We start from the raw sequence: 56,897 nt of genomic DNA, 5'->3' as shown, positions 1-56,897 counted from the left end.
CGGACAGCCGTCCGAAGGAGCGGCGGAGGATGTCGAAGTGCCGGGTACGGACCGTCATCCGGTACACCCACAGGGCGTTGACGACGATCCACAGGATGGGGAAGAGGCCGAAGACGGCCCCCTGGGCGGCGCTGGAGAGCGTCTGGCCGACCGGCATGCCGTATGCGAGCCAGGCGACCAGCGCGGCGGCCGTCAGGCCGATCAGCCCGGCCAGATGCGCCTTCATGCGGACGCCGCCGAGCAGGATCAGGACGAGGACGAGGGGCAGGGTCGCGACGAGGGCGGACAGGCCGAGTGAGCCGGCCACGGGTTCCAGTTCCTGGACGTACACGTACGCCTCCTCGGATTCCGCGATGCGGAAGGCGGTTTCTCACGGGCGGAGGCATGGTCGTGTCCGTGGCAGGTGCGCGTCAAGACCTCCGCACCGCTGAGTGAAACGTGCACGGAACGCACACCGAGGTGAAGTGCCCGCCGGAGGAAGGAGGTTAAGCCGGGCCGGGCGGGAGAGGCCGGCTCAGGAGTCCGGCGAGCGCAGCACCCGGAGATGACCGCGGCGCGCGACCTCCATCGGGTCCGCGGAGCGTGCGCCGCCACCGGCCCCCGCCGCGCGCCGCTGCGGACGGGCCGCCTCGCGTACCGCGTTGGCAAGCGCTTCCAGGTCGTCACCGGTGGGACGGGAGGGACCGGAGGAGTCCGCGAGCCGGACGACCTCCCAGCCGCGCGGCGCGGTGAGGCGCTCGGAGTGCTCGGCGCACAGGTCGTAGCAGTGGGGTTCGGCGTAGGTGGCGAGCGGGCCGAGGACCGCGGTCGAGTCGGCGTAGACGTACGTCAGCGTCGCGACGGCGGGGCGGCCGCAAGCGGTGCGCGAACAGCGACGTACAGGGCTCACGACGTTGGACGGTACCGCACTCCTGAGCGGGCCGCGACGACTCTCTCGCAGGTCACCCCACCGTGTCGTGCTGTGAGAACGCCCACGCGGATCTCCGCCCACCCGGCCCTGACCTGGGGCGACATCACGGGGAGTGATGCCGAACAGACCTGTAATCGGTCAGCACTTGGCGCAAACCATGTCAATTGCCATGCGAGGAGCGGTCCGGGAGGGATACGGAATCGAGCCCAACCTTGGCCGGAATGGTCATCCAGTGACATGCGGAGTGGTCACCGCGCGACTCCGCGGCGGCTCGGTTGACATCCGGAATGTCACGGACCGAGATCCCGGCCGTCCACGGAGCAAGATCCCACACCGCTTCCGGTACACCGCGTGGAGGTCGGGCGCACGCCCCTGACGAGGACTACTCTTCGTCAGTGATGGACAACCCCGTACCTCCCCGTGCCGCCGCACCAGGGCCCCGCCGTCGTGACCGCCATGGCAGGGGCATGCGCGGCCCCGTCGCGCCGCCCCAGGTGCCGCTCTCCGCGAGCCGCGCCGAGGTGTTCGCGGACCTGGTGCAGGACTCCGTGGAGCGGCTGGAGCGGCGCTGGCCGCAGCTCGCCGACATCGACTTCGTCGTTCTCGAGGTACCCCGCCTGGACGGCTCCGGAGACGGCTGGAGCGACGAGGCGGTGCCCCTGGGCGGCACGATCCCCGCCCACGAGGGCCGCCCCGCGCGCGTGGTCGTCTACCGCCGCCCCGTCGAGATCCGCACCAAGAGCCGCGACGAGCGCGCCGCCCTGGTGCACGAGGTGGTCGTGGAACAGGTCGCGGAGTTGCTGGGGCTCACCCCCGAGACGGTGGATCCGCGCTACGGCGAGGACTGACACCCCGTACCGGACGGGCCCTACTTCTGGAGCACCGAGAGATCCTGCTCGGCGTCCGGCACCGCCACCGTCCCGTGGTCGTCGGGGAGGGCCTGGATGGTGAAGCCCGAAATGCCGTTCTCGTCGGCCGTGAGCATTCGGGAGGAGTAGACGGCGCCTCCGGAGACCGGCTCGACGGTCAGCGCGTACGTCCCCTTGAGGCCGCCGGGGACGGGCGCCTCGATGTTCTCCGTCGTCCCGCCCTTGATGGTGAACGTCTTCGTGACCGCCTCACCGCCCTCACTGCCCGCGGAAGCGGTGACCTTGACCTCGGCGGCCTTGCCGGGGGCGGTCAGGGCGAGGGTGGAGGCCTTGGAGGTGTTGTCGGCGACCGTCGCGCGCGCGCCGACCGGGCTGGTGGCGGGGATGAACGCGGTCTCCTGCTTGTCGCCCTTGCCGCGGACGACCTGGAGGGCGGCGACGACCGGCACCGACGTGCCGGTGGGCGTGAGCACCAGGGAGCCCGCTTCGCCGCGCGTCAGCTCGCCGAGGTCGGTGGCGGCGGTCATCCCGGACTTCACGTGCAGGGTCTCGTTGCCCGCGGGGGTGATCAGGCCCGAGGGGGAGGCGAGGCGCACCTTCAGGTCGGCGTCGGTGTCCCCGGGCACGAAGGCGACCAGGCGCACCGATGTGGCGTCCTTCGGGATTCCGGGCAGGACCAGGCTGCCCGCGGGGTCGGTGGAGGCGGTCAGCCAGTCGCCGCCGATCTTGTCGTCCAGGGCCTGTACGGCGGCTCCGAGGCGACCGCTGCGGACGGTCACGTGCACGGTGAGGTTCTCCTGCGCGTCGCCCGTCAGCGTGTTCAGGAGGACCGCGTCGCTGGAGTGCGGCTGGACCGTGATGCCCTCTCCCAGCGTGGACTTGAGGGTGCCGTCCTTGCCGTACAGCTCGACGTCGACGACGGCGGCGGAGTCGTCGGGGTTGGTCAGGTGCACGTAGTCGGTGCGGTCGTCGGCGGTGCTGGCACCCGGGAACCAGAACTCGGTGTCCGGAGCGGTGCAGTTGGTGCCGAGCAGCCCACGGCCGGTGCCCGCGGCGACCTGCGTGGTCTCCTGGACGGTCCAGCCCGGGGCGAACCTGCCCTCGGCGGTGCCGACCAGTGCGGGCGCCTCGGCGCCCGAGCTGTCGTCGGTGGCCGGCTTGCCGGGCTCCTTCAGTTGCAGAAGGGGCTTCTTGGCCTTGCCGCCGCCGTCCGCCGACTCCTCGGTCGCTACCCGCAGTTCGGCCTTGCCGCTGTCGCTCGTGTCCTCGGACACCGGGGTGAAGGACGTGTAGGCCGTCTCGGCGAGGTCGGAGGTGCTGGGCTGCGGGCAGAGCAGGCTGGTGCGCTCGACGGGCAGCAGTGCGGCCGTCTTCGCGGTGCCGTCGCCAGACGCGTCCGGCGCGTTGAGCACGGCGAAGCCGGTGACGGCGGCCAGCGCGGTCGTGCCGGCGATCAGGGACAGGGTGGTGCGGTTCACTGCTGGCTCCCGTCGGGGCGCTCACTGTCGGAGCCGTGCGGCGGCTGCGGGGGCATCGGGGGCTGCGCCGACGGGTCGTAGGCGGGGTCGTAGGGCCGGCCGTTCGCGTCGTAGCCCTGGTTGTACGTCTGGTCGTACGGCGCCGTGCCCCCGTACGCGTACGGATCGTACTGGCCGCTCTGGTAGGGGTCCGCCTCGTAGGGCTGTTCGTAGGTGCCGGCCTGGTACTGCTGCTGGCCCTGGTACTGATCGGCGCCGTAGGTGCCGTACTCCGCGGACGCGTAGCTCGGGGTGTCCCACTCGCCGTACGCCTGCTGCTGCGGGACCGCGGCCGGCTCCAGCGGGATCTCCTCCTCCTGGGGAGGGAGGCCGTCGTCGTCCTGGGCGGACTGCTCGGACTCCGCCTGGGCGCGCAGCCGGCGGGCACGGCGGCCGTCGCCGGTGACTTCCTGGGCGGGGGCGTCCTCCTCCTCGGGGAGGTCGTCGTCGACGTCCCGGCGGCGGCCGGGCAGGGCCATCACCACGAGGACGGTGGCGAGGGCACCCTGTGCCCACAGCCAGGCGGTGTGGCTCAGGGGGGCCTCGAAGGCGACGTCCAGCTTGCCGCCACCGGAGGGCAGTTCGAAGCCCTGTGCCCAGCCGTCGACCGTGGTGCGGGTGAGCGGCTTGCCGTCCAGGGTCGCCGTCCAGCCCTCGTCGGCCGTGTCGGCCAGGCGCAGGACCCGGCCGTCCTTGCCCGCGGGGATGGTGGTGTGCAGCTCGACGGGCCCGGCGGCGATGGACTGCGGGTCGCCGGACGCGGGGACGATGGCGGCGCGCGAGACCTGCCGGTCCACACGCCACAGGGCGCTGTCGTCCTGCTGGCTGAGCCGCGTCAGGCCGGGCGTGGCGTCCAGGACACTGGTCATCTCACGGGGCGCGCCCTTGTGGACCAGGACGTAGCGCACGGCGAAACCGCCGAGCTCGTCGGCCTGGTCGGCGCCGGAGCCCGCCACGAGGTTGGCGACGACCTTGGCCAGCTTCTCGTTCTCGCCGTCCGCGGCCGCGAGTTCGGCGTCGCCGAGGCGGGCGCCGGAGCCGCGGACCAGGGTGTAGCCGACCTTGGCGGTCGACCTGCTGTCGAGGACGAGGGTGCGGGCCTGGTCGCGGGTGCCGCTCTCCTCGGCGACGAACGCGGGCACCTGAACCGGGTCGCGCCGCTCCAGGGGGCCGTCGGCGCCGCCGATCATCCAGCCGGCCGCGACGAGCAGAGGGCCCGCGGCGGCGGTGAACGCGATGAGCACCGCCACCGGCTGGCGCCAGCCGAAGCTCTGCTCGGCCACGCGCGAGCGTGCCCCGTCGGCGCCGAGAGCGGCGGCGGCGAGCAGCGCGAGGCCGTAGACGAGGGTCGCGGGGCCGGCCCAGGCCGAGCTGTTGGACAGCACGGCGAAGACGAGCGCGACCAGGGCGACCGCCCAGGCCGTCCAGATCCCCGCCTGGCGCTGGGTGCGCAGCAGGGCGGCCAGCGCGGCCAGGACGATGCCGATCAGCATCAGCCCGCTGACGGTCCCGGGGCCGCCGGGGCTGGCGCCGAGCAGGTCGAGTGCGGAGGCCGCGCCGGAGCCGTACTCCAGGCCGGCTTCCTTGAAGAAGCCGAACGGGAGGAGCGTCAGTGACCAGGGGGCGAGGACCAGCAGTGGGCTGCCGAGCTGGGCCAGGAAACGCGGTCCGTAGGCGGTGAGCTCGTTTCTGCGCACTACGAGGAGTGCGATTCCGAGAACCAGCGCGATGGGCCACACGATCGGCGTGAAGGCGGTGGTGAACGTCAGCAGCAGGGCGAACGCCCAGGTGGCGCGCCAGCTGCCGCGGGTTCCGGAGGAGTTCATCAGGCCGCTCGCGGCGATGCCGGTGCGCGCGAGGAGCGGCAGCAGGATCGCGAGGACGCTGGTGCCGATGCGGCCGCCCGCGAGCGCGCCCGTGGCGGCGGGCAGGAAGGCGTACACAACGGACGCCCAGGCGCGCAGCAGGCGCGACTCGACCAGTGGCCGCGAGGCGAAGTAGGCGGTGAAGCCGGCCAGCGGCACGGAGGCCACCAGGAGCAGGGTGACCGCGAGTCCGGTGGAGCCGAGGAGCAGGGAGGACAGCATCGCGAGGATCGCCAGGTACGGCGGCGCGGTCTGGGTGCCGCCCGCGCCCACCGCGTGCCAGCCGTCGACATAGCGCGACCAGAGCTCGGAGGAGTCGCCGGGCGCGGGCAGCAGCGCGCCGCCCGCGAGCGCGCCGCTGTTGAGCAGCGCGCGGCACGCGATGAGCGAGACGAAGAGCAGCGCGACGAAGAGCACGGGTCCGGGCTTGCGCGCGACACGCTTGACCCGGCCGAACTGCTCGACCTCGAGGAAGTCGGCGTCGTCTCCGCCGGGCCCGGACTCGACCGCGCCGCCGTGCCGTCCGGCGCCGGAGGCGGCCTCGGCGTCGGAGCGGCCCATGAGGCTGCCCGCGGCCTGCTCGACGGTGGCCCGCACGGTCGCGCCCGACGGCGGGAACAGCGGGCGCAGCTCGTCCTTGTCGATCCGCGGGCGGCCGCGGGCGCGGCGGCCCGCGAGGATGCGCTCAGGGCGCAGCAGCGTCCCCAGGAGCCCGCGGATCTCGTCGACGGCCTGTCCGGGGACCTTGCCGACGAGGTACGCGACCGTGCGCAGCAGGGTGCCGAGGATCAGCCGGAACAGGATCCAGGGCAGCTTCGCCGTGCGGGCGTTGACAAGGAGGGTGTAGGCGGCGCCCGCCTTGTCGACCTTGTGCGGGGAGGCGGAGGTGCGGCCCACGCAGTCGACGGTGCGGCGCTCGCGGGAGGCGGCCTCGGCGTGCCGGACGACCGCTTCGGGGGCGACGAGGACGTTGTGCCCCGCGGACTGGGCCCGCCAGCACAGGTCGACGTCGTCACGCATCAGGGGCAGCCGGCGGTCGAAGCCGCCGAGTTCCTCGAAGACATCGCGCCGGATCAGCATTCCGGCGGTGGAGACGGACAGCACCGGGTGTACGTGGTCGTGCTGGCCCTGGTCCTGCTCACGGCGGTCCAGGCCGGTCCAGCGGCGGCCGGAGTTGGCGATGGTGACGCCGACCTCCAGGAGCGCCCGGCGGTCGTACCAGCCGCGGAGCTTGGGGCCGATCACGGCGACTTCCTTGCCGAGCTCCGCCTCGTTCTCCACGACCCGCAGCAGCTGGGACAGGGCGTCGGGCTCGGGGGCGCAGTCGTCGTGCAGCAGCCAGAGCCACTGCTCGGGCTCGCCGTGCGGGAGCTCCGGCAAGTCGTACGTGTCGTCGCGCCAGGTGCGGGTGACGGGGTCCCAGCCGCTGGGCCGCTTCAGGTACGGCAGGTCGTCCGGAGTGAGCACACCCGCGGTGCGGGTGGCCTCCTCGACGGCCTGGCCGAAGCCGGTGCGCCGGGCGAGGTGCACCACGCGGTCGGCGCCGAGCGCCTCGGTGAGCAGCTCGGCGGAGTCGTCCGCGCTGCCGGTGTCTGCCGCCACCGCGTTCTGCACGGGACGCTCCTGGCCGAGCAGCCCGGCGAGCGCCTCGGGCAGCCAGCGGGCGCCGTCATGGGAGACGAGCACCGCGGTCACCACGTGGCGCGGGAACTCAGGAGTGGCAGCGTCGTGTTGGCCTGCCGTTTGGCTGTGCACGGACATCGAGGTACGGGCCCCGGTTCGCTGGACTGCGGTGGACGCCTGTGCCCGCGGGGAGCAGTGGGACGTCTCGGACGGAGGCCCACACTAACGGCTGGGCAACACAGCGGCCCGCCGCCTGTGGATAACCCACCTGCGACGGGCCGTTCGTTACGTATCGGTACGTAGGGGTGTGTGCCTTCTGGCCGGACGAAGGCCTTCTTAAGACGACGTCGTTCACGCTTAAACGGCAGCCTTCTTCAGACGTCGTCGTTCGCGCTCGGACAGACCGCCCCAGATGCCGAACCGTTCGTCGTTGGCGAGCGCGTACTCGAGGCACTCGGAGCGGACCTCGCAGGCGAGGCAGACCTTCTTGGCCTCGCGGGTGGAGCCGCCCTTCTCGGGGAAAAAGGACTCGGGGTCGGTCTGGGCGCACAGCGCGCGCTCCTGCCAGCCGAGTTCCTCGTCCGCGTCGTCGACCAGCAGTTGCTGCACCAGCTCGGTCATGTGCGCCCCTCGTCCGTCTTTCGCGTCCCCGTGATGCTGCCGTCACCGATTTCGGCTGAACGACACGAGTGAAATTACAAGTGTGCCGATCCGGGCCAGTCAAGCCGAGATCTGCTATTGGGCCCCTTATTCACTCTGCGGAACCAAGGCAATGCGGAAAGTGTTCAAATCGGCATAAACCCTGACAGCCCAAGGTACCCAGGCCAGCTCCTGGTTCCCTCCACGGGGAAGGACGGCCAGGAGTTCGATCTCGTTCCGACGCGAACATCGAAGCGAACCTGATCACATTCGGATCACGGGTTCGCTGTGAGGTTTGTGCGCCCGGTTGTGCGCCATGTGTCCGGGGAGCCTCCTGAACAAACCTTTCGCCTCGCAGGTGAACCGGATGTGGTGAAACATCTCCCACATGGCGGGCATGAAGTTGACAGTCGAGGTGTGAACCGATGTGCTTGTGGGCATGCTCGCGAACTCGGCGCTCACCTCGACCCGCACCGCCGGGTCCCACGGTGCTGTCCGCACTCGCTGTAGCTGTTGTTGCTGTCCCAGCTGTTGAGCCGTACCGCGCTCCGGCCGGCGCTCCGTGAAGGAGCGGCACCCCCGCCCGCACCCGGGCAGCACTCCCGCCCGTGACCCGGGCGGAAATGGTCCGCGACACCCCAGCACTCTCCCGCCGAGGAACCACCGCACCCCATGAACAGCGACAGCGACCTCCAGATCGCCGGCGACATCCTCGAAGTAACGCACCTGCTTCAGCCGCCGCGCGAACACCCGTCCACCGTGGCCGAGTTCGTCGGCCTGGCCCGTTCCATCGCCGCCGACCGCTCCCGGTGGGCGCACCTCGTGCAGTACGACGCCACCTCGCGCTGGTACCACCGGCTGAGCACCGGACCCGGCTACGAGGTGTGGCTGCTCTCCTGGGTGCCCGGCCAGGGCAGCGGTCTGCACGACCACGGGAGCTCCTCCGGCGTGCTGACCGTCCTGGACGGCGCGCTGACCGAGCGCACGGAGCGCGGCACGCGCGCGCTCGGCAGTGGTGCGCAGCGGGTGTTCGCGCCCGGATACGTCCACGAGGTCGTCAACGACTCCCTGGAGCCGGCCGTGAGCCTGCACGTGTACTACCCGGGCCTGACCGAGATGCCGATGCACGCGGCGCGCTGCGCGCTCGCCGAGGTATCCACGGACAGGGTCGCCGCGGACAAGGTCTCGTAGGGCCGAAGCCTCGTACGGCTGAGGTCTCGTACGGCTGAGGTCTCGTACGGCTGAGGTCTCGTAACCGCCTGCCGCGTTGTCGTACCCGCCTGCGAGACTGATTCCCATGCGCATTGTGGTTCTGGCAGGCGGCATCGGTGGTGCCCGGTTCCTGCGTGGTCTTCAGCGGGCCGCGCCGGACGCGGACATCACGGTCATCGGCAACACCGGGGACGACATTCACCTCTTCGGGCTGAAGGTCTGTCCCGACCTCGACACGGTGATGTACACGCTCGGCGGCGGTATCAACGAGGAACAGGGCTGGGGCCGGGCCGACGAGACCTTCCATCTCAAGGAGGAGCTCGCGGCGTACGGGGTCGGGCCCGAGTGGTTCGGGCTCGGCGACCGGGACTTCGCGACGCACATCGTGCGGACGCAGATGCTCGGGGCGGGCTTCCCGCTCAGTGCCGTCACCGAGGCGCTGTGCGACCGGTGGCAGCCGGGCGTCCGCCTCATCCCCATGTCCGACGACCGTATCGAGACCCATGTCGCCGTCGAGGTCGACGGCGAGCGCAAGGCCGTCCACTTCCAGGAGTACTGGGTGCGGCTGCGGGCCTCCGTGCCGGCCGAGGCCGTCGTGCCGGTCGGCGCCGATCAGGCCAAGCCCGCGCCCGGGGTGCTCGAGGCCATCGCCGAGGCGGACGTCATCCTCTTCCCGCCGTCCAACCCCGTCGTCTCCATCGGCACGATCCTCGCCGTGCCCGGCATCCGGGAGGCGATCGCCGACGCGGGCGTTCCGGTGGTCGGCCTCTCCCCCATCGTCGGGGACGCGCCCGTGCGCGGCATGGCCGACAAGGTGCTGGCCGCGGTGGGCGTCGAGTCCACGGCCGCCGCGGTCGCCGAGCACTACGGCTCGGGTCTCCTCGACGGCTGGCTCGTCGACACGGTGGACGTGTCCGTCGTGGAACGGGTGGAGAGCGCCGGGATCCGCTGCCGGGCCGTACCGCTGATGATGTCCGACCTCGACGCGACGGCACAGATGGCGCGTGAGGCGCTGACGCTGGCGGCGGAGGTGCGGGCGTCTTGAGCACGGGGCTTCCTCCGGAGCGGGGTTTCGCGGACGGCGACGGTACGCGGACCTCCGACGGCTGGTCCGGCGGCTATCGGGTCTGGGCGCCTGCCGGTCTTCCCGAGGTCCGCGAGGGCGATGACCTCGCCAAGCTCGTCGCTTCGGCCGAGCCGGGGCTCGCCGACGGTGACGTGCTCCTGGTCACCTCCAAGATCGTGTCCAAGGCGGAGGGACGGATCGTCCGGGCCGTCGACCGCGAGGCAGCCATCGACGCCGAGACCGTCCGGGTCGTGGCACGCCGCGGAGCACTGCGGATCGTCGAGAACCGGCAGGGGCTCGTGATGGCCGCCGCCGGAGTCGACGCCTCCAACACCCCCGCCGGGACCGTGCTGTTGCTCCCCGAGGACCCCGACGCCTCCGCGCGGACGATCCGGGACGGACTGCGGGACGCGCTCGGCGTGGACGTCGGTGTCGTGATCACCGACACCTTCGGCCGGCCCTGGCGCACCGGGCTCACGGACGTCGCCATCGGGGCGGCGGGCGTACGGGTCCTCGACGATCTGCGCGGCGGCGCGGACGCGTACGGCAATCCGCTGAGCGCGACCGTCGTCGCCACGGCCGACGAGCTGGCCGCCGCCGGTGACCTGGTCAAGGGCAAGTCCGCCGGGCTGCCCGTCGCCGTCGTGCGCGGGCTGGCCCATGTGGTGTCCGAGGACGACGGCGAAGGGGCCCGGGCCATGGTGCGGGGCGGGCGCGACGACATGTTCCGGCTCGGCACGTCGGAGGCCGTACGGGAGGCGGTGACCCAGCGGCGTACGGTACGGGCCTTCACCGACGAGCCCGTCGACCCCGGTGCCGTACGACGGGCCGTGGCCGCGGCCGTCACGGCACCCGCGCCGCACCACACCACCCCGTGGCGATTCGTCCTCCTGGAGTCCGAGGACTCCCGGACCCGGCTGCTCGACGCCATGCGCGACGCGTGGATCGCGGATCTGCGGAACGACCGGAAGTCCGAGGAGTCCATCGCCAAGCGGGTCCGGCGGGGGGATGTGCTGCGCAGGGCGCCGTATCTCGTCGTGCCGTGTCTGGTGATGGACGGGTCGCACACGTACGGCGATGTACGGCGGGACGGTGCCGAGCGCGAGATGTTCGTGGTCGCCGCCGGCGCGGGCGTACAGAACTTCCTGGTCGCGCTGGCCGGGGAACGGCTCGGTTCCGCGTGGGTTTCGTCGACGATGTTCTGCCGGGATGTCGTACGGGAGGTGCTGGGGCTGCCGGAGGGATGGGACCCGATGGGTGCCGTGGCCGTGGGGCATGCGGCGGAGGAGCCCAGGGCCCGGCCCGAGCGGGACGCCGGCGCGTTCATCGAGGTGCGGTGACCGGACCGGGGTGCGGCGACCGGTCCGTCCGGGGCGAACGTTGCCTGTCACGGCACTAGTCTCGTAAGGCATCCCGAGCATCCCTAGGACCTCATTCGTGGCTGGACGATTCGCTCCTCGGCCGACGCGTACGACTGTGCGCGGCGGGCATGTCGTGGTGCCCGGGGGTGTGCCGCGGCCCGCGGTCGCACCGGGGCGGACGCGTACGTGGACACCGCCCTGGCCTCTCGACCTCGGGCTCGTGCTCGGGCCGCTGCGGCGCGGGCCGCACGACCCCACCTTCCGTACGACGCCGGACGGGTCCGTGTGGCGGGCCTGCCGGACGCCCGCCGGGCCCGGGACTCTGCGGGTCGCGGCGCGGGGCGGAGTGGTTCACGGCGAGGCGTGGGGAGCGGGCGGCGAGTGGCTGCTCGACCGGCTCCCGGAGCTGCTCGGGGCCCTGGACGACCCGGAGGCCTTCGAGCCGCGGCACCGGCTGGTCGCGGTCACCCGGCATCGGCGGCCGGGGCTGCGGCTCACGCGTACCGGGCTGGTGCTGGAGTCGCTGATTCCGTCCGTGCTGGAGCAGAAGGTCACCACGGATGAGGCGTACCGGGCCTGGCGGTTGCTCGTACGGAAGTACGGGGAGCCGGCGCCGGGGCCCGCGCCGGAGCGGATGTGTGTCATGCCCGCGGCGCGGACCTGGGCGTTGATTCCCTCCTGGGAGTGGCATCGGGCCGGGGTGGACAACAAGCGGGCCTCGACCATCCTGCGGGCCGTGCGGGTTGCCGCGCGGCTCGAGGAGGCGGTGTCGTTCGACCCCGTGCGGGCTCAGGCCCGGCTGGAGCTGGTGTCCGGGGTGGGGCCGTGGACGTCCGCGGAGGTGGTGCAGCGCAGTCACGGGGCGACGGATTCCGTGACGGTGGGGGATCTCCACCTGCCCGGCATCGTGGGGTACGCCCTGGCGGGGGACCGGGACGCGGACGACTCCGTGATGCTGTCGCTGCTCGCGCCGTACGCGGGGCAGCGGCATCGGGCGGCTCGGCTGATTCTGTTGTCGGGGCGGGCGCCGGCTCGGCGCGTGCCGAAAATGCCGCGGGGGGATATCGGGCGGCTTTGACGGGTGCGCGGTGCGGGGCCTGCATCCGATGCGGGGCATGCATCCGGTGCCCGGCACTGGATGACCTTGGCACCCAGCACCGGTGCTCGGCGTCGGCACCCAGCAACCGGCACCGGTGCTCGGTCAAAGCGGGTTTCGCCCCCTCCGCCCCTTCCCGTCCCGTTCCTGGGGCTGCGCCCCCAGACCCCCCTGTCGCGCTTCGCGCTCGTCCTCAAGCGCCGGACGGGCTGGAAATGGCTACTGGTCGGACGAGAAGCGGATCGAGCCGCCCGGGATCCTCGCGTCGCACCACACCCGGACGCCCTCGCGGAGTTCGTTGTCGGGGCCGACCACCGCGCCGTCGCCGATGACGGTGGCGGTGAGGATGGAGCGTTCGCCGATGCGGGCGCGGGCGCCGATGAGGGAGTCGGTGATGACGGCGCCTGGTTCGACGACGGCGCCGGGGAGGATGGCGCTGCCGGTGATGCGGGCGCCCTCGCCGATGTGCGCGCCCTCGCCGACGACCGTGCCGCCGGTCAGCTTGGCGTCCGGGGCGACGGTGGCCGTGGGCAGGACCAGCCGGTCACCGCAGCGGCCGGGGACGGCCGGCGACGGTGCGCGGCCGAGGACGAGGTCCGCGGAGCCGCGTACGAAGGCCTGGGGGGTGCCCAGGTCGAGCCAGTAGGTGGAGTCGACCATGCCCTGGAGGTGGGCTCCGGTGGCCAGCAGCTCCGGGAAGGTCTCGCGCTCCACCGAGACCGGGCGGCCCGCGGGGATCGTGTCGATGACCGAGCGGCGGAAGACGTACGCCCCCGCGTTGATCTGGTCGGTGACGATCTCCTCGGGGGTCTGGGGCTTCTCCAGGAAGGCGGTCACGCGGCCGGTGGCGTCCGTGGGGACCAGGCCGAACGCGCGCGGGTCCTCGACACGGGTGAGGTGGAGGGAGACGTCCGCGCCCGTCGTCCCGTGCGTGCGGACCAGGGCCTGGATGTCCAGCCCGGTCAGGATGTCGCCGTTGAAGATCAGGACCGGGTCGTCGGGACCCGAACGCAGCCGGGAGGCCACGTTGCGGATGGCGCCCCCGGTGCCGAGGGGCTCCTCCTCGGTGACGTACTCGAGGTGGAGGCCGAGCGAGGAGCCGTCGCCGAAGTACGGCTCGAAGACCTCGGCCAGGTAGGAGGTCGCCAGGACGATGTGCTCGACGCCCGCCGCCCTCGCCCGCGCCAGCTGGTGGGTGAGGAAGGGGACCCCGGCCGCCGGAACCATCGGCTTGGGGGTGTGCACCGTGAGCGGGCGCAGTCTGGTGCCTCTGCCGCCGACCAGGAGGATCGCTTCTGTCACCTGTCGTCTCTGCTTCCTGCCGGGACCGGCCGAACTGTGTTTCGGCCGGCCAGTGTATGCAGACCGTTCGATGGCGTTGTCGACGGCCGGCGGTGCGGTTTCTTCCGTGCTGCCCGGCCGTCTACCTGCCCTGATACTTGGCCGCTGCCTTACGGGCGGTGCCGAGTTTGGTGTACATCTGCCAACCCGGACACTCCGTGTTGAACCCGTCCCGATGGCCGGAGATCACGTTCAGTCGTACGTTCTTTCCCTTTTTGTAGAGATTGCCACCGCCGGACTTCAGATATGTCTTTCCGCGCGGATTGACTCCGAAGAGGCCCAGTTTCCACGCCGTGAGCTTCGCGATGGCCGTAACGGCGGATTTGGAGGGCTTCGCCGAGCCGAAGCTGCCGAGGACGGCGATCCCCATGCTGTCGGTGTTGAACCCGAGGGTGTGGGCGCCCGTCACGGCCTTCGCCACGCCACCGGCACGGCCTTCGTAGATGTTTCCGCACTTGTCGACGAGGAAGTTGTAGCCGATGTCCCGCCAGCCGCTGCTCACCACGTGGTAGCGGTAGATACTGCGGATGACCGAAGGGACCTGTGAGCAGCGGTAGTTGTTGCCCGAGGCCGTGTGGTGCACGAAGGCGGCCCTGACCTTCTTCGAGTAGACGAACCCGCGCTCGCGCAGCTTCTCGTCCGCCCCCCAGCCCTTGCGCGTGACGATGCGCGGGCGCGGGCCGATGTGCGGTTTCACGCGCTGATCGCCCGCCGGACGCTCGGCGAGGAACTCGCGCTCCGTCTCCAGTTGGGAGAGCGCGGGGATCACGTTCGGGGCGAGCTCGGGGATCTCGCCGGCGCTGGTGGGGTCGAGGTCGGCGTTGTCGGCGGACCCGGGGGCGTACGCGGCGGGGAGTGCGCCTGCACGCGGGGCGTGCGCCGGTGCCTCACCGCGCGCAAGCTCCCGAGGCGCACCGGCGCGCTGGACGTCCGGTCGCGCGCCCGTGGGGACGGCGTCCGCGCCGGGGGCGACGAGTTCGAGACGCAGCCCCCTGGGGAGCGGCGAGTCGCCCGCCGCCGTCGCGCGCTCGTCCATTTCCGCCTGGACGCGCACCTCGACGCCGTCGGAGTCGCCCACCCACAGCGGCGCCGTGGATCCGCGCACCCGGCCTGACTCGCCTTCGGCGGTGTCCGGGTCGGCCGCGTGTTCGTGGTTGTGCGTCTCGACGTCCTGCCAGCCGGACCAGTGGCCGTTGGCGGCGGCACGGGTACGGACCTGGACCCGGCCGCGCAGTTCGCTGTCCGGGTTGTCCCAGACGACGCCGACGAGCGAGAAGGGCCGTACGTCGCGGCGGTTGAGCCCCTGTTCGGGGGCGGCGGAGCCGAGGGCGCGCTCGCCGCCGAGCGGGGCGAGTGGCAGGGACTGGGTACCGCCGGCGACAGCGGGCTCGGATGTCACCACCGGTGGGCGGGCCTGCGCCGGAGCGGGCAGGGCCAGCGGAAGGGCGAGAGCGGCCGCGCAGGTGACGCCGGCCGAGGAAACGAGGAATCCACGCATGCCCCTGATCCTGGACATAGTCATACATATCTGTCTATCCGGGAATTGACGGACCGTCGGGTGCCACTCGTCCGAACCGGTGGCCCGGGGGGCCCGCCCCGCGCCCGGCGCGCCCTCTCCCCCGCGTACGCTTGCCCGCGTGAACGCCACCGACCGCACCCCCGCCGACCTGCTGCGATCCGCGCTCGCCGCGGACCCCGCGCGCCCTCTGGTGACCTTCTACGACGACGCCACGGGCGAACGGATCGAATTGTCCGTGGCCACCTTCGCCAATTGGGTGGCCAAGACCGCCAACCTCCTCCAGAACGAGCTGTCCGCCGAACCCGGTGACCGGGTCGCGCTGCTGCTGCCCGCGCACTGGCAGACCGCGGTGTGGCTGCTGGCGTGCTCCTCGGTGGGTGTCGTCGCGGACGTCGGGGGCGACCCGGCCGCGGCGGACCACGTCGTCGCCGGGCCCGGCGAGTTCGAGGCCGGCCTCGCCTGCTCCGGCGACCGGGTCGCGCTCTCCCTCGCACCGCTGGGGCGGCGCTTTCCGACGCCGCCCGCCGGATACGCCGACTACGCCGTCGAGGTGCCGACGCAGGGGGACCGTTTCCAGGCGTACGCGCCCGTGGATCCCGAGGAGGCGGCTCTGATCGTCTCCGGGGCGCAGTACACGGGGGCGGAGGTCGTCGAGCGGGCCAGGGCGGACGCGCCGCCGCTCGGCCTGACGGGGCCGGGGTCGCGGATCCTGTCCGCGCTGCCGTACGACACCTGGGAGGGGCTCAGCGCGGGACTGTACGCGGCGCTCGCCACCGGGGGGTCCGTGGTGCTGTGCCGCCACCTCGACCAGCTCGGCGAGGACGCGGTCGCCAAGCGGATCGAAAGCGAACGGGTGACGGCTACGGCTCGCTAGGCCCTCAGGGCGGGGTGCCTCGGCGGGCCACGGCCGCCCTCGGAGCGCGGACACCTTCCCGGCCCGCCGGGCTCTCTCGAACCGCCGGGCGCCTTCCCGGCCCGAGGTCGCCCGCGACGCGCCAGCCCTCTTCACCGCGCAGGACCGCCCTCGAAGCGCGGGCCCGCCGCACGATCACCCGCGCCCCCGGCGACGCGTCCCGGCCGTCCGGCGTAACCCGTTCGGCCCATCAGCGTCCGGCCCCGGGCCCCGGGCCGGGCCATGGTCGTAGGAGCACGCAGTACGCGACAGGCTCGTACGCCAGGAGGGGTGGACTCCGACGTGACCGACACCGCAGGCACGCCGTCCGGAGCGCCTGAGCATGCGGCCACCCCCGGCGCCCTGGGCCCGGAACTCGGCGCCACCCCCACCGGCGCCGGTGTCGTACGTCGCCGCAGGCGCTGGCTGCGCTACACCGCGATCGGTGTCGCGGTCCTGGTGGTCGGTGCGGCGGGAGCCGGCTGGGCGGCGTACGAGAAACTGAACGGGAACATCACGGCGGACAACGACGCCGCGACCGAACTCGCCCGGTACGAGAAGGAGCGGCCCACCGCACTGGTGCGCGGCGCCCAGAACATCCTGCTCATCGGGTCGGACTCGCGGGCCGGGGACGGCAACGCGAAGTACGGGCGGGACTCCGGCACCGAGCGGTCCGACACCACGATCCTGCTGCACCTCGCCGCGGACCGGCGCAGCGCGACCGCCGTCTCCCTCCCCCGCGACCTGATGGTGGACGTGCCGAGCTGCCGCCGGCCGGACGGCGGCCGCACCGAGCCGATGCTCGCGATGTTCAACTACGCCTTCCAGAAGGGCGGTTCGGCCTGCACGATCCGCACCGTCGAGAAGCTCACGAACGTCCGCGTCGACCACCACATGGTCGTCGACTTCAACGGCTTCAAGGAGATGGTCGACGCCGTCGACGGCGTCCAGGTGTGTCTGCGGGAGCCGATCGACGACAAGGAAGCCAAGCTGAAGCTGCCCGCGGGCAGGGTGACGCTCGACGGCGAACAGTCCCTCGGCTACGTCCGCGCCCGCAAGAGCATCGGCAACGGCAGCGACACCGACCGGATGGACCGCCAGCAGCGCTTCCTCGGCGCGCTGGTCAGCAAGGTGCGCGGCAACGACGTCCTGCTCAACCCCGCCAAGCTCTACCCCGTGCTCGACGCGGCCACCTCGTCGCTCACCACGGACCCGGCGCTGGCCAGCCTGCGCGGGCTGTACGACCTCGTGCGCGGGATGCGCGACATCCCCACGGAACGGGTGCAGTTCCTGACGGTGCCCCGGACGTCGTACGTCTACAACGCCAATCGGGACCAGCTCGTGCAGCCCGCGGCGCGGGAGCTCTTCACGCGGCTGCGTGCGGACGAACCGGTGACGGTCTCGAAAGATCTTCCGGAGGATGCGGCGGATTCCGTCGCGAAGAGCTCGTTCAAAGGTGCGGGCAGAGCTTCGGGGACTCCCGACCCGGCGCCGACTTTCCGGGGGAACACGGCCGCCGAGGACGCCTGCGGGTAAAACCCGCGTCAAGGCCGGGAACCCCCCAACTAAGAACTCTCTGAGAAATAGGGCAGATTGCCCAGTTGTAGGCAGGTGCAATTTCTCACTGTCGTCGCTTGACGCTGAACTGGGCGGATAGTGTGAGCGATCCGGTGCTCCGGCCTACAGGTCTGTCCTGCGGTCGTGCGCTGCTGGACCGACTGACGAGCGCCTTTTGTAGGGGGAAAAGGCGCCGCGTGGCCCCGACGGAGGACTTAAGCAACCGTGGACGCGCAAGGCCGTGAGCGGGCGGACGATATCGACCCCGCAGACCAGTGGGTACTCAACCCGAACACCGGCGACTACGAACTGCGACTGCGGCCTTCCGCACCGCAATCACCAGTCCCCGGTCCTCGTAGATCTGCCCGCGGCGCGGGGAGTGCCACGACGGGCTCACGCAGCACGCCGGTCCGGGAGCCCGGCGAGGCTCCGGGCGGCGTGCCCGACACCGATGTGCCGGGGCCGCGCAGGCGCCGCGGCGCGCCCGCCGAACCGCCTCCGGGCCGGCGGCGGGGACGCACGAAGCCCAAGAAGTCGAAGGCGAAGAAGATCCTGCTGTGGACCGGCGGCACGATGGCCTTCGTGGTCGTCGCCGCCAGCGCGGGCGGATACCTCTACCTCAAGCACCTCGAGGGCAACGTCACCACGACGGACGTCGGCAGCGCGGGCTCGAGCAGCTTCAGCAAGGACGAAGCCTTCAACATCCTCATCATCGGCACGGACAAGCGCACCGGTGAGGGCAACGAGGCCTACGGCGACTCGGGCAGCGTCGGTCACGCCGACACCAGCATCCTCCTGCACGTCTCCAAGGACCGTACGAACGCGACCGCGCTGAGCATTCCGCGCGACCTGATCGTCGATGTCCCCGACTGCGAGACGAAGCAGTCGGACGGCACCGCCGAGGTCATCCCGGGCACGACGGGCGTCCGTTTCAACACCAGTCTCGGCCAGGACGGCCGGGACCCGGGCTGCACGATGCGCACGGTCAAGGCGGCCACCGGAATCTCCGTCGACCACTTCATGATGGCCGACTTCAACGCCGTCAAGACGCTGACCACCGCGGTGGGCGGCGTCGAGGTCTGCCTCGCCAAGGACGTCGACGACGACGACTCCAAGCTCAAACTCTCCGCGGGCAAGCACACGATCGAGGGCGAGACGGCGCTCGCCTTCCTGCGCACCCGGCACGCCTTCGGCAACTCGGGCGACCTCGACCGCATCAAGGTCCAGCAGCAGTTCCTGGCCTCGCTGATGCGCAAGATGTCCTCCAGCGACACCCTCACCAGCCCCACCAAGCTGGTGAAGCTGGCCGAGGCCGCCACCAAGGCGCTGACCGTGGACACCGGTATCGGCAAGGTCAGCACGCTCAAGGACGTTGCCCTGGAGCTGAAGAAGGTGCCGCCGAAGAACATCACCTTCCTCACGACGCCGGTCGTCGACAACCCCGCCGAGGTGGTCAAGGCGACGGTCGTCGTCAACCCGACCACGGCTCAGCCCGTCTTCGACATGGTCAAGGACGATGTGTCGTTCACCGAGGTGAAGGCACAGGAGAAGAAGGAGGCGGCCGCGGTCGCCGCCCGGCTCAAGGGCACCCAGTCCGCCGCCGCCGACGTCCGGGTCAACATCTACAACGGCGGCGCCGAATCCGGCTCCGCACAGGAAACACTCAACTGGTTGCAGAATGATGAGGGCGTGCTCAAGTCCAGCCAGCTCGGCAACGCCGAGAAAACGCTGAGCAAGACGACCCTCGAGTACTCTCCCGACCAGGCCGATCAGGCGCGCAAGCTGGCGGATCTCATGGGACTGTCCGGTTCGGCGATGAAGCCTGGCAAGAGCGAGACGAACTCGCAGGGTCTGCCCGCGATCGTGCTGACCCTGGGCAAGGACTTCAAGGGCGCGGGGGTGTCCCTGACCGCTCCGGCAAAGGCGCCGGAGAGTGTCGAGAAGTCCACCGCGGACAAAACAGTGTGCGCCAAGTGATGACCTAACGGGTCCGTCACGCGTCCAACAGGACGACAGCGCGTTCGACTTGAACGCGAGAAACGTTCAACTGGACGCGGGACGGGCCCGTTTGTCAGGCGCAGGGTGGGGAGGGGCAGGGAGATGGCGCGAAGTGGTGTGCGCGGGGAGAAATCACAGTCACACGGCCGGGGGGCCGATGACCTGGGCTGGGACGACAGCCTGTACGACGGGAGCGGTGAGCCCGGCCGGGGGGCCGACGGCGGAACCGGGCAGGTGACGGACGGCGATCCCGGTCCCGCGGCCGACGGGAGTCCCCTGCAGGCGGCGATCGCCGAAGCCCGTCAAAGCGCCGCCGGCCATTCCGGCCAGGGGACAGAAGGCGGTTCCGGCAGGGGAACCAGCGGCGACTCCGGTCAGGCGCCCGACAGCCCTACGGCAGAGGACACGATGGCCCTCAAGGCGCAGGGGAGCCGCTCGCGCGGCGGCGGTGGCGGTGGCGGTGGCGGCAGACGTGAGGGCGCGGGACGCCCGCGTCGCAGACGCCGCGTCCTGCGCTGGTCGGCGATGGTTCTGGCGGTCCTGATACTTGGCACCGCGGGTGCCGGTTATCTCTACTACCAGCACCTGAACGACAACATCAAGAAGGACGACCTGAACATCGGCGACGCGAAGGACCGCGCCGCCCAGTCCGAGGCGAACGCGGCCGGCCAGACCCCGCTGAACATCCTCCTGATCGGCTCGGACGCCCGGGACACCGCGGAGAACCAGGAACTGGGCGGCGCGAAGGAGACGTTCGGCGGCACCCCGCTCGCGGACGTCCAGATGCTTCTGCACCTCTCCGCGGACCGCACCAACATGTCGGTCGTCAGTATGCCGCGCGACACCCTCCTGGACATTCCCAAGTGCACGGACCCGGACGACGGCGAGGTGTACGCGGCGAGCACGCTTCCCACGATGACCAACCAGACGCTCGGCCGGGGCGGACCCGGCTGCACGGTGGCCACCTGGGAGAAGCTGACCGACATCCACATCGACCACTTCATGCAGATCGACTTCTCGGGTGTCGTGTCGATGGCGGACGCCATCGGCGGCGTCCCCGTCTGCGTGGACGCCAACATCTACTCGCACACGTCCTCCGGCAAGGGCTCGGGCCTGAAGCTGAAGGAGGGCACCACCTACATCCAGGGCGAACAGGCCCTGCAGTGGCTGCGCACGCGGTACGGCTTCGAGGACGGCAGCGACCTGGCGCGCGCCGAGGCCCAGCACCAGTACATGAACTCGATGGTCCGCCAGCTGCGCGAGAACACCACGATCTCCAGCCCCAACAAGCTGCGCAAGCTCGCCGAGACGGCCACCAAGGCGCTGACCGTCGACAAGGGCCTGGGCAGCGTGAACAAGCTCTACAACCTCAGCAACGAGCTGAAGAAGGTCAAGCCGGGCCGGATCACGATGACGACCATGCCGAATCGTTACGTCGGCGCGCGCGTGGTGCCCACGGACGACGCGGCCAAGCTGTTCCGTCTCGTGCGCGAGGACATCGCGCTCGACGGCAAGGACAAGAAGAAGGCGGCCACCGAGGAGGCGTCCTCGGACCCGGCCGCCGCGGACGACAAGATCGGCGTGGCCGTGCGCAACGGCACGCGGACCTCCACGCAGTCCCCGGTCGGCGGGCGCGCGAGCACGGTGGCCGAGCTGCTGGTCGGCAAGGGCTTCACCCGGGCCACGGCCGAGCAGACGGCGGCGACCGCCGAGGACAAGACGCTGATCCGCTACCCGAGCGCCGACCTGGAGGGCGACGCCAGGCGGATCGCCAAGTCCCTCGGTATCCCGACGAGTTCGGTGGAGAAGTCGACGGGCGTCTCCGGGATCACGCTCGTGGTCGGCGCCGACTGGCGCGAGGGCACGGCGTACAAGGCCGAGTCGGAGGACAACACGACGCCCGACACGGCGGAGGCCCTCAACGGCGCCGACAGCAAGGCCTGTATGCACGTGGACCCGGACTACACCTGGTAACCGAACCACACCCGCCGGAAAGTGAGTTGGGCCCCTCTCCAGTCGAGAGGGGCCCAACTCGTTTGCGAAGCAGCTCAGTTGGAGGTGAGTACCGCCGGGCGCCGGGACGCGATGACCTTGCGGGCCAGTGCCTTCGGGCTGGTGAGGAAGCCCCAGCCCCAGGACATGTGCATCGTGGCGAGGGCGACGGGGATCTGGAGCCGGGCCTTCAGCGGCAGGCCCCTGCCCGCGGGCAGCGAGCCGAGGGCGATGGCCGCGAGGTAGCCGCCGGGGACGACGAAACCCCAGGGCGTCACCGCCGCGCCGACCACCACGCCCGCCACGATCGCGCACACCGCGGTCGGCGGGGCGAGGTAGCGCAGGTTGATGGAGCCCTCGTGGAAGCGGGCGACGACGTGACGCCAGCGACCGTAGTCCTTGTACTGCTTGGCGAGCGCGCGCACGGAGGGCCTCGGGCGGTACGACACCCGCAGCTCGGGCGAGAACCAGATGAGGCCGCCCGCCTCCCTGATCCGGAAGTTCAGCTCCCAGTCCTGGGCGCGGATGAACTCCTCGTTGTAGCCGCCCTGTTGCTCCAGCGCCTCGCGGCGGAAGACACCGAGGTACACGGTCTCGGCGGGCGCGGCCTCGCCCCCCGTGTGGAAGGCGGCGTTGCCCACCCCGATCTTCGAGGTCATCGCGGCGGCGACCGCGTGCTCCCAGTCGTTCTCGCCCTCGGCGTGCATGATCCCGCCGACGTTCTGCGCGCCGGTCTCCTCCAGGAGACGTACGGCCGTCGCGATGTAGTTCGGCGAGAGCATGCCGTGCCCGTCGACGCGTACGACGATGGGGTGGCGGGACGCCTTGATCGCGGCGTTCAGCGCGGCGGGGGTGCGGCCGGCCGGGTTCGGCACGGTGTGCACGCGCTTGTTGTCATGGGACGCGGTCTCGCGCACCAGTTCGGCGGCGATCTCCTCCGTGCGGTCGGAGGACGGTCCGACGGCGAGCACGACCTCCATCTCGCCGTCGTACTCCTGCGCCAGGATCGCTTGGACGGACCCGCGCAGGTGCCGCTCCTCGTCGAGGACGGGCATGATCACAGAAACGGCGGGAGACCGCACGTCAGACTTCTCGCTCATCGGGCGCCACGTTACCGCGAATGGGGGACACGGTCGCGCGCCGCCCCGCCTCCGCCCCGGGCCGCAGATCGTATGGGCCTACTGTGCTCACGGATCCCACGGCCGGCCCTCGCGGAGGTATCCCCTTGCCCACGCCGCCCCGCTCCCCCGCACGCCCCCCTCGCCGCCCGCGGCCGTCCCCCGCGCGGCGGCCCACCGTACGGCGCAAGAAGCCGCGCTGGGCCATGCGGGCGGTGACCACGCTCTCGGTGCTGGTGCTCGCCGCGGCGGGCATCGGACACGCGGTGGTCACCAGCCTGGACGCGGACATCACCCGGGTCGACCCCTTCAAGGACATGAAGAACCGTCCCGAGGCCGGCCACGGCATGAACGTGCTGCTGGTCGGCACCGACGGCCGGGACCGGATCTCGCAGGCGGAGCGGCGCAGGTACCGGCTGGGCGGCGCGCCCTGCCACTGCACCGACACGATCATGATCGTGCACATCTCGGAGGACCGGGAGCGGGCCAGCGTCGTGAGCCTGCCGCGCGACTCGTACGCCGAGACGCCCGCGCACACCGACCGGACCACCGGCGAGAAGCACGGCGCGCACCCGATCAAGATCAACGCGGCGTACGCCGAGGGCGGGCCACAGCTGACCGTGCGCACGGTGGAGAGCATGACCCGCGTGAAGATCGACCACTACCTGGAGGTCGACTTCACCAGTTTCATGAAGACGGTGGACGAGCTCGGCGGCGTGGAGATCTGCTCCGTGAAGCCGCTGAAGGACTCCTACACCGGACTCGACCTCGCGGCCGGCTCGCACCGGCTGACCGGCGGGCAGGCGCTCCAGTACGTCCGCTCCCGCCATGCCGACGGGTCCTCCGACCTCGGCCGGATGCAGCGCCAGCAGCGTTTCCTGGCGGCGCTGATCGCCCGGGCCACCTCGTCGGGGGTGCTGCTGAACCCGATGAAGTTCCGTGACGTGACCCGGGCGGTGCTCGGGTCCGTGCGCGCGGACAAGGGGTTCGGCACGGACGAACTGCTCGACCTCGGGCGGGCGATGCGGGACTTCTCGCCCTCCTCGTCCGAGTTCACGACCGTGCCGATCGGGCAGATGGGATACGCCGTCAAGGGCGTCGGCTCGACCCTGAAGTGGGACCCCGCCAAGTCGGGGAAGCTCTTCCAGGCGCTGCGCGAGGACAGGCCCCTGGCGGTACGCAGGCCGCGCACGGACAAGGCCCTGCGTGTCGACGTGGCCCCGCAGCAGATCCGCGTCCAGGTCGAGAACGGCACGGCCACCGCGGGCCTCGGCAAGCGCCTCGACAGCGCGCTCGCCGCCACCGGGTTCCGTACGACCCGGCAGCCCGTCAGCGCGGCGGACCGCGCCCTGAAGCGCACCGTCATCTCCTACGACCCCCGCTGGGACCGCTCCGCGAAGTCCCTCGCCGCGGCCCTGCCGGGCGCCGAGCTCCGCGCGGTCAAGGGGCGGGGGCCCCTGCTGAAGGTCACCGCGGGTGCGGACTTCAAGGACGTACGAAAGGTACGGGCCGACGACCCGTACCAGGGCGAGTTCGGCGTGACGACCGGGGATCAGGTGATCTGCCCTTAGCCCGTCCCGGCGGCGGCCTGGCCCGGCGGCAGCCCGTCCCGACGGCTGCCTGGCCCGGCGGGCGGTCGGGCGCCCGAGTGGGCAGGCCGGTAGTCGACCTAGTGGCCGGTCCGGGGGCTCGGAGGCCGGCCCGGCAGGGCGGACTCGGCGGTCGGGCCGACGGACAGGCCCGAAGGCCGGACCGCTAGCCGATCCAGCGGCTGGCCCGGTGGCCGGGCTTGAGACCCGGTAGCCGGTCCAGCGGGCAGGCCCCGCGAGAGGTCCGGCGGACCCGGTGGCCGGTCGGGAGCCCGGCGCGCAGGCCCAGCAGCCGGATCGGCTGCCAGCCCAATAGCTATGGCCCAGTGGCCGGTCCAACGGCCGACCCGGCGGGCGGTCCGGTGGGCCTACTCACTGGCCGGTGCGGCTCTCCGGGGGCTCTACTCGTCCAGGCCCTCCGCCGCGCGTTTTTCGCGGAGGTCCATGATCGCGCGGCGGCGGGCGAGGCGGTGGGTGCGGCGGATCTGGGCCTCCTGGTAGCGGCGCTCGTCGCGTTCGGTCTCGGGGAGGACCGGCGGCACCCGGCGCGGCTTGCCGTCGGCGTCGACCGCGGCGAAGACCAGGTAGGCCGAGCCGACCTGCTGGGGCGGGGTGGACTCGTTCCAGCGCTCGGCCAGGACGCGGACGCCGACCTCCATGGACGTACGGCCGGTCCAGTTCACCTGGGCCTTCACGTGGACGAGGTCGCCCACGCGGACGGGCTCCAGGAAGGCCATCTCGTCCATCGAGGCGGTGACGGCGGGCCCGCCGGAGTGCCGCCCGGCCACCGCGCCCGCCGCGTCGTCCACCAGCTTCATGATCACGCCACCGTGGACCGTGCCCAGAAGGTTGGTGTCGTTGTGGCTCATGATGTGGCTGAGGGTGGTTCGGGACGCGGAGGTGGGCTTGCCCGGAATATCGGATTCCGGGCCGGAGGCCTGGTCTGTCATGGCGTCCACCCTATGCCGGGGGCGCACAAAGTCCGTTTTGCATCAGCTCTGCAACAGGCATGACATGAATCTGCTCACTCTCTTGTATGGCGCACAGTGCGGCACTGCACACTGGTCCGCATGAGCGAATGGCCCGACGAGAACCGCAGCAACCGTTACGGACGCGGCAGCGCAGGCTCACAGCCCGAGAGCGCGCGCGTCATGCGGCAGGTCGGCCGTGGCCAGCCGGGCCCCGGCCCGTCCGCGCCCCCGTACGGCGGGGTGCCCCAGCAGCCGACGTACGTCGACGGGCAGGGGTACGGCGACCAGTACGACAACGGCTACAACTCGGGCCAGGTCTACGGCACGCCGAACGGCGGCGGACCGCAGGGACCGGGCGGCGGACGGGGTCCGCGCCGCGCGCCGAACTGGGGCCGGCGGATCAAGTGGACCGCCATCACCCTGGTCACCCTGCTCGTCGTGGTCTCCGTCAGCACGTACTTCTGGGCCGACTCCAAGCTCAACCGTGACGTGGATCTCTCCAAGGTCATCGACCGGCCCGAGGCCGGTGAGGGCACGAACTACCTGATCGTCGGCTCCGACAGCCGCGAGGGCATGTCCGCCGAGGAGAAGAAGGACCTGCACACCGGCTCAGCCGACGGCAAGCGCACCGACTCGATGATGATCCTGCACACCGGCGACAACGGCTCCACGCTGGTCTCGCTGCCGCGTGACTCGAACGTGGAGATCCCGAGCTTCGTGGGCTCCGAGTCCGGCAAGACGTACCAGGGCACGGGCCGCGAGGTGAAGCTCAACGCGGCGTACGCGGAGGACGGGCCCGAACTGCTCGTGCGTACCGTCGAGTTCAACACCGGGCTGCGCATCGACCACTACGTGGAGATCGGCTTCGCGGGCTTCGCGGACATCGTCGACTCGGTCGGCGGCGTGGAGATCGAGATCCCCAAGGGCGGCATGAAGGACTCCAAGTCCGGCGCCGACTTCGACGCGGGCAAGCAGACCCTGAACGGCGAGCAGGCCCTCGCGTTCGTCCGTACCCGGTACGCGCTCGCGGGCAGCGACCTCGACCGTACGAAGAACCAGCAGAAGTTCCTCTCGGCGCTGGCCAACCAGGTCGCGACGCCGGGCACCGTCCTGAACCCCTTCAAGCTCTACCCGACCATGGGTGCCGGCCTCGACAGCCTCATCGTCGACAAGGACATGAGCCTGTGGGACCTCGCCGACATGTTCTGGGCCATGAAGAGCGTCAGCGGCGGCGACGGCAAGTCCATGAACATGCCGATCTCCGGCTCCTCGAACGGCAACCTGCTCTGGGACAAGGCCAAGGTCAAGACGCTGGTGAACGAGCTGAAGAACGACGAGAAGGTGACGGTGTCGGGCAACTGAGCCCGGCCGCACGGCGAAACGAGTGAAGGGCACCCGGTGGGTGCCCTTCACTCGTCTCCCTCGCCCTTACGGCAGGTTGCGGGCCATCACGATCCGCTGGACCTGGTTGGTGCCCTCGTAGATCTGGGTGATCTTCGCGTCGCGCATCATGCGCTCGACCGGGTAGTCGCGGGTGTAGCCGTACCCGCCGAGGAGCTGGACGGCGTCCGTGGTGACCTCCATGGCCACGTCCGAGGCGAAGCACTTCGCCGCCGCGCCCTGGAAGGTGAGGCCACCTTCTCCACCTCCGGCGGCGACGCGCTGCGACTTGGCCGCCGCCGCGTACGTGAGTTGGCGGGCGGCCTCGATCTTCATGGCCATGTCGGCGAGCATGAACTGGATGCCCTGGAACTCGGCGATCGCCTTGCCGAACTGCTTGCGCTCCTGGACGTAGCCCTTGGCGTAGTCCAGCGCTCCCTGGGCGATGCCGAGGGCCTGGGCGGCGATCGTGATGCGGGTGTGGTCCAGGGTCTTCATCGCGGTGGCGAAGCCGGTGCCCTCCTCGCCGATCATGCGGTCGGCGGGGATGCGGACGTTGTCGAGGTAGACCTCGCGGGTCGGGGAGCCCTTGATGCCCAGCTTCTTCTCCGGGGCGCCGAAGGAGACACCCTCGTCCGACTTCTCCACGACGAAGGCGCTGATGCCCTTCGAGCGCTTCGTCGGGTCCGTCACCGCCATCACCGTGTAGTACTCGGACTCGCCGGCGTTGGTGATCCAGCGCTTCACGCCGTTGAGGACGTAGAAGTCGCCGTCGCGGACCGCCTTCGTCTTCATGCCCGCCGCGTCGGAGCCCGCGTCCGGCTCGGAGAGGGCGTACGAGAACATCGCGTCGCCCTTGGCGAGCGGGCCCAGGTACTTCTTCTTGAGGTCCTCGGAGCCGGAGAGGATCACGGGGAGCGAGCCCAGTTTGTTGACCGCCGGGATCAGGGAGGAGGACGCACAGACCCGCGCCACCTCCTCGATCACGATCACCGTGGCCAGCGCGTCCGCGCCCGCGCCGCCGTACGACTCCGGTACGTGCACCGCGTGCAGGTCGGCGGCGACCAGGGCGTCCAGGGCCTCCTGGGGGAAACGGGCCTCCTCGTCCACCGCGGCCGCGAACGGCGCGATCTTCGCCTCGGCCAGCGAACGGATCGCGTCACGGAGCATGTCGTGCTCCTCGGACGGGCGGTACAGGTCGAAATCAGCCGATCCGGCCAAGGTCTCTCACGCTCCAAAGATGCTGAACAAAGATGCTGATGCTGTGGCGGCGGCGCTAACTACCGTTAAGTAACACAAATTTTAGGGGCCTGCCCACGGCGCGGATACGTGAGCTTGGCGACAGAGGGAAAGTTGCCCGTTGAGGGGCCGTCGCATGCCCCGGTTATGCTCGGGCCCGCATCCCACCCGGTTCACCCCAGGAGCACCCCATGGCCCTCAAGATCACCGTGATCGGCACCGGATATCTCGGCGCCACACACGCCGCGGCCATGGCCGAGCTGGGCTTCGAGGTCCTCGGACTCGATGTCGTCCCGGAGAAGATCGAGATGCTCAGGCGGGGCGAGGTCCCGATGTACGAGCCGGGACTCGAGGAGCTGCTGCGCAAGCACGTCGCCGGGATCGAGGGGTCCAGCGGGCGGCTGCGCTTCACCATGGACTGGGCCGAGGTGGGGGCCTTCGGGGACGTCCACTTCGTCTGCGTGAACACGCCGCAGAAGCACGGCGAGTACGCGTGCGACATGTCGTACGTCGATGCCGCCTTCGAGTCGCTCGCCCCGCATCTGCACGGCCCGGCGCTGGTCGTCGGGAAGTCCACGGTGCCCGTCGGCTCCGCGGACCGGCTGGCGGCCCGGCTCGCCGAGCTCGCGCCCGCCGGTGCGGACGCCGAGCTCGCCTGGAACCCGGAGTTCCTGCGGGAGGGCTTCGCCGTCGGCGACACGCTGCGTCCCGACCGGATCGTCGTCGGGGTGCGCAGCGACGGGGCCGAGAAGCTGCTGCGCGAGGTGTACGCGACGCCGGTCAGCGAGGGTTCGCCGTTCGTGGTGACCGACTTCCCGACCGCCGAGCTGGTGAAGACCTCCGCGAACTCCTTCCTCGCGACCAAGATCTCGTTCATCAACGCCATGGCCGAGGTGTGCGAGGCCGCCGACGGCGACGTGGCCAAGCTGGCCGAAGCCATCGGGTACGACGACCGGATCGGCAAGAAGTTCCTGCGGGCCGGGATCGGGTTCGGCGGCGGGTGCCTGCCGAAGGACATCCGGGCCTTCATGGCACGCGCCGGTGAACTGGGCGCGGACCAGGCGCTGACCTTCCTGCGCGAGATCGACTCCATCAACATGCGCCAGCGCGGGCAGATGGTGGAGCTGGCCCGGCAGGCGCTCGGCGGCGGATCGTTCCTGGGCAAGCGGGTCGCGGTGCTCGGCGCCACGTTCAAGCCCGACTCGGACGACGTACGGGACTCGCCCGCGCTGAACGTCGCCGGGCAGATCCATCTCCAGGGCGGCCAGGTCACCGTCTACGACCCGAAGGGCATGGAGAACGCGCGCCGGCTCTTCCCGACGCTGGCGTACGCCGACTCCGCCATAGCGGCCGTACGCGGCGCCGACGTCGTACTGCACCTGACCGAGTGGCGCGAGTTCCGCGAGCTGGACCCCGCGGTGCTCGGCGAGGCGGTCGCGACGCGGCTGGTCCTGGACGGACGCAACGCGCTGGACCCGCGGGTGTGGCGCCGCGCCGGCTGGACCTACCGCGCGATGGGCCGTCCCACCGCCTGAACCCGTCGAGCGACGCCGATCCGGCCGAGGCTCAGTCGGCCGGATCGGCGTCGTCACGCATTCTCCACCGTCTTGGTGACGGGTGTGGCTGGATCGCGCACTTCGCGGGGGCGCGTTGCACGGCGCGGAGGGCGCCTCGTCGGCGCGGGGGCGCCTCGCACGGCGCGGGCCGAGCCCTGGGAACGCCCCGCCCGTTACCTGTCGGGCTCCGCGGGCGTTCCGGGGGACCGCCTCGCGCGGGCACCCGGCGGCTACTTCGCGCGGTAGCGGCGCATCTTCGCGCGTGCGCCGCAGACCGACATCGAGCACCAGCGGCCGCGGCCCGCCGGGGAGCGGTCGTAGTAGGCCCAGTGGCAGGTCGGGGCCTCGCAGGCCTTCAGGCGCGGCCAGGTGCCCTCGACGAGTGCCTCCGCGATCGCCGCCGCCACGCGGGAGGCGAGCGGGGCCGGGTGTGCGGGGCTCAGCGTCGCCGAGCCGTCCTCCGCGGAGACGGTGACCAGGAGCGGGGCCGCCGTGAGCAGTTCCTGGAGCGGCGTCACCTCACGGTGCGGCGGGTGGCCGGCGTGGGCCAGACACACGACGCGCAGCGACTCCCGCAGCTCGCGCGCCACTGCCAGCTCCCGTTCCGCGACACCGAGGCGGGCGCGCCCCTCCGCCGTGTCCAGCGCGTCGGCGCCCGACTCCAGGTCCACCGTGTTCACCAGGGCCTCCACCAGGGCGAGGCCCCCCGGTGCCGGCACTCTTCCACTCATGCTTGCGACGTTACCTCCAATGCGGGAGCATGGAGTAACCGTTACCTCTTGATGAGGTCTACGGGTAACCCGACTCCCCTGGGAGGAAGTCATGGCTCTCGCGAAACTCGGTGTCGTCGTCCTGGACTGTCCCGACCCCCGCGCGCTCGCCGGGTTCTACGCCGAGGTGCTCGGCGGCACGGTGCGGGGCGAGGGGGACTGGGTCGACCTGGAGCTGCCGGGCGGTTCGCCGCTGGCGTTCCAGGCCGCCCCCGGACACGTACCGCCGAAGTGGCCCGCGGGCGACGACTCGCAGCAGTTCCATCTGGACCTGACCGTGGACGACCTGGACGCGGCCGAGAAGAGCGTGCTGGCGCTCGGGGCACGGGTACTCGACGCGGAGGACCGGTCGCGCGGCTGGCGGGTCTACGCCGATCCCGCGGGACACCCGTTCTGCCTCTGCGCCGGCTGACGTCCTCGGCACCCGCCGAGGACCGCTGGAAGCCGCCCAGGGCCGTCGAAGCCCGTTACTCACCCAACCGGAGGACGTCATGGCACCTGTGGCACGTATGCGTTCCGTCGTACTCGACTGTCCCGACCCCCGCGCGCTCGCCCGGTTCTACGCGCACGTGGTGGGCGGCACGCCCCAGGCCGAGGACGACGACTGGGTGGTCCTGCCCGTCCCGGACGGCACCCGGCTCGCGTTCCAACGGGCCGAAGGGTTCGTCCCGCCGCAGTGGCCGCGGGCCGACCACAACTCGCAGCAGTTCCATCTCGACTTCGACGCCGGAAGCACCTGGGAGGCGATCGACGCCGCCCAGGAGAAGGTGCTGGCCCTCGGCGCCCGCCCGCTGGACCTGGACGACGAGGACGGCAAGAGGGACTTCCGGGTGTACGCGGATCCGGCGGGGCATCCGTTCTGCCTCTGCCGGATCGAGCCCGCGTAGCGGAGCCGCCCGCGGGCCGATCCGAACGACACCCCCTAGCCGTCCAGCTCCGCGATCTTCGCCGAGGACGGCTTGCGGCGCTGCTGGGCCGCGCGGGCGGTGAAGTCGGCGCTGCGCAGGACGCGTTGGACGTTGCCCCAGGTGAGCAGGGCGAGGTCGGTGCCGGTCCAGCCGCGGGTGAGGAGTTCGGCGATCAGGTTCGGGTAGCAGGACGCGTCGGCGAGGTCCTGCGGGTGGGCGGCCCCGGAGTCGTACGTGCCGGAGAGGCCGACGCACTCCGGGCCCGCGAGGGCGCGGACGTGGTCGAGGTGGTCGGCGACGTCCCGTACGGAGGGACCCGTCTGCTCGGCGGTGAGCGGGACGAGGCACAGGCCCTTGGCGGTGCCCAGCTCGACGAGGACGTCGTCGGGCAGGTTGGCCGGGTGGGGGCGTAGCGCGCGGGCCGCGGAGCGGGTGAACAGGACCGGGGCCTTGGAGGCGGCGAGGGCGCGGCTGATGGTGGCGTCCGAGGTGCCGGAGAGGTCGGCGAGCACGCCGAGCCGGTTCATCTCGCGGAGCACCTCCTCGCCGAACCGGGTCAGGCCGGTCCCGCTCGCCCAGGTCGTCCCGGAGAGGGTGAGAACGCGCAGGCCGAGCGCGTGCAGGTTGCGCAGGATGCCGAGCGAGTCGCCGACCGCGCCCGCTCCGGCGGGGCCGAGGACCACGGCGACCCGACCGCAGTGCTGGGCGTCGGTGATCTCCGCCGCGCTGTGCGCCATCCGCAGGCCCTCCGGGTGGGCGCGGACCACGGTCTGCACCAGGTCCAGCTGCTCCAGGGTCGCGCCGACGGCCCGGTCCCCGGCGAGCCCCTCGGGCAGGTGCAGCGACCAGAACAGCGCGCCCACATGCCCTTCCCGCATCCTCGGCACGTCCGTGTCCACGGCGCTCTCACCCAGCTCCAGGTCGAACCAGGGCAGGTGGCGCAGCGCCCAGGGCAGGCCGCTGTAGCCGTCGGCGACCGGGTTGCCTGCGAGGAAGGCGTGGGCCCGCTCCAGCGGGTCGGCGTCGCCGGCCGGGGCGGTCACGGACTCCGGTCCGGCCCCCGTCTCCGGGGCGAGGCCGGCGTCCGGGACGGTCTCGGGGGTGTCGAGCGGCAGCGGCTCGGACTCCGGCCAGGCGCTCGGCCGGTCCAGCTCACCCACCTCAGCGGCGGTCGTGTGCAGTTCATCCCGCAGGTCTGCCATGACGTGGCTCCGGAGGCTGGACGGTGTTCGCAGTGACACCACCGTTCCACGGAGGCCGGGGGGCTTCCTGGTGGGTGGGGCGTTTGGGGGTACGCCCTGCCACCGGCAAGCCTCCCGGGCCTTCTGCGGCACTCAGCCGTCGAGCTGGTCCAGCGTCGCGTTCGAGGGGCCCCGCCGGGCCTGGAGGTCGCGGGCCACGTCCTCGGCCGCGCCCAGTACCCGTACCGCGTTCTGCCAGGTCAGCTTGGCCAGGTCCGCGCGGGACCAGCCGCGGCCGGCCAGCTCGGCGACGAGGTTCGGGTAGCTCGACACGTCGTCCAGGCCGTCCGGGGTGAACGCCGTGCCGTCGTAGTCGCCGCCGATGCCCAGGTGGTCGACGCCGGCGATCTCGCGCATGTGGTCCAGGTGGTCCGCGACCGTCGAGACCGTGGCGACGGGGCGCGGGTTGGACTCCTCGAAGGCGCGGTGCACCTTCATGCCCTCGGGGGTCGTGTCGAGGTGGTGGAAGCCGTTGGCGCGCAGGTTCTCGTCGGCCGCGGCCGTCCAGTCCACCGCCGTCTGGAGGACGAACTTCGGCACGAACGTCACCATCGCCACTCCCCCGTTGGCGGGCAGCCGCTCCAGCACGTCGTCCGGGATGTTGCGCGGGTGGTCGCAGACCGCGCGGGAGGAGGAGTGCGAGAAGATCACCGGCGCGGCGGTCGTGTCGAGCGCGTCGCGCATGGTCGTCGCGGCCACGTGGGAGAGGTCCACGAGCATGCCCTCTCGGTTCATCTCGCGCACCACCTCGCGGCCGAAGGCCGACAGGCCGCCGACGGAGGGGCGGTCCGTCGCCGAGTCCGCCCAGGCGATGTTGTCGTTGTGGGTGAGGGTCATGTAGCGCACGCCGAGCGCGTACAACCCCCGCAGCGCGGCGAGGGAGTTGTCGATCGAGTGGCCGCCCTCGGCGCCCATGAGCGAGGCGATACGGTTCTCGGCCCGCGCCGTCTCCATGTCCGCGGCGGTCAGCGCGGCCCGCAGGTCGGCCGGGTGACGGTCGATCAACTGTCGTACGCAGTCGATCTGTTCGAGGGTCGCGGTGAGCGCCCCCGGCAGGTCCGAGCGGACGTACACCGACCAGAACTGGGCGCCGACCCCGCCCGCGCGCAGCCGCGCCAGGTCCGTGTGCAGGTGGGCGCTCTGGTCGGTGGCGATGTCGCGGGCGTCGAGGTCGTAGCGGACCTGTTCGCGCAGCGCCCAGGGCAGGTCGTTGTGGCCGTCGACCACGGGGAACTCGGCGAGGAGCGCACGGGCTTCGTCCAGCGGAAGGGAGTTCATCGCCGTCACTTCCCGAAGCCGAAGCCGCTGCCGGCGCCCTCGACCTTGGTGCGCAGCCGTTTGCCCTTCTCGGTGGCCTGGTCGTTCAGCTCCTGCTGGAACTCCCGCATCCGGGCGAGGAGTTCGGCGTCGTGCGCGGCGAGCATCCGGGCGGCCAGCAGGCCCGCGTTGCGCGCGCCGGCCACCGAGACGGTGGCGACCGGGACACCGGCGGGCATCTGCACGATCGAGAGCAGGCTGTCCATGCCGTCGAGGTACTTCAGCGGGACCGGGACGCCGATGACCGGCAGCGGCGTCACGGACGCGAGCATGCCGGGCAGGTGGGCGGCGCCGCCCGCGCCAGCGATGATCGACTTGAGCCCGCGCTCGGCGGCCTGCTCGCCGTACGCGATCATCTCGCGCGGCATGCGGTGTGCGGAGAGGACGTCCACCTCGTACGGGATCTCGAACTCGTCGAGGGCCAGCGCCGCGGCCTCCATCACGGACCAGTCCGAGTCGGACCCCATGACGATGCCTACGACGGGAGCGCCGGACGAGCCGGGGGCGCCGGGTTCAACAGGACGGGTCATTCGGTGATCGTGCCTCTCAGGTATCCGGCTGCGTGCCGGGCGCGCTCCAGTACGTCGTCCAGGTCGTCGCCGTAGGTGTTGACGTGGCCGACCTTGCGGCCGGGCTTCACGTCCTTGCCGTACATGTGGATCTTCAGCCGGGGGTCGCGGGCCATGCAGTGCAGGTACGCGGAGTACATGTCGGGGTAGTCGCCGCCCAGGACGTTGGCCATGACCGTCCACTTCGCGCGCGGGCGCGGATCGCCCAGCGGCAGGTCCAGGACCGCGCGTACGTGGTTGGCGAACTGGGAGGTGATCGCGCCGTCCTGGGTCCAGTGGCCCGAGTTGTGCGGGCGCATGGCCAGTTCGTTGACCAGGATGCGGCCGTCGGCCGTCTCGAAGAGCTCCACGGCGAGGTGGCCGACGACGCCGAGTTCCTTGGCGATGCGCAGGGCCAGCTCGCCCGCCCGGAGGGCCAGCTCCTCGGCGATGCCGGGGGCCGGGGCGATCACCGTGTCGCAGACGCCGTCGACCTGCTGGGACTCGACGACGGGGTAGGCGACGGCCTGGCCGTGCGGGGAGCGGACGACGTTCGCCGCGAGCTCGCGCACGAAGTCGACCTTCTCCTCGGCGAGGACCGGGACACCGGCGCGGAAGGGTTCGGCCGCGTCCGCGAGGGAGCGCACGAACCAGACCCCCTTGCCGTCGTAGCCGCCGCGGACCGTCTTGAGGATGACCGGGAAGCCGTCCCCCTCGGCCGCGAACGCGGCGACGTCGTCGACGTCGCTCACGATCCGGTGCCGCGGGCACGGCACGCCGAGTTCGTCGAGCTTCGCCCGCATCACGCCCTTGTCCTGGGCGTGCACGAGGGCGTCCGGCCCGGGACGGACGGGAATGCCGTCCGCCTCCAGGGCACGCAGATGCTCGGTGGGTACGTGTTCGTGATCGAAGGTGATCACATCGCAGCCCCGCGCGAACTCACGCAGCGTGTCGAGGTCGCGGTAGTCGCCGATGACGACATCGCTCACCACCTGCGCCGCGGAATCCTGAGGGGTGTCACTGAGGAGCTTGAATCTGATGCCGAGCGGGATGCCCGCCTCGTGTGTCATACGAGCGAGCTGACCTCCGCCGACCATGCCGACTACCGGGAACGTCACCCTCCAAGAGTATCGGCCGCGCCAGGGTGGCCGGTTTCCGCACCTGTGGACCGGTATCCGCGCGTCGACGGCGCCCTCGGCCACGGTCATTTTCTTACCTGTGAGTCTGTACACACGGACGATGCCGGGGACCGCTGGTTAGCATGGCTGAGTTGATATATCCGACTGACGGCAACCGACAGGGGCTGGCGACACCATGGGCAGTGGTTCTTCGGGTCCCTCCACCGAGCAGCCTCGCGGTGCGTTCCGCCGCCGGTTCGACCGGCTCTTCCGTGAGGTCGTCAAGTTCGGCGCGGTCGGCGGGGTGGGCCTGCTGGTCAACCTGATCACGTTCAACCTGGTGCGGCACGGCACCGGTCTCCCGGTCGTCCGGGCCAGTGTGATCGCCACGGTCGTCGCCATCGTCTTCAACTACGTCGGGTTCCGCTACTTCACCTACCGTGACCGCGACAAGGGCGGGCGCACCAAGGAACTGACCCTGTTCCTGCTGTTCAGCGCGGTGGGACTGGTGATCGAGAACGGCGTGCTCTACCTCGCGACGTACGGCTTCGGCTGGGACAGCCCGCTGCAGAGCAACGTCTTCAAGTTCATCGGCATCGGCGTCGCGACCCTCTTCCGCTTCTGGTCGTACCGCACCTGGGTGTTCCGCACGCTGCCCGCGCGCGAGGCGGTGGCCAGTGCCGAATCGTTCCTTGAAGCCGGACAGGCCGGAACGGCCGGACCAGCCGGTCAGGGTGACGGGCCCGGGCCCGAGTCGCGCCCCAGGCCCGCGCAGCGCGTCGGCTGAGCCGCGCCGCCACCCGGACCGCTACCTGACCGTCGGCTCCAGCTCCTCGCCCGTCAGCGGCTTCTTCAGGGGCGTACGTGACAGGAACAGGCCGAACACCGGCGGCTGCGCCTGAAGCATCTCCAGACGGCCTCCGTCGGCCTCCGCGAGGTCACGGGCGACCGCGAGACCGATACCCGTGGAGTTGCGGCCGCTGATCGCGCGCTCGAAGATGCGGGCGCCGAGGTCGGTGGGGACGCCCGGGCCCTCGTCGGTGACCTCGACGACGGACTGGTTGCCGGTGACCCGGGTACGCAGGGCTACGGTGCCGCCGCCGTGCATGAGCGAGTTCTCGATGAGCGCGGCGAGGACCTGGGCGACCGCGCCCGGCGTTCCGACGGCCCGCAGGTGGCGTTTGCCCGAGCTGACGATGGCGCGGCCCGCGCTGTTGTAGGCCGGGCGCCACTCCTCCAGCTGCTGCTTGATGACCTCGTCCAGGTCGAAGGAGACGGCGGAGCCGGTGCGCGGGTCGCGGGCGTTGGTGAGCAGCCGCTCCACGACGTCCGTGAGCCGCTCGACCTGCGTCAGCGCGATCGTCGCCTCCTCCTTCACCGTCTCCGGGTCGTCGGTGAGGGTGATCTCCTCCAGGCGCATGGAGAGGGCCGTCAGCGGTGTACGCAGCTGGTGGGAGGCGTCCGCGGCCAGCCGGCGCTCCGCCGTGAGCATCCGGGCGATGCGCTCCGCGCTGCCGTCCAGGACGTCCGCGACGCGGTCCAGCTCCGGGACGCCGTACCGCTTGTGGCGCGGGCGGGGGTCGCCGGAACCGAGCCGTTCCGCGGTCTCCGCGAGGTCGGTGAGGGGGGAGGCGAGGCGGTTGGCCTGCCGTACGGCGAGCAGGACGGCGGCGATGATGGCGAGCAGGGCGACCGCCGCGATGATCAGCAGCGTACGGCCGACCTCCTTCGTCACGGACGAGCGCGGCTCCTGGACGGTGACCGTCTCGCCCTCCTCGCCGTCCGCCGTGTAGTGGATGACGTCACCGCTGGGCTTGGTCCCGATCTCGATCGGCGCCCGGCCCGGGATCCGGATCACGGCGTACCGCTCGTCGGTGACCTGGTTCTTCAGGATCTCCGAGGTGATGTCCTCGTGCCCGATGATCCGGCTGTCCACGATGCTGGCCAGCCGCAGCGCCTCGGAGTCCACCCGCTCCTGGGCGCTGCTGCTGATCGTCCGTGTCTCGACGATCACGAGGGAGACGCCGAACACGGCGATCACGACGAGCACCACGGCGAGGGTGGACTGGATGAGACGGCGGCGCACGGTGCCCTCCGGGCGGGTTGCTCAGCTCTTCTCGAAGCGGAACCCGACACCTCGTACCGTCGCGATGTAGCGAGGGTTCGCCGCGTCGTCGCCGAGCTTCTTGCGGAGCCAGGAGATGTGCATGTCGAGGGTCTTGGTCGAGGACCACCAGGTGGTGTCCCAGACCTCGCGCATGAGCTGGTCGCGGGTGACGACCCGGCCGGCGTCCCGGACCAGCACCCGCAGGAGGTCGAACTCCTTGGCGGTGAGCTGGAGTTCCTCGTCGCCCATCCACGCGCGGTGCGACTCGACGTCGATGCGCACCCCGTGCGTGGCCGGCGGCTGCTGGGGCTCGGCCGCGCCGCGCCGCAGCAGGGCCCGGACGCGGGCGAGCAGTTCGGCGAGCCGGAACGGCTTGGTGACGTAGTCGTCGGCGCCCGCGTCGAGGCCGACGACGGTGTCCACCTCGTCGGCGCGCGCGGTCAGGATGAGGATCGGGACGGTGTGGCCCTCGGCGCGCAGCCGGCGGGCCACTTCCAGGCCGTCCATACCGGGCAGGCCCAGGTCCAGGACGCACAGGTCGATGCCGCCCTGGATGCCGGCGTCGAGCGCGGTGGGTCCGTCCTCGCGCACCTCGACCTCATAGCCCTCCCGGCGCAGGGCGCGGGCCAGGGGTTCCGAGATGGACGCGTCGTCCTCGGCGAGCAGTACACGGGTCATGGGGTGATGGTAGTCCGCCGCGGACGACACTCGCGGGGTGATCGGCATCCGTGGTTCTTACCTACGGCCGCGAAGAGGCCGACCTTCCACTGTGGGAGGTGATCTTGATGGACACCTTCGAATAGGCGCCTGTGGTTCCATTACTGCCTGTGATCCATCTCTCAAGTCCTTCCATATGCCGCATTGACATGTCGTATGGTGACCGGACGCCTGTAGCACCGTGGGGACCTTTGGCGGGCATTTGACGCTGAAGGTCTCTTTTGTGTGCGGGCTGGTATTCGCCAGCCTCGAAAGGAATGACCTGTGGCCGGGCCCGAGCGCACCGAAGCGTGAAGGGCGTGGATCCCGGTGGCCGGCCTCCCTCGCTTCGCAATCCGGAGCGGACTCCCCGTGGGCGTGGGGACGGGAGGCCGGAACCCGCCGGTGCCGGCCTCCCCCACCGGGCGCGCGACCCCACTTCCCGCGCGTCCCGACCAGCAAGGAACGACCATGGCGTCCAGCCTGACGAAGGGCTCCGCAAACCCGGGCACCCCCGGTTTCGAGCGCACCTTCTTCGGCCACCCCCGCGGACTGGCCACTCTCTTCATGACCGAGATGTGGGAGCGTTTCTCCTACTACGGCATGCGGGCTCTCCTCCCGCTGTACCTGGTCGCACCGGGTGGCCTGCACCTGAGCGCGGCCACCGCGACCGCGATCTACTCCGTCTACGTGTCGATGGTGTACCTGCTCGCCCTGCCCGGCGGCTGGTTCGGCGACCGGGTCTGGGGTCCCCGCAAGACCGTCGCCGTCGCCGGCGGAGTCATCATGCTCGGCCACCTGACGCTGGCGCTGCCGTCGTCGGGCACCTTCTACGCGGGCCTCGGCCTGGTGGCGATCGGCTCGGGTCTGCTGAAGGCCAACATCTCCACGATGGTCGGCCACCTCTACGACGGCCCGGACGACCCGCGCCGCGACGGTGGCTTCACGGTCTTCTACATGGGCATCAACCTGGGCGCGTTCGCCGCGCCGCTGATCATCGGCACCATCGGTGAGAACGTCAACTGGCACCTGGGCTTCGCGCTCGCGGCGCTCGGCATGGCGATCGGCCTGGGCCAGTTCCTGATCGGCAGCCGCAACCTCGCCGACCGCTCCTCGGTGGTCCCGACGCCGCTGTCCGACGCGGAGAAGTCCTCGACGCTGCGCAAGGCCGCGATCTGGGCGGCCATCGCCGTCGTCTTCTACGCCGTCGTGGGCACCACCGGTCACTACACGCTGAACTGGATCCTGGTCCCGCTGACCCTCCTCGGCGTGATCATCCCGGTCATGGTGCTGGTGCGGATCAAGCGCGACAAGGACCTGGACCGCGCCGAGCAGTCGAAGATGTCCGGCTACATCTGGTTCTTCGTCGCCGCCGCCGTGTTCTGGATGATCTACGACCAGGGCGGCTCGACCCTGTCGATCTTCGCCGACGGCTCGGCCGAGAACACCGTCTTCGGCTGGGAGTTCCCGGTCTCCTGGTACCAGTCCGTGAACCCCGTGCTGATCATGGCGCTCGCGCCGGTCTTCGCCTGGTTCTGGCTGGCGCTGAACAAGCGCGGCAAGGAGCCGAGCACCATCGTGAAGTTCGCGTCCGGCCTCACGCTGGTCGGCGCGTCCTTCTTCCTCTTCCTGGCTCCGCTGTCCATCGCCGAGGGCGGTCACAAGGCCGCCGCGATGTGGCTGGTCGCGATCTACTTCGTGCAGACCGTCGGTGAGCTGATGCTCTCCCCGGTCGGCCTCTCCGTCACGACGAAGATGGCGCCCGCGAAGTACGCCTCCCAGATGATGGGCGTCTGGTTCCTGGCCGTCACCGCCGGTGACGCCACGACCGGCCTGCTCTCCATCGCCGGGGTCGACCTGAACAAGATGGGCATCGTCGCCCTGGAGGCCACGCTCGCCGTGGTCGCCGGTGCCGCGGTGTGGATGTACCGCAACAAGGTCAAGGAACTCATGGGCGACGTCCGCTGACGTACACCCGCCGAGTCCGTCGTACGAGGGGCCGCCGCACCACCGGTGCGGCGGCCCCTCGGCGTTCGCGCGGACGACCGCGTGAGGGCCGGGGCCTCAGCGCAGCCGCCGCCCCGGCATGAACGTGAACACGGCCCCGCCCAGCAGGATCACCGTGCCCGCGACCAGTCCGAGGGCCTTGAGGGCGCTGTGTCCCTCGGCGCCCGTCTCCGCGAGACCGCCGCTGCCGGACGACGTACCGCCGGAGCCGGTGGTCGTGGTGGAGGAGCCGCCTCCGGACGCGCCGCCCGCCTGTTCCGTGGTGTCCAGGGTCAGCGAGACCTCCGTCTTCGACGGGGTACAGGTGGTCGTCGTACCGAGTGCCTCCACCGTCAGCACGCCGGGCGACAGGGTCGACTCACCGGTCGCACCGGGCTTGTAGGTGCCCGTGAGGTCGGAGATCTCCATCGGATCGCCCGTCTTGATCGGCTCGGAGTTGGTAGGGCCTTCGACATGGACGCTGCCCGTGTCGGAGCCGCCCAGGGTGACCTCCATCGAGGGCTTCACCGAGTCCGCTGGGATGTCGGCCGGACTGTCCATCACGGACCCCTTGAACTGGACCGTGAGGTCGTAACTCCCGCCGCTCTTCTTGGCGTTGATCTGGACGGGGGAAACCGCGCTCTTGTCGCCGATGGGCGTCTTGCACTCGTAGGGGATGGAGACCTCCTTGCCGGTGAAGTCGCTCTGGCCGCCGCCCCCGGTGGAACCGCCGGCGTCGCTGCCTCCGGTGTCACCGCCGGTGTCGCCCCCGGTCTCGCTCTCGCTCGGCGTCGGGGAACCCGTGGGCGGCGTCTGGGTCGCCGTCGGCTCGCCGCCCGTCGTGCCGCCCGAAGTCCCGCCGCCCTCCGTCACCTTGATGGTCGCCGCCGACGTCACCGGCTCCTTCGGCGCGCACTTCGTGTCGGTCGAGATGGGCTTGCTGACATTGATGTTGTACGCGTCCGGCGTCAGCGTCACCTCGCCCGCCGTCGTCAGTTTCAGCCTGCCCGTCATGTCGGACAGCTTCATGTCGCTGTTCTTGGGGATCGCCGGGTTCTGCCGCGGCCCCTCCATGGCGATGTCGGCCGTCTGCGCGCCGCCCGCCTTCAGCGTGCCGGTCGGCATGACCGTGTCCTTCTCCAGGTCGAGGATGTCCGGGTTCTTGGACGCGGCCTGGACGAACTTCCAGGTGATGGTGACCTCGTCGCCCACCTTCGCCTCGGCGGGCGCGGTGATGTCCGCCCTGGTCGTGCCCTCGACCGGCGGCAGACCGGAGATCGCGGGCGGGATGCACTCGGTCAGGTACGACACCTCGGCGGCCTGGGCCGGGACCGCGGCCACCCCGAGCAGGATGCCCGCGCCGCCGAGCATCAGCGCGACCCCGGCCGCGCCGGCTCTCCGTCCCGCCGGCGGTACCACTCTCCGTTGCGTACTCACGTGTTGCCCTTCCTCGTGGGAGTCGTCGGACTGTTCTCGTGCGGTGCGGAGAGCTGACCGGCCGCCGGGATCCCCGGATCGCTGTCCGGCGTGAACCACGGAAGGGTCCGGGCCGGATCTCGGGACGGGGGCGGGGTCGGAGTCGTAGGGGATCGCGGTGCCGGGGGGCCGCTCGACCTCGGCATGCGCAGGGCGAGTTCGGGGAAGCGCAGGCCCCGGTGGCGGGCGCCGCGGCCGGCCGTCCTGCGCGGGCGCAGCCGGTCCACCCCGGCCATGCCGACGCGGAACACCGCGGCCGGTACGACCACGCCGAGCAGGATCCAGAACAGCGTCACGCCCCACGGGCGGCCCACGCCCCACGGGTGCTCGGCGAGCATCTTTCCGCCGTACTTCAGCGAGACCGTGTAGTCGCCGTGCGCCCCGGCCGCGAGTTCGACGGGGAGTTCGATCCGCGCCCGCTTGCCCGGCGCGATGCTGCCGCGCCACTGCTGTTCCTCCCACTGCGGGGCGAACACGCCGTGTGCGGTGCCCACTTGGAAGACGGGGTCCTTGACGGCCGCGGTGCCGACGTTGCCGACCGTGAAGACCAGGGTGCGGGCGGGCGGGGCGCCGAACGAGGTGAGCAGTCCGCTCGATCCGTCCAGCCGAGTGTCCGTGAGCACGGAGAGCCGCGCGCCGCTCTCCTCCTCGGGCAGCGGCTCGACCGAGTGCCCGGCGACCATGAAGATGGCGTCCGCCTGCGCCTTCTCCCCCGTGACCGTGGCGACATGCACCACGCACGGGCACGGCTCGGGCGGCTCGGCGACCGGCAGCGCCTTGCTGAAGCGGCCCTTCGCGTCGGTGGTGACGGCCCGGCCGTCCGCGTTGGCACAGGAGTTGGTGCCGCCGGCCACGCCCCGGGACGGCACCGACTGGCCGCAGATCAGCATCATCAGCAGGGCCTTCGGCCGCCATCCGGTGCCGGTGACGGTGATCGAACCGCCGGTCCCCGCCTGGGACCTGGACAGCTTGACGGAGGGTTTGTCCGCGCCGGCCGCGGGGCTCCCCGCGACGGGCAGCACGAGGAGCGCCAGCACCGCCGCCAGCGCCGTCATCCGCACCCTGCCGCCCACGAAGTCCACCACGCTCACGACACCGCTCCCGTCAACTCGTCTTCCGTACGGGGCTGTTCACGCGCCTCGCCATCCGGCCCCGGGCGCCGTCCACCGGCCGGGAGACGACCCCTGTCACGGCGTTCACCGTCCGTCGCGGAGCCCCTGCGACGCCGTACGACGAGCAGCGCGGCGATCACCGCGAGCGCGCCCCCGGCCGCCGCCGCCGCCGCGCCCCACGGCACGAACGTCACCGACGCGGACCCGGTGTCGCGCGCGCCGCCCGCCGCCGTCACGGTCAGCCGCACGTCGACCGAGTCCAGTACCGGGGTGCCGCGCCACGGTTCGCTGAGCGTGACTCGGCGGCCCGGGAGGAGTTCGACGGGCAGGGTGCGCCGGGCGCGGTCGAGGACCTCGCCGAAGGCGCCGTCGGCGTGCACGGCGAGTTCCGGGGTGAGGACGGTGGTGCCGCGGTTGACCAGCTCGTAGGAGATCCGGCCGGCGCGCACGGTGACGTGTTCGACGGTGAGCGCCGACAACGCCGGTCCGGCCACCCGGAGTTGGACCCGGACCGCCGAGGTCCGTCCGCCGCCGCTCGCGACGATCGCGCCGGGATGGTCGCCGGGCGCCGCCCCGGCCGGCACGCTCAGGGTGAAGGGGACGTCGGCGCGGGTGTGCGCGGGGACCCGGACGGACACCGAACCCACCGGGATCCGCTTTCCGTCCGCCCGGCCCGCGAAGTTGATCCACGCGCCGGTGTCCGAGGTCTTCTCCCGGAGCGTGAACCCGCCGCCCGCCGTGTTGTCCGCGTCCGCGCCGCGCAGCCGGACGGTGACCGGCCCGGCGCCCGGGTTCAGCACGGACACCGAGTCCTGGAGGACCGTGCCGGACGCCCCCTCCGCGTACACGTACGGCCGCCCCTCCGGCCCGTTCGCGGACGGCACGACGGACCAGCCGTCGGCGGCCACGGCCACCGGGGCCGCACCCAGCAGCAGCGCGGTCAGGCCCAGTACACGGGTGACGGCGTAGGGCATCAGCGGCTCCCGTTCAGACGCCGCGACGTGCGGCGCCTCGGTGCGAAGCGGTGGTCGGGTGAGCGATGGGACTGCGGGCGGTGCGTTTACGAACGGTGGGTCTGCGGGCGGTGGAACCGCAGGCGGTGGGTCTGCGGGCGGTGGAACCGCAGGCGGTGCGTCTGCGAGCAGTGGGCCCGGGGGCCGTGCCCGTCAGCGGCGGGCCGCCTGGTGCCTGCGGGTCAGCCACAGCACGCCCGCCGCGCCCGCGAGCAGCACCGTGCCGCCGAGCGTGCCGAGGGCGATCGCCGAGTCCTCGGGGCCGGTCTGCGGAAGTTCGGCACCGGAGTCCGGACCGCTCTGCGGCTCACCCGAACTCGATCCGCCGCCACCGGTGTTGCCGCCGCTGCCGCCGCCCGCCGCCGTGACGTCGAGGGTGAGCGAGGGCTTGGGATTGTTCGACGGGGTGCAGGTGGTCGTCGTGCCCAGCGCCTTGATGGTCAGCACGCCCGCCGTGAGGGTGACCTCGCCCGACTTCGTCGGGGTGTACGTGCCGCTCAAGTCACTGATCTTGATGGGGGTGTTGGCGGGGATCGCGGCCGAGTTGGCCGGGCCGCTCACGTTCACCGTGCCGCTGTCCGCGCCGCCCACCTTGATCACGGCGCTCGGGCTCATCGCCCCCTTGCCCAGCTCCACCGGGCTGGAGGAGACGCCCTTCTGCCAGGACATGGTGAGTTTGTATCCGCTGCCGCTCTTCTCGCTCTTGATGTCGATGGGCGAGACGGCGCTCTTGTCGCCGATCGGCGTCTTGCACTGGTAGTTGACATCCACCACGTCGGCGTGGGCGGCGGGGGCGGCCGTCAGCACCGCGGAGCCGGCCAGGGCCGCGGCGAACGCGAGCGCGGCGGTTCGTTTCTGGTACGTCCGGTACGACACCTCGAAGCCTCATTCCTGACAGGACATCTGACGGAACATCAGATCGGCCGTCAAGGTACGCCCGGGGACTTGTGGAGGGAAGACAAAGCGCGCGCCGGATGTGAGGAGATCCGGCGCGCGCGTGATGACGTATGAGGATGTACGAGACAGGTGCGGATAAGGGTTCGAGCCGCGAGTCACCCGGGGCGGGTGTCGGACAGGGCTAGGCGGGCGCCCCGAGTTCGGCCCAGACGGTCTTGCCCGCGACCCCCGGAGTCCGGACAACTCCCCAGTCCAGACACAGTCGTTGCACGATGAACATGCCGTGGCCGCCAGGGCGGCCGACGCGGTGCGGAGTGCGCGGGGCGGGCTCACCGGCGCCGCGGTCGGAGACCTCGACGCGGAACACCTTCTTGTCGCAGGAGATCCGGAGTTCCTCCGGGCCCTCCGCGTGCAGGCAGGCGTTGGTGACGAGTTCGGACACGACCAGGAGGATGTCCTCGGCTGCGGCGCGGCGGTCGGCGCTCTCGGCGGGCAGCCAGCCCCACGCGTACAACGCCTGGCGGGTGAAGTCGCGAGCGAGGGGCACGACACCGCTCTGGTCGTCGAAACTCAGCGTGCGGGCCTGACGGCCTGGGCCGGTTCCGGAGCCGGCGTCGCCGCCCGCACCCGCGCCGACATCGTTGCCCGCACCTGTGCCGGCACCGCCGACAGTGGGCTCGGTGCCGCCAACGGTACCGGGAGCACCGTCAGTGCCCGGGCCGGTGCCGGCGGAGGAGACGGTCGCGCCAGGGGACGCGCCGGTGCCGGTCACCGCGGAAGCGCCGCCGTCGCCCGACTCCGGGCCGCGGTCTCCCGGCGGGTAAGGCCGGGTGGTGCTCATCAGCGCTTCACCTCACCGATTCACCAGTTCACAAATCAAGTCTCAGCACCCAGAACATAGATCCAGGGCGTGTACGCCGCGACGGGTCGCCCGACCCGTCCACGGCGCGCCCGCCACTGTGACGGCCGACATATTCAGGATTCTCCTGCCCGGCCGAACCATCTGAACACCCAATTATTCGACCCGAAACCTGTGACGCGCGTAATCCGCTGATCACACTGGGACAACCAGGGCATCACTTCGAGACGGTCCACCCGGTGCGCCCTAGTCGGCCAGAGCCGCGGCGAGGGTGTCGTGGACCATGAAAACGGCCTCCGCCCCGGTGATCTCGAAGACCCGCGCCACCACCGGCAGCATCGCCGCGAGGTGGACTCCGCCACCCGCGGCCTCGGCCTTCAGCCGGGCACTGAGCAGCACGTTGAGTCCGGTGGAGTCACAGAACTCCAGGCGCGAGCAGTCGACGACCAGACGCGCATACCCCTTGTCGAGGCAGCCATCGAGCGGCTCACGCAACAAATCAGCCGTGTGGTGATCGAGCTCACCCGCGGGGGTTACGACGGCACTGGTGCCCTCTTCCCGCACTTCGACAAGAAGCCGGCCCGACTGGGCGCTGCCGACTGTCCCGCGGTCCATGCCGTCTCTCTCCTGAGCGTCGTGAGTGCAGATACAAGCACTCGAACACTACGCCTTCTCTACACACCCTGACACCCGAACAACCGCCAAGAAACGGACATTTCATAACTAAGTACACTTGCAACAACGGAGTCCGACCGGGTAGGGCTAGTAGCGGCACCTATCCAACACGACCGGCTTCGGGGGCGCCACACACCGCAGTACACGCATTGGCATCGGCGGCCATATGCCGAGAACGATGGAGGACACCATGTCACCCCGGCTCGACGGATCGCATACCCAGACGGCGACGTCGGCTCCCCCTCCGGCACCCCAGCGGCTCCTCCGGGAAGCTGACGGACTCGCGGGACTCCCGGAGATCCCCCCCTTCGACCAGGTGGGGCCGGTGGACGCACGGGCCCTGTCCAAGACCCTCTTCGAGCGGCTGGAGTCCCTCGAGGAAGGCACCCGCGAATACTCGTACGTTCGCAACACGCTGGTCGAACTCAACCTCGCGCTCGTCAAGTTCGCCGCCTCTCGGTTCCGCTCGCGCAGCGAACCGATGGAGGACATCATCCAGGTCGGCACCGTCGGCCTGATCAAGGCGATCGACCGCTTCGAGATGAGCCGCGGCGTCGAGTTCCCCACCTTCGCGATGCCGACCATCATCGGCGAGATCAAGCGCTTCTTCCGCGACACGTCGTGGTCGGTGCGCGTACCGCGCAGGCTGCAGGAACTCCGCCTCGACCTGGCCAAGGCGGGCGACGAACTCGCCCAGAAGCTCGATCGCGCCCCGACAGTGGGAGAGCTGGCGGAGCGTCTGGGCCTCTCCAACGAAGAGGTCGTCGAAGGCATGGCCGCCTCGAACGCCTACACGGCCAGTTCGCTGGACGCCCAGCCCGAGGAGGACGACTCCGAGGGCGCGCTCGCGGACCGCATCGGCTACGAGGACAACGGCCTCGAAGGCATCGAGTACGTGGAGTCCCTGCGGCCGCTGATCGCCGAACTCCCCTCCCGCGACCGGCAGATCCTCTCGCTGCGCTTCGTCGCCAACATGACCCAGTCCGAGATCGGCGAAGAACTCGGCATCTCCCAGATGCATGTCTCCCGGCTGCTCTCACGCACGCTGGTGCGACTGCGCAGGGGACTGACCGTCGAGGAGTGACGGTCCCCCGACCGCGAAAGCGTCCGGTAGCCGCTACTACGCCCGGCGCCCCCGAACACCGGGGGCGCCGGGCGTAGTCACAGCTTGGCAGCGACCGTGGTTACCTCCGGAAACCTCTTTCCTCACAGGTTGCCTTGCACCACTATGGGCACCCCCGTGCCCGCCGGTACGCCAGGTCGCCGGCGGACGTCGAACGCGGGCAGCACGGGGTACGAGGAGGCACGGGGATGGCTGGGGCCCGCCGGACCGACGGAGAAGACGCGTACGACGGGTACGACGAGTACGACACCGGTGGTCGCGTCCACGCCACGGCATCCGACGCGCGGCTCACCGAACTGCTGCGGGCCGACACCCGGACCGCGTATCCGGCACTGCGCGAACTGCGCCTGCGCCACCGGCCTCTGGTCCTGTCGTACGCCCGTCTGTGCACTGTCGGCGAATCCGCCGCGCGGCAGTTGACGGCACAGGCGTTCGCGCTCGCCGCCCGCGACACGGCGCGCGGCCTCGACCCTCGGGGGCCCTGGCGGCACCAACTGCTGCTTCTGACAGGCCGGGTGGCCGCCTCCTGGGCCGCTCCCCCGGACCATCGCGCGAGCCGCCTCGACCCGGGTCTGCTCGCCCGGCTCGGCGAGTCGGACGGCCCCGACGGGCCCGTACCGCCGATGCTCGACGCGTTCCAGTCGCTCCCGAGCCGCGTCCAGGGCCTCATCTGGTACGCCTTCGTGGACGAGGAACCCGACTCCGGGACCGCCGCTCTCCTCGGAGCCCTGCCGCAGGACGTGGCGTACGGCAGGCAGCCCGCGTTCCAGGCCCTGCGCCAGGCCTGCCTGAAGACCCGCCTCGCCCGTTCGGGCAACCCCCGCTGCCAGGACTTCCGCCGCCTGATCGAGGAGGCGGTCCGCCCCGAGAACCCGCGCTACAGCCCGGACCTGAACGTCCACATGGCGCACTGCGCGCACTGCGCCGCCGCGTACGAGGAGCAGGGCGCCCTGCGTGACACCCCGCGCACGGCGCTGGCCGAGGGGCTGCTGGTGTGGGGCGGCGCCTCGTACGTCATGGGCGCCACGGGCCGGACTCCGGCCGTCGGTGTCGCGGCCTCCCCGTCCTGGCCGCCCTCCCGGCGCCTCGTCCTCGCCTCGGCGGCGCTCGGCGTCGCGCTGGTGCCGCTGCTGCTGTACCTGACGTCGGGCGGATCGGCGCCCGAGCAGGTGGTCGGCGTGGCGCGCACTCCGGCCGCGCCGCCCCCGGTGACGGTGACCGCGACGGTCTCGGTGACCGCGTCGCCGTCCGTCCCCCCCTCGCCGTCGCCGTCACCGACTCGTACGAGCAGGTCCCCGACGCCCACGTCGACGCCGTCGAAGACGCCCACGCCCTCGAAGACACCGGAGCCGCCCGACCCGCATCCGCCGAACGGGAGCTACGCCCAGGTCGTGAACGCCGGTTCGGGTCTCTGCCTGGACATCCGCGACGGCGTCATGGAGCTGAACACGGACGTCGTGACGGCGCGCTGCACCTCGTCCCGCACCCAGATGTGGCGCGTCGACACCGGCCGCGGCGTCCTCCAGTCGTACGCCGACGAGGACTTCTGCCTGGACAGCCGCGGTTCGACGGACCGGGGCGTCGGCATCTGGGAGTGTGCGGCCGTCCACGGGTCCAACGGCCGGAACCTGCGCTTCACGGTGGACTCGCGCGGCTCGATCCGCCCCGCCATCGCCCCGGACCGGGTGGTCACGCCGTACGGCGACCGCCTCGGGCTCGCCCGGGACCGGGGCGGCGACGAGCAGCGGTGGCGGGCCGGCACCCCCTAGGTGACGGGAGCCCCGCGCCGCCAGACCTCGGAGACCAGCGGCACACCGGGCCGGTAGGCGAGGTGGACGTGGCTCGGGGCGTCGAGGAACGCGAGGTCGGCGTAGGCACCCGGGGTCAGCGCGCCGATGTCCGTGCGCCGCAGGGCCCGGGCCCCGCCCGCCGTGGCCGACCAGAGGGCCTCGTCGGGGGTCATCCCCATGTCCCGTACCGCCAGCGCGACGCAGAACGGCACGGACGAGGTGAAGGACGAGCCGGGGTTGCAGTCGGTGGAGAGGGCCACGGTGACGCCCGCGTCGAGCAGCCGGCGGGCGTCCGGCCACTGGGCGCGGGTGGAGAACTCGGCGCCGGGGAGGAGGGTCGCGACGGTGTTCCCACCGGCCAGAGCGTCCACGTCGGCGTCCGTGAGGTGCGTGCAGTGGTCCGCGCTCGCCGCGTCCAGTTCGACCGCGAGCTGGACGCCGGGACCGTAGGAGAGCTGGTTGGCGTGGATCCGCGGGTGCAGGCCCTTCGCCCTGCCCGCGGTGAGGATCGCGCGGGCCTGGTCGCCGTCGAAGGCGCCCTTCTCGCAGAAGACGTCGATCCAACGGGCGTACGGGGCACAGGCGTCGAGCATCTCGCCGGTCACCAGGGCCACGTACGCGGCCGGGTCGTCGGCGAAGTCCGGGGAGACGATGTGCGCGCCGAGGTAGGTGACCTCGTCGGTGTGCGCCGCCGCGATGCGCAGCGCCCGTGCCTCGTCCTCGACGGTGAGGCCGTAGCCCGACTTCGTCTCGAAGGTGGTGGTGCCCTGGCGCAGGGCCTCACGGAGGTAGTGCGTGAGGTTGCGTTCCAGGTCCTCGTCGGAGGCGGCGCGGGTGGCGGCGACGGTGGTGCGGATGCCGCCCGCCGAGTAGGCGCGGCCCGACATGCGGGCGTTGAACTCCTGGGTGCGGTCGCCCGCGAAGACGAGGTGGGAGTGGGAGTCCACGAAGCCCGGGATCACCGCCCGGCCGCCGGCGTCGACCCGATTGTCAGTGGCGGGTGCTTCTCTTGATTCACCGGTCCACGCGACGCGGTCGCCCTCGATGACGACGGCCGCGTCCTGGATCAGACCGAGCGGGGATCCGTCCCCGAGAGAGGGGTCGTTGGTGACCAGCGCGGCGATGTTGGTGATGACGGTGGTTGCGGTCGTGCTGCTCATGGCGTCCTCGTGGAGGCTCGGGCCGCGGTGGGCGGCTGTGACTGCTCGGACGGCTCTCAGCCGCGCAGGGCGTCGATGGCGTCCGCGAGAGCCTTCGGCACGTCGGGGACGAGGGCGTGCACACCGTCTCGTACGACGTGCCGCCCGGCCACGACCGTGTGGCGTACGTCGGCCGCGGTCGCGGCGAATACGGCTGTCTCGGCACCGAGGCGCGGCAGTGGCCCCGCTGTTCTGACCGAGTCGAGGGCGATCGTCGTGAAGTCGGCGAGCGCGCCCGGCTCCAGGGTGCCCGCGCCTTCCCAGCCGAGGGCGGCGTGGCCGTCGGCGGAGGCGGCGCGAAGGAGCGCGGCCGCCGTCCAGTGGCCGCGGGTGCGGGTGCGCAGGCGCTCGTTCAGCTCCAGGGCGCGGGCCTCTTCGAGCAGGTCGACGACGGCGTGGCTGTCGGAGCCGAGGGAGAGCGGCGAGCCCGCGTTCTGGAGGGCGACGGCGGGGCCGATGCCGTCGGCCAGGTCCCGCTCGGTGGTCGGGCACATGCAGGTTCCGGTGCCGGAGCCGCCGATGAGGGCGATGTCCTGAGCCGTGAGGTGCGTGTTGTGGACGCCGGTCGTGCGCGGGCCGAGGACGCCGTGGTCGGCGAGCAGCTGGGTGGGCGTGCGGTCGTGCGCGGCCCGGCAGGCGTCGTTCTCCGCCGTCTGCTCGGACAGGTGCACATGCAGCGGGGCCCGACGTTCCTCGGCCCAGCGCGCCACCGTCGCCAGTTGCCCGGCCGGCACCGCCCGTACGGAGTGGATGGCCGCCCCGATCCGCGCGTGATCACGGTCCTTGAGAAGTGAAGAGCGTTCCGCCCAGGCGTCCGCGCTGCCGTCGGAGAAGCGGAGCTGGTGCCGGCTCGGGGACTGCCCGAAGCCCGCGGACACGTACGCCGTGTCGAGGAGGGTGATCCTGATGCCGGCCTCGCCCGCCGCCTCGACGAGCGCCTCGCCCATCGCGTTGGGGTCGGCGTACGGGGTGCCGCCCGGGGCGTGGTGCACGTAGTGGAACTCGCCGACGGCCGTGACCCCGGCGAGCGCCATCTCCGCGTACACGGCGCGGGCGAGGGCGTGGTAGGTCTCCGGGGTCAGCCTGTCGGCGAAGTTGTACATGATCTCGCGCCAGGTCCAGAAGGTGCCGGAGCCGACCTGGACGGTGCCGCGCAGCGCGCGGTGGAAGGCGTGGCTGTGCGCGTTCGCGAGCCCGGGGAGGGTGAGGCCGCGGAGGATCTCGGCGCCCGGGGGCGGGGTGTCGGCACCGGTGCGGACGGCGGTGATTCGGCCGTCCGTCACGTCCAGTGCGACGCCCGGCTCGACGTGGGTGTCGAGCCAGGCGTGTTCCAGCCAGTACGTCTGCGTCACCTGCGGACCAGCCCTTCGAGTACGTCGGCGAGTGCGGTCACCCCGGCCACGCAGTCGTCCTCGGCGGCGTACTCGGCCGGGGAGTGCGAGACGCCCGTGGGGTTGCGTACGAACAGCATGGCGGTCGGGACGGTCCCGGAGAGGATTCCGGCGTCGTGTCCGGCGCCGGTGCCCAGGACCGGGACCCGCAGGTCCGCCTCCTTGCCAAGGACGCGGGCGAGCTCGTCACGCAGGGCGTGCCCGAACTCGACGACGGGGGTGAAGGACTCCCGGACGACGTCGAGTTCGACGCCCTGCGCCTCGGCGTACTCGCGGGCCGCCTTCTCGATGCCGGTGACGACCGTGTCCAGGCTCGCCTGGTCGGCGGCGCGGGAGTCGAGCCAGCCGCGGACCAGGGAGGGGATGGCGTTCACACCGTTCGGTTCTACGGCGATCTTGCCGAAGGTGGCGACGGCTCCGGCGAGCTGTGCCTCGCGGCGGGCGGCCAGGACCGTCTCCGCGTACGGCAGCATCGGGTCGCGGCGGTCCACGAGCCGGGTGGTGCCCGCGTGGTTGGCCTCGCCCCGGAAGTCGAACCGCCAGCGGCCGTGCGGCCAGATGGCGCTCGCGATGCCGACGCGGTCGCCGGAGAGGTCGAGGGCGCGGCCCTGTTCGACGTGCAGCTCGACGAAGGCGCCGATGCGGGCGAGCCGTTCGGGGTCGGGGCCGATGGTGTCGGGGTCGTACCCGGCCCGTTCCATCGCCTGCGGCAGGGTGATGCCGTCGGCATCGGTCAACCGGTGCGCCTGCTCGGCGGTGAGCTGCCCGGCGGCGAGCCGCGACCCGACACAGGCGAGCCCGAACCGCGCGCCCTCCTCGTCACCGAAGTTCACGATGGCGAGGGGCCGGTCGAACCGCGTCCGGCGGGCGCGCAGTTCGTCGAGGGCGGCGAAGGACGACACCACGCCGAGGGGCCCGTCGAAGGCGCCGCCGTCCGGCACGGAGTCGAGGTGGGACCCGGTGACGACGGCGTCGCCTTCGGCGGGGTCGCCGAGCCAGGCCCACTGGTTGCCGTTCCGGTCGAGCTCGTAGCCGAGGCCGCGGTTCTCGGCCTGCGTCCTGAACCAGGCCCGGCAGTCGGCCTCGGCGGCCGTCCACGCGAACCTGCGGTAGCCGCCGGAGGCGGAACTGCGGCCGACCGGCAGCAGCTCCGCCCACATGCTGTGGAAGGTCACGCCTCGCCACCCTCGCGCATGGGCACACGCACGCCGCGCTCGTCGGCGACGGACTCGGCGATGTCGTAACCGGCGTCCACGTGCCGGATGACGCCCATGCCGGGGTCGTTCGTCAGCACCCGGCGGATCTTCTCGCCGGCGAGCGGGGTGCCGTCGGCGACAGTGACCTGGCCGGCGTGGATGGAGCGGCCCATGCCGACGCCGCCGCCGTGGTGGATGGAGACCCAGGACGCGCCGGAGGCCACGTTCACCATGGCGTTCAGCAGCGGCCAGTCGGCGATCGCGTCGGAGCCGTCGAGCATGGCCTCCGTCTCGCGGTACGGCGAGGCGACGGAGCCGCAGTCGAGGTGGTCGCGGCCGATCACGAGGGGCGCCGCGAGCTCGCCGGAGGCGACCATGTCGTTGAAGCGCTCACCGGCCTTGTCGCGTTCGCCGTAGCCGAGCCAGCAGATGCGGGCGGGCAGGCCCTGGAAGTGGACGCGCTCGCCGGCCAGCTTGATCCAGCGGTGCAGGGACTCGTTCGCCGGGAAGAGGTCGAGGATCGCCTTGTCGGTCTTGTGGATGTCCGAGGCCTCTCCGGACAGGGCGGCCCAGCGGAAGGGGCCCTTGCCCTCGGAGAAGAGCGGGCGGATGTAGGCGGGGACGAAGCCGGGGAAGGCGAACGCCCGCTCGTAGCCAGCGAGTTGGGCCTCTCCGCGGATCGAGTTGCCGTAGTCGAAGACCTCGGCGCCGGCGTCCATGAAGCCGACCATGGCCTCGACGTGCCGTGCCATCGACTCACGGGCGCGGGTGGTGAACCCGGCCGGGTCCTTCGCGGCGTAGGTGGCCATGTCGTCGAGGTCGACGCCCACGGGGAGGTAGGCCAGCGGGTCGTGGGCCGAGGTCTGGTCGGTCACGATGTCGATGGGGGCGCCCTCGGCGAGCATGCGCGGAAGCAGCTCCGCGGCGTTGCCGAGCAGACCGATCGACAGCGGGCGGCGGGCGTCGCGGGCCTCGACGGCGAGCTGGAGGGCGTGCTCCAGGGAGTCGGCCCGCACGTCGAGGTAGCGGTGCTCGATACGGCGCTCGATGGCACGCGGGTCGACGTCGATACAGATCGCGACACCGTCGTTCATCGTCACGGCGAGGGGCTGGGCGCCGCCCATACCGCCGAGCCCGGCGGTCAGGGTGATCGTGCCGGCCAGCGTGCCGTCGAACTTCTTGGCGGCGACGGCGGAGAACGTCTCGTAGGTGCCCTGGAGGATGCCCTGGGTGCCGATGTAGATCCACGAACCGGCCGTCATCTGGCCGTACATGGTGAGGCCGAGGGCCTCCAGCCGCCGGAACTCCTCCCAGTTGGCCCAGTCGCCCACCAGGTTGGAGTTGGCGATGAGGACGCGCGGGGCCCACTCGTGGGTCTGCATGACGCCGACGGGGCGGCCGGACTGGACGAGCATCGTCTCGTCCTGCTTGAGGGTGCGCAGCGTGCGGACCATGGCGTCGAAGGAGCGCCAGTCGCGGGCGGCCTTGCCGGTGCCGCCGTAGACGACGAGCTTGTCGGGGTGCTCGGCGACCTCGGGGTCGAGGTTGTTCTGCAGCATCCGCAGGGCGGCTTCCTGCTGCCATCCCAGGGCGCTCAGTTCCGTACCGCGCGGTGCTCGTACGGGGCGGGGTCCTGACATGGGCTGCCTCCTGTGCGGACTGTTGCAGTAGATATTCACATCCTCGCTTCTTGAATAGAGCTAGTCAATAGGTGCATAGGGCAGCGCGGCCACGGCGTGGGTGTTTGGCTGGTACGTATGGGCGCAGACAGGGGCATGGCGGGGAATCCGGTGAGCGACGAGGCGGGCGGGACGGACGGGGCGGCGGACGCTCCGGGCGGTGCGGATGCTCCAGGCGGCGCGGGCTCTAGGGGCGGCGCGGTCGGCGCCGGTGGGTGCGATGACGCGGGCGGGTCAGATGGCGCCGGCGGGTCCCAGGGTTCCGAGGGTTCCGGCCGGGTGGGTGACGAGGACGGTGATCGTGTCCTGCGGCGCGACGACGCGGTCCGGGCCGCGGTGGAGCAGGGGCTTCTCACGCCGGGAACCCCCATCGTCGCCCTCCTCGACGTCACCGGCATCCGGGCCTCGGCCGCCGCGCTGCGGGCCGCCTTCGACGCGGTGACCGCTCCGGGCACCCCTGTGCTGCACGCCTTCGCGGTGAAGGCGACCCCGCTCGTGCCCGTACTGCGGCTGCTGCGGGAGCAGGGCATCGGCGCGGAGGTGGCCAGCCCCGGGGAGCTCGCGCTCGCCCGGGCGGCCGGGATGTCGCCCGCGCACACGGTCCTCGACTCCCCCGCCAAGACACCCGCGGAGCTGGGTGAGGCGCTGGCGCTGGGCGTCGCCGTCAACGCGGACAACCCGCAGGAGCTGGACCGTATCGACGCCCTGGTCCGGGCCGGGGCGACCGGCTCCCCCCTCGGACTCCGGGTGAATCCGCAGGTCGGCGGGGGTTCGATCGAGGCGCTGTCCACCGCCACGGCGACCTCCAAGTTCGGGGTGGCGCTGCGCGACGAGGGCGCGCGGGAATGGATCGTCCGGGCGTACGCCGACCGGCCCTGGCTGACCAGGCTGCACGCGCACACCGGGTCGCAGGGCATCCCGCTGTCACTGATGGCGCGTGGCGTGGCGGAGACGTACGCGCTGGCCGAGGAGATCAACGAGCGGGTCGGGCGGCGGCAGATCGACACCATCGACATCGGTGGCGGGCTGCCGGTCAACTTCGGCTCCGACGCCACCGCCCCGACGTACGCGCAGTACGCGCGGCTGCTGGCCGAGGTGGTGCCGGGGCTGTTCGACGGGCGGTACGGGCTGGTCACCGAGTTCGGCCGGTCGCTGCTCGCCAAGCACGGGACGGTGCTCGCGCGGGTCGAGTACACGAAGTCCGCCGGGGGCCGGGCGGTCGCGGTCACGCACGCGGGGGTGCAGATCGCCGCCCGCACGGTGTACGCGCCCGCGTCCTGGCCGCTGCGGATCGCCGCGTACGACCCCAAGGGGCGCCCCAAGTCGGGGCCGGACGTCGTCCAGGACATCGCGGGCCCCGCCTGCTTCGCGGGCGACCTCCTCGCCGAGGGCCGCGCCCTCCCGCTCCTCGAACAGGGCGACTACGCGGCGGCGCTGGACACCGGCGCGTACTACTTCGCCCACCACTACGCGTACAACTCCCTGGCCCGCCCGGGCATCTACGGCTTCGCCCCGGACGCCCGGGGCGGCATCCGCTTCGCCGTCGCCAGGGAGCCACAGACCCTGGAAGAGATCGTGGCGGAATCGGGCGGGGCGGGGGCATCGGCACTCACGGGGCTGTAGCGAGGGCTCTCGCGAACCTGGCAGGGCCGCCTCCCAGGGGCCGCCTCCGCGGGGCCGCGCCCCGCGCCCTCGCACCCGCCCGGCGCGCAAGCGCCCCCGCACGCCCCCGCGCACTCGTGCGCGACCCCCGCCAAGCCTTCGCGGTGGCCCGAACCGGGCGGAAAATATGCTCAGTTGACCCACCTTAGTCACCCCGGGGCATGTTCCACAGGAAAATGCCAGAACCATCGCCCCCGACGCACACGTTGCGTAACTTCGGCGTCACTCGGCCGAACCCTTGGCGGGAGGGGAGACACGGTGCCCGGAATCGACGAGTGCCTACTGGAAGCCATGACACTGCCCGGTGCCCGGGGTGCCGCGGTGGTCGACTGGACCAGCGGCCTGGCCCTGGGCACGGCCGGCGACGCACCGGGAGGTGACCACGAGACGACCGCGGCCGAGGCCGCGGAGCTGGCCCGGCTCGCGGCGGAGCACCGCGCGTTCGCCCCGGCCGACGGCTCCGACTGGTCCGACCGGGAGACACCGGTCGAGGATCTGATCATCAGCAACCGGGACAGCTACCACCTGCTGCGCTTCGTGAGCACCACCTTCGACAGCAGCGTGTTCCTGCATCTGTGGCTGGCCCGCGCCGACGGCAACCTCGCGCTGGCCCGCATCCGCCTCGGCGAGCTGGCCGGACGGCTGGTGCTCGGATGACGACGGTCAGAACACCTCCCCCGCCCCGCCTCCCGCTGCGGGACAGGGCACTCGACTCCGGTGGCGGCGTCTCGCCGATGCTGAGCCGGCTCGCCGCCGAGCGGGCCACCGGTGTGCTCGTCCGCGAGCGCGGCACGCTCTACCTCGCCGACGGCGAGGTGGTGCAC

General features: G+C 71.5%; 48 protein-coding genes (2 of these 48 cut by a window edge). 21 read left to right on the top strand and 27 right to left on the bottom strand.

Annotated features, from left to right (window positions below; genetic code table 11):
• Both ACIBLC_RS35175 and ACIBLC_RS35170 read right to left on the bottom strand, forming a co-directional pair.
• Positions 1-331, bottom strand: the 5' portion of a protein-coding gene (locus ACIBLC_RS35175) for an L-lactate permease (protein ID WP_399215454.1). It extends 1,286 nt beyond the left edge of the window; the window shows 331 of its 1,617 coding nt (coding positions 1-331); its start codon is at positions 329-331; its stop codon lies beyond the left edge, outside the window.
• Between the two features lie 183 nt (positions 332-514).
• Positions 515-940 (bottom strand): DUF3499 domain-containing protein, encoded by a 426-nt coding sequence (locus tag ACIBLC_RS35170; RefSeq protein WP_399215476.1) that lies wholly within the window; start codon positions 938-940, stop codon positions 515-517.
• A 368-nt stretch (positions 941-1,308) separates the two neighbouring features.
• Here ACIBLC_RS35170 and ACIBLC_RS35165 point away from each other — a divergent pair, with 368 nt between their 5' ends.
• Complete coding sequence (locus tag ACIBLC_RS35165; protein WP_399215475.1) at positions 1,309-1,758, top strand: metallopeptidase family protein; 450 nt, start codon at positions 1,309-1,311, stop codon at positions 1,756-1,758.
• A gap of 20 nt (positions 1,759-1,778) precedes the next feature.
• Here the strand turns inward: ACIBLC_RS35165 and ACIBLC_RS35160 are convergent, their stop codons facing one another.
• From ACIBLC_RS35160 to ACIBLC_RS35150, 3 genes are all read right to left on the bottom strand, one after another.
• Complete coding sequence (locus ACIBLC_RS35160; protein ID WP_399215453.1) at positions 1,779-3,257, bottom strand: DUF5719 family protein; 1,479 nt, start codon at positions 3,255-3,257, stop codon at positions 1,779-1,781.
• Positions 3,254-6,922 carry a glycosyltransferase gene (locus tag ACIBLC_RS35155; RefSeq protein ID WP_399215452.1) on the bottom strand — a complete coding sequence of 1,223 codons (3,669 nt, stop codon included), beginning with the start codon at positions 6,920-6,922 and terminating at the stop codon, positions 3,254-3,256. Before ACIBLC_RS35155 ends, ACIBLC_RS35160 begins: the two co-directional genes overlap by 4 nt.
• Positions 6,923-7,141: 219 nt before the next feature.
• On the bottom strand, positions 7,142-7,405 hold the full coding sequence (locus tag ACIBLC_RS35150) for a WhiB family transcriptional regulator (protein WP_003975777.1): 264 nt from the start codon (positions 7,403-7,405) through the stop codon (positions 7,142-7,144).
• Positions 7,406-8,095: 690 nt separating this feature from the next.
• On the opposite strand from ACIBLC_RS35150, the gene ACIBLC_RS35145 reads away from it, so the two are divergent.
• The 4 genes from ACIBLC_RS35145 (at position 8,096) to ACIBLC_RS35130 (ending at position 12,140) form a co-directional block, all read left to right on the top strand.
• Positions 8,096-8,614 carry a cysteine dioxygenase gene (locus ACIBLC_RS35145; protein WP_399215451.1) on the top strand — a complete coding sequence of 173 codons (519 nt, stop codon included), beginning with the start codon at positions 8,096-8,098 and terminating at the stop codon, positions 8,612-8,614.
• Positions 8,615-8,720: 106 nt separating this feature from the next.
• Positions 8,721-9,680 (top strand): 2-phospho-L-lactate transferase, encoded by a 960-nt coding sequence (cofD, locus tag ACIBLC_RS35140; protein WP_399215450.1) that lies wholly within the window; start codon positions 8,721-8,723, stop codon positions 9,678-9,680.
• On the top strand, positions 9,677-11,041 hold the full coding sequence (locus ACIBLC_RS35135) for a coenzyme F420-0:L-glutamate ligase (RefSeq protein WP_399215448.1): 1,365 nt from the start codon (positions 9,677-9,679) through the stop codon (positions 11,039-11,041). Before cofD ends, ACIBLC_RS35135 begins: the two co-directional genes overlap by 4 nt.
• Positions 11,042-11,138: 97 nt before the next feature.
• Positions 11,139-12,140, top strand: coding sequence for a DNA-3-methyladenine glycosylase family protein (locus ACIBLC_RS35130; RefSeq protein ID WP_399215447.1), 1,002 nt, complete (start codon positions 11,139-11,141; stop codon positions 12,138-12,140).
• Between the two features lie 237 nt (positions 12,141-12,377).
• Here ACIBLC_RS35130 and ACIBLC_RS35125 read toward each other — a convergent pair whose 3' ends face one another.
• Both ACIBLC_RS35125 and ACIBLC_RS35120 read right to left on the bottom strand, forming a co-directional pair.
• Positions 12,378-13,460, bottom strand: coding sequence for a sugar phosphate nucleotidyltransferase (locus ACIBLC_RS35125; RefSeq protein ID WP_399215446.1), 1,083 nt, complete (start codon positions 13,458-13,460; stop codon positions 12,378-12,380).
• A 121-nt stretch (positions 13,461-13,581) separates the two neighbouring features.
• Positions 13,582-14,997, bottom strand: coding sequence for an N-acetylmuramoyl-L-alanine amidase (locus ACIBLC_RS35120; RefSeq protein ID WP_399215445.1), 1,416 nt, complete (start codon positions 14,995-14,997; stop codon positions 13,582-13,584).
• 139 nt (positions 14,998-15,136) lie between these two features.
• Between ACIBLC_RS35120 and ACIBLC_RS35115 the strand changes: the two genes are divergently transcribed.
• The 4 genes from ACIBLC_RS35115 (at position 15,137) to ACIBLC_RS35100 (ending at position 21,439) form a co-directional block, all read left to right on the top strand.
• The gene (locus tag ACIBLC_RS35115) at positions 15,137-15,892 is read left to right on the top strand and encodes a TIGR03089 family protein (RefSeq protein WP_399215444.1); all 756 of its coding nucleotides are present in this window, start codon (positions 15,137-15,139) and stop codon (positions 15,890-15,892) included.
• A 321-nt stretch (positions 15,893-16,213) separates the two neighbouring features.
• On the top strand, positions 16,214-17,446 hold the full coding sequence (locus ACIBLC_RS35110) for an LCP family protein (protein WP_399215443.1): 1,233 nt from the start codon (positions 16,214-16,216) through the stop codon (positions 17,444-17,446).
• A gap of 246 nt (positions 17,447-17,692) precedes the next feature.
• Positions 17,693-19,444 (top strand): LCP family protein, encoded by a 1,752-nt coding sequence (locus tag ACIBLC_RS35105; protein ID WP_399215442.1) that lies wholly within the window; start codon positions 17,693-17,695, stop codon positions 19,442-19,444.
• Positions 19,445-19,567: 123 nt separating this feature from the next.
• Positions 19,568-21,439, top strand: a complete 1,872-nt coding sequence (locus tag ACIBLC_RS35100; RefSeq protein ID WP_399215441.1) for an LCP family protein — start codon at positions 19,568-19,570, stop codon at positions 21,437-21,439.
• A gap of 74 nt (positions 21,440-21,513) precedes the next feature.
• Here the strand turns inward: ACIBLC_RS35100 and ACIBLC_RS35095 are convergent, their stop codons facing one another.
• A complete protein-coding gene (locus ACIBLC_RS35095; protein WP_399215440.1) occupies positions 21,514-22,557 on the bottom strand; it encodes a glycosyltransferase family 2 protein in 1,044 nt (347 codons plus the stop codon).
• Positions 22,558-22,781: 224 nt separating this feature from the next.
• Here ACIBLC_RS35095 and ACIBLC_RS35090 point away from each other — a divergent pair, with 224 nt between their 5' ends.
• Positions 22,782-24,146, top strand: a complete 1,365-nt coding sequence (locus ACIBLC_RS35090; RefSeq protein WP_399215439.1) for an LCP family protein — start codon at positions 22,782-22,784, stop codon at positions 24,144-24,146.
• Between the two features lie 419 nt (positions 24,147-24,565).
• Here ACIBLC_RS35090 and ACIBLC_RS35085 read toward each other — a convergent pair whose 3' ends face one another.
• Positions 24,566-25,114, bottom strand: a complete 549-nt coding sequence (locus tag ACIBLC_RS35085) for an acyl-CoA thioesterase (protein WP_399215438.1) — start codon at positions 25,112-25,114, stop codon at positions 24,566-24,568.
• A gap of 120 nt (positions 25,115-25,234) precedes the next feature.
• Between ACIBLC_RS35085 and ACIBLC_RS35080 the strand changes: the two genes are divergently transcribed.
• Positions 25,235-26,497, top strand: a complete 1,263-nt coding sequence (locus tag ACIBLC_RS35080) for an LCP family protein (protein ID WP_399215437.1) — start codon at positions 25,235-25,237, stop codon at positions 26,495-26,497.
• A 66-nt stretch (positions 26,498-26,563) separates the two neighbouring features.
• Here the strand turns inward: ACIBLC_RS35080 and ACIBLC_RS35075 are convergent, their stop codons facing one another.
• The gene (locus tag ACIBLC_RS35075; RefSeq protein ID WP_399215435.1) at positions 26,564-27,736 is read right to left on the bottom strand and encodes an acyl-CoA dehydrogenase family protein; all 1,173 of its coding nucleotides are present in this window, start codon (positions 27,734-27,736) and stop codon (positions 26,564-26,566) included.
• A gap of 209 nt (positions 27,737-27,945) precedes the next feature.
• On the opposite strand from ACIBLC_RS35075, the gene ACIBLC_RS35070 reads away from it, so the two are divergent.
• Positions 27,946-29,289 carry a UDP-glucose dehydrogenase family protein gene (locus tag ACIBLC_RS35070; protein ID WP_399215434.1) on the top strand — a complete coding sequence of 448 codons (1,344 nt, stop codon included), beginning with the start codon at positions 27,946-27,948 and terminating at the stop codon, positions 29,287-29,289.
• Positions 29,290-29,540: 251 nt separating this feature from the next.
• Here ACIBLC_RS35070 and ACIBLC_RS35065 read toward each other — a convergent pair whose 3' ends face one another.
• A complete protein-coding gene (locus ACIBLC_RS35065; RefSeq protein WP_399215433.1) occupies positions 29,541-30,041 on the bottom strand; it encodes a CGNR zinc finger domain-containing protein in 501 nt (166 codons plus the stop codon).
• A 91-nt stretch (positions 30,042-30,132) separates the two neighbouring features.
• Between ACIBLC_RS35065 and ACIBLC_RS35060 the strand changes: the two genes are divergently transcribed.
• Positions 30,133-30,492: a VOC family protein gene (locus tag ACIBLC_RS35060; protein ID WP_399215432.1), complete on the top strand. Its 360-nt coding sequence runs from the start codon at positions 30,133-30,135 to the stop codon at positions 30,490-30,492.
• Positions 30,493-30,571: 79 nt separating this feature from the next.
• The gene (locus ACIBLC_RS35055; RefSeq protein WP_399215431.1) at positions 30,572-30,967 is read left to right on the top strand and encodes a VOC family protein; all 396 of its coding nucleotides are present in this window, start codon (positions 30,572-30,574) and stop codon (positions 30,965-30,967) included.
• Between the two features lie 35 nt (positions 30,968-31,002).
• Here the strand turns inward: ACIBLC_RS35055 and ACIBLC_RS35050 are convergent, their stop codons facing one another.
• The 4 genes from ACIBLC_RS35050 to ACIBLC_RS35035 form a co-directional block, all read right to left on the bottom strand.
• Positions 31,003-32,190 (bottom strand): dipeptidase, encoded by a 1,188-nt coding sequence (locus ACIBLC_RS35050; RefSeq protein WP_399215430.1) that lies wholly within the window; start codon positions 32,188-32,190, stop codon positions 31,003-31,005.
• A 132-nt stretch (positions 32,191-32,322) separates the two neighbouring features.
• Positions 32,323-33,507 (bottom strand): dipeptidase, encoded by a 1,185-nt coding sequence (locus ACIBLC_RS35045; RefSeq protein WP_399215429.1) that lies wholly within the window; start codon positions 33,505-33,507, stop codon positions 32,323-32,325.
• A gap of 5 nt (positions 33,508-33,512) precedes the next feature.
• On the bottom strand, positions 33,513-34,076 hold the full coding sequence (purE, locus tag ACIBLC_RS35040; RefSeq protein ID WP_399215428.1) for a 5-(carboxyamino)imidazole ribonucleotide mutase: 564 nt from the start codon (positions 34,074-34,076) through the stop codon (positions 33,513-33,515).
• Complete coding sequence (locus ACIBLC_RS35035; RefSeq protein ID WP_399215427.1) at positions 34,073-35,212, bottom strand: 5-(carboxyamino)imidazole ribonucleotide synthase; 1,140 nt, start codon at positions 35,210-35,212, stop codon at positions 34,073-34,075. Before ACIBLC_RS35035 ends, purE begins: the two co-directional genes overlap by 4 nt.
• Before the next feature lie 196 nt (positions 35,213-35,408).
• Between ACIBLC_RS35035 and ACIBLC_RS35030 the strand changes: the two genes are divergently transcribed.
• Positions 35,409-35,999: a GtrA family protein gene (locus ACIBLC_RS35030; RefSeq protein ID WP_399215426.1), complete on the top strand. Its 591-nt coding sequence runs from the start codon at positions 35,409-35,411 to the stop codon at positions 35,997-35,999.
• 21 nt (positions 36,000-36,020) lie between these two features.
• Here ACIBLC_RS35030 and ACIBLC_RS35025 read toward each other — a convergent pair whose 3' ends face one another.
• The gene (locus ACIBLC_RS35025) at positions 36,021-37,298 is read right to left on the bottom strand and encodes an ATP-binding protein (RefSeq protein ID WP_399215425.1); all 1,278 of its coding nucleotides are present in this window, start codon (positions 37,296-37,298) and stop codon (positions 36,021-36,023) included.
• 21 nt (positions 37,299-37,319) lie between these two features.
• Complete coding sequence (locus ACIBLC_RS35020) at positions 37,320-37,997, bottom strand: response regulator transcription factor (RefSeq protein WP_037748267.1); 678 nt, start codon at positions 37,995-37,997, stop codon at positions 37,320-37,322.
• Positions 37,998-38,486: 489 nt separating this feature from the next.
• Here ACIBLC_RS35020 and ACIBLC_RS35015 point away from each other — a divergent pair, with 489 nt between their 5' ends.
• The gene (locus tag ACIBLC_RS35015) at positions 38,487-39,983 is read left to right on the top strand and encodes an oligopeptide:H+ symporter (RefSeq protein WP_399215424.1); all 1,497 of its coding nucleotides are present in this window, start codon (positions 38,487-38,489) and stop codon (positions 39,981-39,983) included.
• 96 nt (positions 39,984-40,079) lie between these two features.
• On the opposite strand, the gene ACIBLC_RS35010 is transcribed toward ACIBLC_RS35015, so the two are convergent.
• The 6 genes from ACIBLC_RS35010 to ACIBLC_RS34985 form a co-directional block, all read right to left on the bottom strand.
• Positions 40,080-41,372, bottom strand: coding sequence for a hypothetical protein (locus ACIBLC_RS35010; protein ID WP_399215473.1), 1,293 nt, complete (start codon positions 41,370-41,372; stop codon positions 40,080-40,082).
• Positions 41,373-41,434: 62 nt separating this feature from the next.
• Positions 41,435-42,532: a hypothetical protein gene (locus tag ACIBLC_RS35005; protein ID WP_399215472.1), complete on the bottom strand. Its 1,098-nt coding sequence runs from the start codon at positions 42,530-42,532 to the stop codon at positions 41,435-41,437.
• Positions 42,533-42,564: 32 nt separating this feature from the next.
• Positions 42,565-43,563, bottom strand: a complete 999-nt coding sequence (locus ACIBLC_RS35000) for a hypothetical protein (protein WP_399215423.1) — start codon at positions 43,561-43,563, stop codon at positions 42,565-42,567.
• 192 nt (positions 43,564-43,755) lie between these two features.
• Positions 43,756-44,478: an LPXTG cell wall anchor domain-containing protein gene (locus ACIBLC_RS34995; RefSeq protein ID WP_399215422.1), complete on the bottom strand. Its 723-nt coding sequence runs from the start codon at positions 44,476-44,478 to the stop codon at positions 43,756-43,758.
• 202 nt (positions 44,479-44,680) lie between these two features.
• Entirely contained in the window at positions 44,681-45,340 is a 660-nt protein-coding gene (locus ACIBLC_RS34990; protein WP_399215421.1) for an ATP-binding protein, read from the bottom strand.
• 264 nt (positions 45,341-45,604) lie between these two features.
• Positions 45,605-45,973 carry an STAS domain-containing protein gene (locus ACIBLC_RS34985; protein WP_399215420.1) on the bottom strand — a complete coding sequence of 123 codons (369 nt, stop codon included), beginning with the start codon at positions 45,971-45,973 and terminating at the stop codon, positions 45,605-45,607.
• Positions 45,974-46,223: 250 nt separating this feature from the next.
• On the opposite strand from ACIBLC_RS34985, the gene ACIBLC_RS34980 reads away from it, so the two are divergent.
• Together ACIBLC_RS34980 and ACIBLC_RS34975 are read left to right on the top strand one after the other, a co-directional pair.
• Positions 46,224-47,117, top strand: a complete 894-nt coding sequence (locus tag ACIBLC_RS34980) for an RNA polymerase sigma factor SigF (protein ID WP_399215471.1) — start codon at positions 46,224-46,226, stop codon at positions 47,115-47,117.
• A 227-nt stretch (positions 47,118-47,344) separates the two neighbouring features.
• Positions 47,345-48,925 carry a ricin-type beta-trefoil lectin domain protein gene (locus ACIBLC_RS34975; protein WP_399215419.1) on the top strand — a complete coding sequence of 527 codons (1,581 nt, stop codon included), beginning with the start codon at positions 47,345-47,347 and terminating at the stop codon, positions 48,923-48,925.
• On the opposite strand, the gene hutI is transcribed toward ACIBLC_RS34975, so the two are convergent.
• Genes hutI through hutU form a run of 4 tightly spaced genes read right to left on the bottom strand, consistent with a single transcriptional unit; the run spans position 48,922 to position 54,372 of the window.
• Positions 48,922-50,106, bottom strand: coding sequence for an imidazolonepropionase (hutI, locus tag ACIBLC_RS34970; protein WP_399215418.1), 1,185 nt, complete (start codon positions 50,104-50,106; stop codon positions 48,922-48,924). The two genes, ACIBLC_RS34975 and hutI, sit on opposite strands and share 4 nt — an antisense overlap.
• Positions 50,107-50,162: 56 nt before the next feature.
• Positions 50,163-51,497: a formimidoylglutamate deiminase gene (locus ACIBLC_RS34965; protein ID WP_399215417.1), complete on the bottom strand. Its 1,335-nt coding sequence runs from the start codon at positions 51,495-51,497 to the stop codon at positions 50,163-50,165.
• Positions 51,494-52,711 (bottom strand): allantoate amidohydrolase, encoded by a 1,218-nt coding sequence (locus tag ACIBLC_RS34960; RefSeq protein ID WP_399215415.1) that lies wholly within the window; start codon positions 52,709-52,711, stop codon positions 51,494-51,496. The genes ACIBLC_RS34965 and ACIBLC_RS34960 overlap by 4 nt, the downstream gene beginning before the upstream one ends.
• Positions 52,708-54,372, bottom strand: coding sequence for a urocanate hydratase (gene hutU, locus ACIBLC_RS34955; RefSeq protein ID WP_399215414.1), 1,665 nt, complete (start codon positions 54,370-54,372; stop codon positions 52,708-52,710). Before hutU ends, ACIBLC_RS34960 begins: the two co-directional genes overlap by 4 nt.
• A gap of 135 nt (positions 54,373-54,507) precedes the next feature.
• On the opposite strand from hutU, the gene ACIBLC_RS34950 reads away from it, so the two are divergent.
• From ACIBLC_RS34950 to ACIBLC_RS34940, 3 genes are all read left to right on the top strand, one after another.
• The gene (locus tag ACIBLC_RS34950; RefSeq protein WP_399215470.1) at positions 54,508-56,034 is read left to right on the top strand and encodes a diaminopimelate decarboxylase; all 1,527 of its coding nucleotides are present in this window, start codon (positions 54,508-54,510) and stop codon (positions 56,032-56,034) included.
• Positions 56,035-56,331: 297 nt separating this feature from the next.
• Positions 56,332-56,730 (top strand): hypothetical protein, encoded by a 399-nt coding sequence (locus tag ACIBLC_RS34945; protein WP_399215413.1) that lies wholly within the window; start codon positions 56,332-56,334, stop codon positions 56,728-56,730.
• Positions 56,727-56,897, top strand: the 5' end (the start) of a protein-coding gene (locus tag ACIBLC_RS34940) for a transcriptional regulator (protein ID WP_399215412.1). It continues 642 nt past the right edge of the window; the window shows 171 of its 813 coding nt (coding positions 1-171); it begins with the start codon at positions 56,727-56,729; the stop codon falls past the right edge of the window. The genes ACIBLC_RS34945 and ACIBLC_RS34940 overlap by 4 nt, the downstream gene beginning before the upstream one ends.

Source organism: Streptomyces sp. NPDC050535 (genome assembly GCF_044457665.1).
GTDB lineage: Bacteria > Actinomycetota > Actinomycetes > Streptomycetales > Streptomycetaceae > Streptomyces.
The sequence above is the reverse complement of the archived record's forward strand: the minus strand, read 5'-3'. Positions and strand labels throughout refer to the sequence as shown.

Bases quoted from the DNA above. Each gene is read 5' to 3' on its own strand.
- ACIBLC_RS35165 (WP_399215475.1), top strand. From the start codon at position 1,309: ATGGACAACCCCGTACCTCCCCGTGCCGCCGCACCAGGGCCCCGCCGT.
- ACIBLC_RS35155 (WP_399215452.1), bottom strand. From the start codon at position 6,922: ATGTCCGTGCACAGCCAAACGGCAGGCCAACACGACGCTGCCACTCCT.
- ACIBLC_RS35150 (WP_003975777.1), bottom strand. From the start codon at position 7,405: ATGACCGAGCTGGTGCAGCAACTGCTGGTCGACGACGCGGACGAGGAA.
- ACIBLC_RS35145 (WP_399215451.1), top strand. From the start codon at position 8,096: ATGAACAGCGACAGCGACCTCCAGATCGCCGGCGACATCCTCGAAGTA.
- cofD (WP_399215450.1), top strand. From the start codon at position 8,721: ATGCGCATTGTGGTTCTGGCAGGCGGCATCGGTGGTGCCCGGTTCCTG.
- ACIBLC_RS35120 (WP_399215445.1), bottom strand. From the start codon at position 14,997: ATGCGTGGATTCCTCGTTTCCTCGGCCGGCGTCACCTGCGCGGCCGCT.
- ACIBLC_RS35100 (WP_399215441.1), top strand. From the start codon at position 19,568: ATGGCGCGAAGTGGTGTGCGCGGGGAGAAATCACAGTCACACGGCCGG.
- ACIBLC_RS35095 (WP_399215440.1), bottom strand. From the start codon at position 22,557: ATGAGCGAGAAGTCTGACGTGCGGTCTCCCGCCGTTTCTGTGATCATG.
- ACIBLC_RS35090 (WP_399215439.1), top strand. From the start codon at position 22,782: ATGCGGGCGGTGACCACGCTCTCGGTGCTGGTGCTCGCCGCGGCGGGC.
- ACIBLC_RS35085 (WP_399215438.1), bottom strand. From the start codon at position 25,114: ATGACAGACCAGGCCTCCGGCCCGGAATCCGATATTCCGGGCAAGCCC.
- ACIBLC_RS35080 (WP_399215437.1), top strand. From the start codon at position 25,235: ATGAGCGAATGGCCCGACGAGAACCGCAGCAACCGTTACGGACGCGGC.
- ACIBLC_RS35070 (WP_399215434.1), top strand. From the start codon at position 27,946: ATGGCCCTCAAGATCACCGTGATCGGCACCGGATATCTCGGCGCCACA.
- ACIBLC_RS35065 (WP_399215433.1), bottom strand. From the start codon at position 30,041: ATGAGTGGAAGAGTGCCGGCACCGGGGGGCCTCGCCCTGGTGGAGGCC.
- ACIBLC_RS35060 (WP_399215432.1), top strand. From the start codon at position 30,133: ATGGCTCTCGCGAAACTCGGTGTCGTCGTCCTGGACTGTCCCGACCCC.
- ACIBLC_RS35055 (WP_399215431.1), top strand. From the start codon at position 30,572: ATGGCACCTGTGGCACGTATGCGTTCCGTCGTACTCGACTGTCCCGAC.
- ACIBLC_RS35050 (WP_399215430.1), bottom strand. From the start codon at position 32,190: ATGGCAGACCTGCGGGATGAACTGCACACGACCGCCGCTGAGGTGGGT.
- ACIBLC_RS35045 (WP_399215429.1), bottom strand. From the start codon at position 33,507: ATGAACTCCCTTCCGCTGGACGAAGCCCGTGCGCTCCTCGCCGAGTTC.
- purE (WP_399215428.1), bottom strand. From the start codon at position 34,076: ATGACCCGTCCTGTTGAACCCGGCGCCCCCGGCTCGTCCGGCGCTCCC.
- ACIBLC_RS35030 (WP_399215426.1), top strand. From the start codon at position 35,409: ATGGGCAGTGGTTCTTCGGGTCCCTCCACCGAGCAGCCTCGCGGTGCG.
- ACIBLC_RS35020 (WP_037748267.1), bottom strand. From the start codon at position 37,997: ATGACCCGTGTACTGCTCGCCGAGGACGACGCGTCCATCTCGGAACCC.
- ACIBLC_RS35015 (WP_399215424.1), top strand. From the start codon at position 38,487: ATGGCGTCCAGCCTGACGAAGGGCTCCGCAAACCCGGGCACCCCCGGT.
- ACIBLC_RS35010 (WP_399215473.1), bottom strand. From the start codon at position 41,372: ATGCTCGGCGGCGCGGGCATCCTGCTCGGGGTGGCCGCGGTCCCGGCC.
- ACIBLC_RS35005 (WP_399215472.1), bottom strand. From the start codon at position 42,532: ATGACGGCGCTGGCGGCGGTGCTGGCGCTCCTCGTGCTGCCCGTCGCG.
- ACIBLC_RS35000 (WP_399215423.1), bottom strand. From the start codon at position 43,563: ATGCCCTACGCCGTCACCCGTGTACTGGGCCTGACCGCGCTGCTGCTG.
- ACIBLC_RS34990 (WP_399215421.1), bottom strand. From the start codon at position 45,340: ATGAGCACCACCCGGCCTTACCCGCCGGGAGACCGCGGCCCGGAGTCG.
- ACIBLC_RS34985 (WP_399215420.1), bottom strand. From the start codon at position 45,973: ATGGACCGCGGGACAGTCGGCAGCGCCCAGTCGGGCCGGCTTCTTGTC.
- ACIBLC_RS34980 (WP_399215471.1), top strand. From the start codon at position 46,224: ATGTCACCCCGGCTCGACGGATCGCATACCCAGACGGCGACGTCGGCT.
- ACIBLC_RS34975 (WP_399215419.1), top strand. From the start codon at position 47,345: ATGGCTGGGGCCCGCCGGACCGACGGAGAAGACGCGTACGACGGGTAC.
- hutI (WP_399215418.1), bottom strand. From the start codon at position 50,106: ATGAGCAGCACGACCGCAACCACCGTCATCACCAACATCGCCGCGCTG.
- hutU (WP_399215414.1), bottom strand. From the start codon at position 54,372: ATGTCAGGACCCCGCCCCGTACGAGCACCGCGCGGTACGGAACTGAGC.
- ACIBLC_RS34950 (WP_399215470.1), top strand. From the start codon at position 54,508: ATGGCGGGGAATCCGGTGAGCGACGAGGCGGGCGGGACGGACGGGGCG.